Here is a 57,671-nt window from a genome sequence, read left to right on the forward strand (position 1 = left end):
ATTAGGCACGCCGCCAGCGTTCGTCCTGAGCCAGGATCAAACTCTTAATTCATGTCTACTACTTCTTTGCTCGCGTGTTTGTCTCTTGTTGCATTTAGTTTTCAAGGATCCACTTGCTTGCCTTCTTTGCGCCGCCGTTCGTGGCGACAGATAGTAATATAACATATCCATAATTGCTGTGTCAATGCAATTATGGATTATTATTTTAGATTTTTAGGTAGTATGAGATGAGTAATTACTCCTACTATTCCTAAAAGCAATACCATTGAAATCATCATAGCCCCTTGTTCTACGACAAACGCCATTGATAACACCTCCATATATACATCATACAGCATTCATAGGCAATGTAGTCCCTGTTTAAATAACTAAAAAAGAGGAGTAGGAACGCTATAAATAGCTGTGTAACCTTTATTCCTACCCCTTTATCTTATACGATGGTTTCATGCCTTGTAAAACTAAGATTTACGACTCACTTGTATCATCTTCTAAGACATCCACTTCAGATGTTGCAACACGAGCTACTGAGCTTACTTCAGAATCATCATCTAAATTAATTAATCGTATGCCTTGAGTATTTCTGCTTTTAATTGAAATTTCATCAATGGGTAGACGAATCGCAACCCCCGTATTCGTAATAATCATAAGATCCTCATGATCACGAACCACTCTCAGTGCGACAATATAGCCATTTTTCTTCGTCACATTCAGCGTTTTTACGCCTTTCCCGCCACGAGTTTGACTGCGATAATCAGCAATCGATGTTCGTTTTCCATATCCCTTACTGCTTACAACTAGAACAGTCGTATCTGGCTGAACAACATCCATGCCTACAATTTCATCTTCTTTTTCTAAAGTTACACCTTTTACCCCCGCTGCTGTACGACCCATGGGACGAACATCAGATTCTGGGAATCGAATAGACATGCCGAGCTTTGTGCCCATAATAATTTCTTGTGCGCCATCGGTTAATCGAACACCTATCAATTCATCATCTTCGCGTATTCCAAGTGCAATAAGTCCTACTTTGCGAATATTTGAAAATGCGCTAAGAGACGTTTTTTTAATAATTCCATTGCGTGTGGCAGTAAATAAGTAATAATCATCTGATGAGAGATCTTCTTGACTAACAGGGATAACAGCAGAAATTTTCTCTCCCTGCTCAATATTTAATAAGTTAATAATTGGCACACCTTTTGCCGTTCGACCGAGTTCTGGTACTTCATATGCCATGAGACGATAGACTTTTGCTCTATTTGTAAAAATAAGCAAGTTATTGTGGGAGGATGTGATAAATAAATGTTCAACAAAATCCTCATCCTTTGTTCCCATCGCTGTGATGCCTCGTCCACCTCGTCGTTGGCTGCGATATGTACTCGACGGAGCTCTTTTAATGTACCCTGCATGAGTAATTGTAACGACGACTTCTTGTTCCTGAATGAGGTCGCCTTCATTCCAATCATCTCCTACTGCAGCGATAATACGTGTGCGTCTTTCATCTCCATATTTATCCCGTAATTCCGTAATTTCTTTTCGAACTACTTCCAGCACCTTTGCTTCATCAGCTAAAATAGCACGAAATTCAGCAATTAAACGCTGTAACTCGCGATATTCATTTTCAATTTTTTCTCGTTCTAACCCAGTCAAACGTTGCAAACGCATGTCCAAGATAGCCTGTGCTTGTTCTTCTGATAAAGAAAAGGTTGCCATTAAACCCGTACGTGCAATCTCTGCAGTTGCAGACGCACGAATAAGAGCAATGACCTCATCTAGATGGTCAAGTGCTATGCGCAAACCTTCTAAAATATGGGCTCTGGCTTCTGCCTTACGTAAATCAAAACGTGTTCGTCTAACAATTACTTCCTTTTGGTGTTCTAGGTAATGATAGAGAAGTTCTCTTAAAGAAAGTACCTTAGGTTGTCCATTGACTAATGCTAAGGCGTTTACGCCAAAAGTTGTCTGTAATTGAGTGTGTTTATATAAATTATTGAGTACCACTTGCGGTCGAACATCGCGTCGTAATTCAATGACAATGCGCATTCCTTTACGATCACTTTCGTCCCGTAAATCTGTAATACCATCGATCTTTTTTTCTCTCGCTAAGTCAGCAATTTTTTCAATTAAACGTGCTTTATTTACTTGATAAGGTAACTCAGTAATGATAATGCGCATCTTACCGTTTGCTGCTTCTTCAATCGTATCAACAGCGCGCATAGTAATACTTCCGCGCCCTGTTTGGTATGCTTTTTTAATCCCATCACGGCCAAGAATAACGCCATATGTAGGAAAATCAGGACCCTTAATTACTGTCATAAGGTCATCAATCGTTGCATCTGGCTGATCAATTAACATGATCACACCATCAATGACTTCAGTTAAATTATGTGGTGGCATATTGGTAGCCATGCCAACTGCAATACCTGAAGAACCATTGACAAGTAAATTTGGAAATCTAGATGGAAGTACTGTCGGTTCCTTTTCACTTCCATCGTAGTTAGGTTGGAAATCGACAGTTTCTTTGTTAATATCTCGTACCATTTCAATGGCAAGATGAGTCATCCGTGATTCTGTATAACGCATAGCAGCTGCAGAATCACCATCGACACTACCAAAATTACCGTGTCCATCAACCAATAAATAACGTGTTGAAAAGTCTTGTGCCAAACGTACCAATGCATCGTATACGGCTGTATCTCCATGAGGATGATACTTAGCGAGTACATCGCCTACGATCCTCGCTGATTTTTTATATGGTTTTTCAGGTGTCATGCCTAATTCCAGCATTGCAAAGATGATACGTCGATGTACAGGTTTTAACCCATCACGCACATCCGGAAGCGCCCTACTTACAATGACACTCATAGCATAGTCGATAAAGGAATGCCTTAATTCTGATGTTATATTGATCGGTAAAACCCTACCGTTTTCAGCCACAAAGATCCTCCCTCAATCTAACTTCCACATTAGTTAATTGACTAAATATCTAGATTACGAACATACTGTGCATGTTCCTCAATAAATTCACGCCTTGGTTCCACTCGATCCCCCATGAGCACACTAAAAATGGCATCAGCATCAATGGCATCTTCAAGGGTTACTTGTAAGATTGTTCTCGTTCCAGGGTCCATAGTTGTATCCCATAATTGTTCAGCATTCATTTCTCCTAGACCCTTATAACGTTGTACTTCTACGCCATTTTGACCAATTTCCTCATATAACCGCTGTAATTCTACATCGTTGTATGCATAACGAATTTGTTTACTTTTTGTTACTTTATACAGCGGTGGTTGAGCGATGTACACATACCCTGCATCAATCAGTTCTCTCATATAACGATAAAAGAACGTTAGTAACAAAATACGAATATGACTTCCGTCGACATCAGCATCTGTCATGATCACGCATTTGTGATATCTTGCTTTTGCAATATCGAAATCATTAGATATCCCTGTACCAAGCGCCGTAATAATTGCTCTAATTTCTGTGTTAGATAAAATTTTATCTAATCTTGCCTTCTCTACGTTTAGAATTTTACCACGTAAAGGAAGTATTGCTTGAAAGTGACGATCTCTTCCTTGTTTTGCAGAACCTCCAGCAGAATCACCTTCAACAATGTAAATTTCACTAATTGAAGCATCTCGACTTGAACAATCTGCAAGTTTACCTGGTAATGAACTTACTTCTAAAGCACTTTTCCTCCGGGTCAGCTCTCTTGCTTTACGAGCCGCTTCTCTTGCCCGCGCAGCAGTCACCGCTTTTTCTATCACGCGTTTCCCTACGCTTGGGTTTTCGTCCATGAAAGTGGCTAATTTTTCCCCAAACAGACTTTCTACAATTCCTTTTACTTCACTGTTGCCTAGCTTTGTTTTGGTTTGTCCTTCAAATTGTGGTTCGCGAATTTTGACACTTACAATTGCCGTTAAACCTTCCCGAACATCATCACCACTTAAATTTTGATCAGCCTCTTTTAAAATGTTATTGCGCTTTGCATAGTCGTTTAATATACGAGTTAATGCAGACTTAAACCCTGACTCATGAGTTCCGCCTTCTACTGTATGAATATTGTTTGCAAAAGAAAAAATATTGCTCGTATAACTATCATTGTACTGCAAGGCGATCTCAACTGTAACAGTGTCACGTTCTCCTTGAATATAAACAGGTTCTTCGTGTAAAACATCTTTTCCACGATTGAGGTAGTCCACAAAGGATTTGACTCCACCCTCGTATTGAAATACTTGCGTGCGATCAATACGCTCATCTGTGAGTGTAATCTTAACGCCTTTATTTAGAAAAGCTAATTCCCGTAAACGAGTTTGAAGGGTTTCATAGTTTAATTCAATCGTTTCTGTGAAAATTTCATGATCAGGTAAAAAAGTAACTGTAGATCCATTTTCAGTTGATTCTCCGATGATTTCCAAATCCGATAATGGAATGCCTCTTGAAAAAGTTTGACGGTATAATTTGTTATTTCTTCTTACCAGTACCTCAAACCTTTCAGATAAGGCATTCACAACGGAAGCTCCAACTCCATGAAGCCCACCAGAAACTTTATATCCCTCACCGTTAAATTTGCCGCCCGCGTGAAGAATAGTCAATGCAACAGTAACTGCAGGTAGCCCTGTTTTTTCATGAATATCTACAGGGAATCCACGGCCGTTATCTTGAATAGTTACAGATTGATCAGAATGGACACTTACTAAAATAGTATCACAATGTCCTGCTAGTGCCTCATCAATCGAATTATCGACAATTTCCCAAACGAGATGGTGTAATCCTCTTGGGCTAGTCGATCCTATATACATGCCTGGACGTTTTCTAACTGCTTCCAGACCTTCAAGAACAACAATCTGTGCTGCATCGTAATTCCCATTCGCATTTTCGTTTGCCACTTACTTCGCCTCCAAAAGAACCATAACTGCTTACATATTCTTGTATACTTTTATGTAAATGTAATGCGCTTTTTCAAAGTTGTTACAGATATTGGTGAAATATAGATGTCACCCTTTGTGACCACATACGACTTGGGTTGTCCGAAAGCAAGATCTTTTATTTCTGCCTTTTGTGTTACTGCTTGTAGAAGTGATTGATTATATGGAGAGTAATGCCATGGTTTAAAGTCCATAATGACAATGATTTCTTCCCAATGCAAGATGACATCTCCACCTATGTCGAGATACATTGCTTTCACTCCTCAACGGATAGTATACCATGTGCAATGTTAAACACCTTCACTGGTATACCTAACTCTTTTTTATTCCCCCAATAAGTAGTCGTGAGAATCGTTTGTGCTCCTTGTAATCTTGTTAATAAGTGTTCTTGGCGTAGTACATCGAGTTCTGAAAAAACATCGTCTAGTAGTATGACGGGTAGTTCCTGTGTTTTTTCAACGATATAGTCAAATAAAGCAAATTTCAAAGCTAAAATAATGGTTCTTATTTGACCTTGTGAAGCAAATCGAGCTGCTACACGATCATCGATATGGAAGGTCAGATCATCTCGATGTGGTCCAACTGTTGTGTATCCTTTTTCAATGTCACTTGTAGCAGACTGTTGCAATTGGCGATAAAGAGATTCACGATACTCAGCTTCAGTAGCACCCTTAGTACTGGTTTTATACGTCATCTGCAAACATTCACTTTGACTTGAGAGCTGTTCGTAAATGTTGGTTGTTCGTTTGGCAATGATCTCAACAAAAAGTTTACGCGCATATAATACGACTGCCCCTGCTTCACTGAGTTGTTCATCCCAAACACTGAGAGGACCTAATTGACGCATGCGCAAAAGAGAGTTTCTTTGCAGAAGTAATTGATTATAGCGTCTTAACTGGTCAACAAAACCATTGATAAATTGGCCCATATTTAAGTTTAAAAATTTTCGTCGTTCTTCAGGACCGAGTTTGATCATATATAAATCATCAGGTGAAAATAAAATGACATGTAGTTGCCCAAGAAATTCACTTAAATTTTTTTTGGGTACCCCATTTACTTTAATTTGTTTGCCTTTTTGCATAATTTTCATTGCCATATCAACATGTTTGCCTCTTTGATTAAACAAAATTCGCAATTGAGATTGTTCTTGACCAAATTGAATCAGTTCTTTTTCTTGTTTTGCTCGTACAGATCGTCCGTATGAAAACATCGATATCGCTTCTAAAATTGTGGTTTTTCCAACTGCATTTTGTCCTAACAATATATTTAAGTTTGGACTAAATGTGAGATTCGTATAACTGTATGATCTGAAATTTTGTAGATCTATTCGTTCAATGTTCATGATTACTCTTCTCAATCAATAATGTCTCATCAAATACGATCACCTGATCGCCTGGTATCAATTTTCTTCCGCGCCTTTGTTCTGGTATATCATTTACTAACACTAGGTTTTGTTGCAAAATAGCTTTTGCACTTCCTCCAGAGCCGATTATGCCTGACAGTTTGAGTGCTTGCTGCAAAGTAATGTAGGGAGTATCAATCTCTAATTTTATCATGCGTTAGGCCCAAATCGAACAGGTAAAATGAGATGCAAAGGGCGATCTTTTGTGGATGGTTTTAATGTAAATGCACTTCCTGGACTTGTAAATTCAATGCGTACTTGCTCATTTTGAAGCGCTTTTAAGGCATCTAATAAAAATTTTGCATTACATGCAATTTGTAAATCTTCTCCTTCGAATGCTTTGGGATCGACTGTTTCTGTAACTTTGCCGATATCTGGTGAATGAGATGTAATTTCAATATGCGTTCTCCTCAAATAAAGTCGAATCACTTGGTTTTCATTTTCACGTGCCAAAAGTGCTGCTCGTTCGATGGATTCTGTAAATTGTTTTGGATCGACTTCGATCGCGGTCCGCCATGTTGTAGGTATAATACGTGAAATATCCGGATATTGTCCTTCTATTAGCCGTGAATAGAATTTTGTTAATCCAAAATTGACAAGCAATTGATTGTCAGCAATGTATACATCGGTCAAGACATCTGAAGTGGGTAATATTTTCATAAGTTCTAACAGACTTTTACGTGGAATGATGGCTTCTAACTGTTCGTAAGCATGTTTTGATTCAGCTTGAATAGAATGAATAGACAAGCGATGACTATCACTTGCAATAAACCGTAACTCTGGTTCTTTAAAAGAAAATAATACTCCCGTTAAGGTAGGTCGTATCTCTGTTGTTGCTGTTGCAAAATTGGTTTGTTCTATAAGTGATATAAATACATCAGCTGGTAAAGATAAACTCATGTCTTCTGTGATTTCAGGCAGTTTAGGATATTCTCTAGGATCCATTCCGTTCAATGTATAGGTTGCAGAACCTGATCGTATAGTCGTTGTAAGATCCGTTACGTCAATGCGCACAAGTTTGTGGGGTAGTTTGCGGGTGATGTCTAGTAGGTACTTAGCATGTAAAACAATACTGCCTTCTTGTTCAATTTGTAATGTAGGTTCATCAGACTCTTCTGCAGGGATAATGAGAGTTTGTATACCTATCTCTAGATCATATGCAGTAAGTTGTAGACCATCTGTCATTGCTGCTACATGTACTCCGTATAAGATCGGCTTTGCTGTCCGTGTTGGGATTGCTTTTGAAATGGTTTGTAATGCTTGTAATAGATGCGATTTTAAAATGACTATGCGCATAGACATTCACTCCTTGGCATATAGATCATAAGTATTTAAAAGAAGTTAGTAATAGTAATAAGGCCTGTGGAAACTGTGGATAACTCCAATAAGCTTTCTATTCAACCTTTTTTGCGTGTTAGTAACATGTGTATATAAAATTGACTTATCCAGAATGACTTGTGGCCATTAATTGATCACGTAACACATGTAGTGTCTGTTGCAATTTAGGATCTGCTTTAAGATCTGTTGTTATTTTATCGCAAGCATGCAGTACGGTTGTATGATCTCTTCCTCCAAATTCTCGACCTATCTTAGGAAGAGATAGGTCAGTGAGCGTTCTTGTTAAATACATAGCTAATTGTCTAGGATAAGAAATCTCCCGTTGGCGTCCCCGACTTAACATATCTTCTAGTTGAATATGAAAATGCGTACAAACGACTCGTTGAACATCCATAACGGTGAGAGGTCTTTTAGCGTCTGGTGGAAGAATATCTGTTAGTGCTTCTTCCACTAGATACAAATCAATATCTCGATTCATCATGGAGGAGTATGCAATAACTCGTATTAATGCACCTTCTAATTCACGAACATTTGTTTCTACCTTGGTTGCAATTAAATTCAATGCTTCATTGTCTATTTGAAAGCCTTCAGCCTTCGCTTTTTTACGAAGAATAGCAACACGAGTTTCAAATTCTGGAGGTTTAATATCAATAATGAGGCCTCCAGAAAAACGTGATCGTAAACGATCTTCAAGTCGTTCAATATCTTTTGGTGGTCGATCACTGGTAATGACAATTTGCTTATGATCATTGTGGAGGGTATTAAATGTATGAAAAAATTCCTCTTGGGTTGATTCTTTACCAGCGATAAATTGGATATCATCAATCAGAAGAATATCTGCTCGTCGATATTTATTGCGAAAGTCATCTATCGTTCGGGTTTGTAATGCTGTAACAAATTCATTGACGAATGTCTCACAAGAAATGTAGACAACTTTTGCATTTGTATTCATTCGAAGAGCATGTTGACCCACAGCATGCATAAGATGAGTTTTCCCAAGACCTACTCCACCATACAAAAAAAATGGATTATAGTTTTGAGCTGGGCGTTCTGCCACTGCAATGCTTGCAGCATGGGCTAAACGGTTACGTTCACCAATGACAAAAGTATCAAATGTGTACTTCGGATTAAAAGGCGTTTGATTTGTAAACTCTTCTTCAAAAGGATGATCGCGATAATCTTTGCGTTGTTGTATACGATTGGTATTTGGTTCTTCCAATATAAATGAAAGTGTAATCGGAAGCTGCGTTACAACTGCCAATGCTTCATGAATCGTATCGAGTAGAAATTTATTAATATGATCAAGTGCCATTGGAGACGGTACACGGATAGTTAAATGATGTCCGTCAAAGGAATGTGCGTTAGTTAAATGAATCCATGTCTCAAAAACAGATTTTTCAAGAGTTCCATGTAATACATGAACAGTTTGCTCCCAAATCAGGTGTCCATCGTTGATCATGACCTACCAAAGCCCCCTAGGCTAATTAGTTGTCCACAGGGCATAATCTACACAAGAAAGTAAGATATACTTGTGTTTATCGCCTATCATGCTATACACAGGTAAAGAATTAAACAAGTACGTCCACATATACAAGATACGGTTTACATCTTATCCACAACTGTGGATAAGATTGTGGATAAGATGAGCCTCGCGAATAGTGCTGACCTATCATAGCAGAAAAGCCCTTTGCTAACAAGGGATTTTAGTGTATTTGAGACTGTGGATAAATGAGTAAATTTAAAGATCGTATATTTTTGTAACATGTGTATAACTCTAAATTAGAGGATGTACAAGGAGGATTTATCCACTGAAGTTGTCCACATGTGGATAAATGGGTGTAGATATCGTTGTTTTGCGTGGTTATCCACATGTGGATGCGTGGTAAGCTTGACATGTGTCTTCTATTTTGACTATAATCTATAGGTGTTTCATCGAATGGTGGCTTCAAGGAGGTGTAACTCCACATGAAACCGACTTATAATCCAAATGTCCGTAGACGCAAAAAAGTGCATGGCTTTCGCCAGCGTATGTCGACCAAAAATGGTCGTCGCGTTTTAGCAGCGCGTAGGCGTAAAGGGAGACAAGTGATTTCTGCATAGGCCACTTCACGGGTGGTCTTTTTTTAGATTCATAGTCTTGGCATATGTCGGGAGGTTTTGGTTCTGGACGAGGGGAAGCACACGGTTGCTTGTGTGCGAGCGACCCAAAAGTTTACATTGAAAGGACATCGTTTACGTCGTAATGGTGACTTTCGTTATGTTTTTGGTCGTGGGAGTTCTGTGGCCAATCGATACTATGTTTTATATGTAGTTAAGAAACATCGTACTCAAACGTTGAGAGTCGGATTTTCAGTGAGTAAAAAAGTGGGTAATGCTGTTGTCCGAAACCGTGTAAAGCGGGTACTTCGTGAAGTGATGAGGTTACAGATCGTACATATTGAATATGGATTTGATCTTGTGATTATCGCTCGCAAACAAGCAGTAGAATTATCATATGCACAAGCAAATAAAGAACTTTGCAAGTTGTTAACTAAGGCTAAATTGTTTAGGGTGACAACGACTAGCAAGGATTCTATCGTGTGACTCTCAGATAGGTGTGATGGTGACGATGAGATGGTTATTGATTGGTTTGATACGGTTGTATCAAATGGTGATCTCACCTTTAACTCCTTCGTCGTGCCGATTTTATCCAACCTGTTCTAACTATTGTTTAGAATCAATTAAAAAGCATGGTGTTTTTCGAGGCTTATGGTTATGCGTTAAGCGTGTGGTCCGCTGTGGACCATGGCATCCTGGTGGATATGATCCGGTGCCTTGAAGATTCGGAGGTTGGTAACAGTTGCGAGCGCGTTCGTCGAGGATAGCGACGGTCTTTTTAAGTGTGATGTTTCTATTGGCAAGTAGTTCAGTTGCCTTCGCGGCAACGGCTAAGACTGCTAAAGCAGTAGCTGCTGGCCCTAACATATGGGATCAAGCTGTTAATGCATTTGCTGATTTAATTAACATAGTTGCACATTATGTTGGCGATTATGGAATCGCCTTAATTATTGTTACCATCTTTATTCGGTTGCTTACTATGCCTCTCATGCTAAAGAGTCTTCAGAATTCAAAGAAGATGCAAGCGTTAAAACCGCGTCTAGATGAATTGAAAAAGAAGTTTGGTAATGATACGAGAAAGATCCAAGAAGAGACCATGGCACTCTACAAGTCGGAGGGAGTTAATCCGCTAAGTGGCTGTATGCCAATGATTGTGCAATTTGTCGTGTTAACATTGTTGTATCGTGCAATATACACTGATACTGCAATGCTTCATGCTAAGTTTCTTGGGTTGATGCCTCTTGGACAACCTGATCACACGTATATACTACCCGTTTTGGCTGGTGTAACGAGTTATTTTCAGCAAAAAGTTACTATGGTTCAGATGGACCCTACTCAACAAAAGATTATGCAGATTGTCTTTCCTTTGATGATTTTCTTTTTTGCATTACGGGTTTTCGCTGCGTTGTCGTTGTATTGGGTGTTTAGTAACCTATTTACGATTGGACAAATGTATTTTGTGCGTGTTAAAACGTCAACCCAAGAGGTGGGCAAAAAATGAGAATGATTTCTGTTTCTGCCGCGACCGTTGAGTTGGCAGTTGCAGATGGGTTGAAGCAATTAAAAGTCGGGCGTGAACGTGCTGAGGTTATTGTTAAAACAGCACCTTCTAAAGGCTTTTTAGGCTTTGGCGCCCGACATGCTGTAGTTGAAATTTGCATTATTGAAGATCCCGTGAAAGATGCGGAGTTATTCTTACGTGAAATGTTTGTTGCTATGCGTATGGCGGTTAAAGTAGAAAAGAAAAGTAAAGGTAGAGATGTTACCTTTGAATTATCGGGTGACCGCGTTGCATTACTTATCGGCAAGCATGGGAAAACACTTGATGCGATTCAAGTGCTTGTGAATGCAATTGGCAATAAGTATGCAGTTAAGTCATATCGTTTTGTGATCGATGCGCAGGGATATCGAGAACGACATCGACAAAAATTAATTTATGATGCAAAAAAACTAGCAGATAAGGCAGTCATATTGGGTAGAGAAATATATCTTGAGCCGATGGTATCAAGTGATCGAAAAGTGATTCATGCAGCTTTACAATCACGAAAAGATGTATTTACGCAAAGTCGGGGAGAAGAGCCCAAACGAGCGATTGTTATTATTCCTCAATCTTTGCGAGTGAAAGATCATTCCAGTAGAGAGCTTGTTCAGTAACTTACATGGTACTTACTTTAGTTTTAAGACATATGTAGTCGTTTATGAGCTATAGATAGTTGTTCAATATGTAGTTGGTGTTTATTTCTATACGCCAACTATTTTAGTGTTTATAGGGTGTTATACGGGCATGAGTATTTGATATGATGAATAATTGAAAGTAGACACAGTATGAGGATAGAGGTGACAGATAAAAATGGATGGAGAAGATACAATTGCAGCCATTGCGACTGCGCTTGGTGAATCCAGTATTGCAGTAATTCGTATAAGCGGTAGGCATTCTATTGCTGTGGTTGATCGCTTGTTTGAAGGCAAACAATCATTGAGTCGTGTGAAAACTCATACCATACATTACGGATTTATTGTGTCGTTAGAAGAAAGAGTGAAGCTAGATGAGGTATTGGTATCAGTCATGCGAGGACCACGTACGTATACTACTGAAGATGTTGTAGAGATTAGCACTCATGGTGGAACGCAAAATGCTCAAATGGTTCTGTTAGAATTATTGAGAGCAGGAGCTCGATTGGCTTCTCCGGGAGAATTTACTAAAAGGGCTTTTTTGGGTGGGCGAATTGATCTTTCTCAAGCAGAAGGTGTGATGGAGCTTATCGGCGCGCATACGGTCATGGCCAGTCAGGCAGCTCTCTTACAAGTAGAGGGTAGTCTCAGTCGTCAAGTACGTGAATTGCGCGATGAATTGTTACAGTTAATGGCACATGTTGAGGTAACAATTGATTATCCCGAGCATGATGAGGAGGATATAACTACTCAAAGGGTTTATGATGGGTGTATTGAAGTACTAGATGATGTCCAAAGTATATTATATGCTGCTAATCAAGGAAAAATTTTGCGTGATGGGGTACATGTTGCGATTGTTGGACGGCCCAATGTTGGAAAGTCTACATTGCTTAACCAACTTGTACGTAAAGAGCGAGCTATTGTAACCGATATTCCAGGAACTACAAGGGATATTTTGGATGAATTTATTCAAATAGATGGTGTTCCTATGCATATTTTAGATACTGCTGGGATAAGGGACACAGATGATGTTGTTGAAAAATTAGGAGTAGACCGTAGTAAACGTGCTATAGAACAGGCTGATTTGCTCCTCATTGTTATCGATAGTAGTAGAGAACTATCTATTGAGGATTGTGAGTTACTTGACATTGGTAAAGAGTATGCATCACTTGTCGTGCTAAGTAAGCAGGATTTACCACAAGTGATTGTAAGTGAACAGTTGCTAGATCGATTTCCGTGGTGTACGTATGTTCCATTTTCAATTAAAGATAAGAAATTCTTACCTCAACTTGAGCAAGCAGTGATTAAAAAGGTGTTTTCTGGTGATCTGAAACCTAGAGATGCAACATTTATTGCAAATGCACGCCATATACGACTACTTGAAGAATGTAAACTCTTATTGGAGCAGGTTTTATTGTCTGTAACAGAGGGGCAAACGTTAGATTTAGTTGCGGTCGACTTACATCAAGCGTGGGTTACCCTTGGCGAAGTCATAGGTGAAACCCCACGCGATGATTTGCTGGATCAGATTTTTACTCAATTTTGTTTAGGTAAATGATAGCAAGATGGTCAATTGATTTAGAAAAGGGGTGATCGGCTCTATGGGATATGTAGCCGGGGAGTTTGATGTCATCGTGATTGGAGCTGGGCACGCTGGTTCTGAAGCGGCTCTTGCATCAGCGCGAATGGGATGTAAAACGTTACTGTTAACTATAAATTTGGATACAATTGCTTTTATGCCATGTAATCCATCAATTGGCGGACCTGCAAAAGGAATTGTTGTTCGTGAGATAGATGCATTAGGTGGACAGATGGCTTATAACACTGATTTGACGTATATTCAGATGCGTTTATTAAATACTGGAAAAGGTCCTGCAGTGCAGGCTTTACGCGCACAATCTGATAAAGCTTTCTATGGTCGAATGATGAAATGGACGTTAGAGACTCAGGAAAATCTAACACTGCGTCAAGGCATGGTTGAAAAAATTACTACAAAAAATGGTAAGGTGGCAGGTGTTGTAACCCAATCTGGTGCACAGTATTTTGCTCGTTCTGTCGTGTTAACAACTGGTACGTATTTGCGTGGGAAGATTATCATCGGTGATGTTTCTTATCAAAGTGGTCCAAATGGTCAATTGCCATCGTTAAAATTAACAGATAGTCTTGTTGATCTTGGATTTGATCTCGTGCGTTTTAAGACAGGCACACCTCCTCGTGTGAATCGTAAAACCATTGCGTTTGATCATCTTGTTGCACAGCCTGGAGATCCGGAACCGCTTCATTTTTCATATCGAGATGATATTGCACAGCGCGAACAAGTGGATTGTTTTTTAACCTATACTACAGAAAACACGCATGAGATTATTGGTGAAAATCTTCATCGAGCACCAATGTTTTCAGGTGGAATTGAAGGCAGGGGACCACGCTACTGTCCAAGTATTGAAGATAAAGTTGTTCGTTTTAAGGATCGACCAGCGCATCAAATTTTTCTTGAACCTGAAGGCAAAAACACAGAAGAGTGGTATGTGCAAGGAATGTCGACTAGTTTACCGGAAGATGTACAAGTGCAAATGCTTCACACGATTCCTGGGTTAGAGCATGTGGAGATGTTACGACCGGGTTATGCCATTGAGTACGATGCGATGGTGCCCACTCAGTTATGGCCTACACTTGAGACTAAAATGATTTCCGGGCTATTTACTGCAGGTCAAATTAATGGAACATCCGGCTATGAAGAGGCAGCTGGACAAGGTATTATGGCTGGAATTAACGCTGCATTACATGCAAAAAACAAAGAGTCTGTCACGCTTGCGCGTTCAGACGCTTATATCGGTGTAATGATCGATGATTTGGTGACCAAAGGGACAACTGAACCATATCGTTTATTGACTTCACGAGCAGAGTATCGCTTGTTATTGCGCAATGATAATGCAGATGTTCGCTTAATGGAGATTGGGCATTCTATCGGTCTTTTATCGGATAAAAGGTATGAAAAATTTTTACAAAAACAAGATGGCGTTACAAAGGAAAAAAGCAGACTACATTCCATACGGGTACAACCGGCTGTTATTGTTGATAAATTTTCTACTTATGGACTTGACGCACCATCTGGTTCAGTTACATTAGAACAATTACTTCGTCGACCGGAAATCACGTATGATATGGTTACAGAGTTAGCACCTCCACTTGAGCCTATTTCAGATGAGGTAGCTAGGCAGGTAGAGATTGACACTAAGTATCAGGGGTACGTTGTTCGTCAAACGCAAGAGATTGAACGACAAAAGCGTTTAGAAAACAGGAGATTGCCTGAAGGGGTAGACTATTGGTCTATTTCTGGTTTAGCTAATGAAGCAAAGGAGAAATTAACTGCTATTTGCCCTCGGAGTATTGGGCAGGCTTCTCGTGTCGAGGGGGTTTCACCAGCTGATATATCAGTCTTACTCGTGTGGCTAGAGACGCGTTCGAGGCGGGAAGCTGCAAATGAATAGCAGTTCTGAAACTTTTTCTCTCGACGATTTTATCGCATATTGCTATCAAAGAGGCTTTTCACTAACGGATAAGCAAATTGATCAGTTTGTACGATATGCATTCCTTCTTCAGGAATGGAACGAACGTATGAATCTAACTGCAATTACAAGTTTAGAGGGGATTCTTTTAAAACATTTTGTCGATTGTTTAGAACTAATCCCTGTTATTCGTCATTCTTCTGCGTGGATAGAAGGGCGAACACTACGTATGCTTGATTTTGGTACTGGAGCTGGGTTTCCGGGACTTGTTTTAAAGTTAGTCATGCCAGAGGTAGAAATGACTTTATGTGATTCCTTGCGCAAACGCACTGATTTTCTCACAACTGTTGTAAAACAACTAGATGTTTCAAACGTTACTATTCTTCATACGAGAGCGGAGGAATTAGCAAAAGATAGAGCGTATCGCGAGCGGTTCTCACATGTTGTGGCAAGAGCTGTAGCGCGTATGCCTGTACTCATTGAATGGGCAGGACCTTTTGTTGAAATTGGGGGCTCTTTTCATGCTATGAAAGGGCCCGATCCGAAGAATGAGATGGAAGAGTCTTTGTATGTTGCAAAAAAACTTGGTTTTTCACAATTTGTTGTAACACCGTATGTACTTCCTCTACAAGCAGGCGATCATACGATTATAAGTCTATATAAAGACCGACCAACACCAAAAGTATTTCCTAGAAAACCTGGAGAAGCACAACGGAGTCCTTTGTTGACTCGTAATCATGAAAGTAAGTAATCTTTTTGTCTAAATGTGAGTTCTTTTGTCGATATGTCACTTCCTTTGTCGATACCTACATTTACAGAAGGATTTTGTCGATAGTCTGCAGAACGTATAGATATTGTAGATTGAAGTGGGTGGTGGCCAAGGTGAGAGAGCGTTGGTCTCGTTTCTTAGGGGCTGTAGAACGAAATCAAGGATCAAACAGCTCTTTGCAACAAATTCCTATTAGTTCAGTACGGGCAAATCGCTATCAACCTCGTTCAGTTTTTGATGAGGACAAGTTAGACGAATTGGGAGCTACGATACGGACTCATGGGATGATTCAACCTATAGTGGTAAGACCACAAGATGGGTACTTTGAGCTAGTTGCAGGTGAACGTCGTTGGAGGGCTGCGCAACGTGTAGGATTAGATTTTATTCCTGCAATCGTAAAGGATCTATCGGATTCGCAAGCGGCATCCCTTGCTTTAATTGAAAACTTACAACGAGAGGGTCTCACAGCTATTGAAGAGGCTGTCGCTTATCAAAAGTTAATTGAATTACATCATCTCACCCAAGAGAGTCTAGCGCAGCGTTTAGGTAAAGGACAATCAACGATTGCCAATAAGTTACGTCTTTTGCACTTGTCAGAAGAGGTACAAGATGCGGTTAAACTTAGGACCATTAGTGAGCGTCATGCTCGTGCATTATTGGCACTACCTCATGATATGCAAAGTAGTCTGCTGAATGAAGTGATTGTTAAAGATCTAAATGTTAAACAGACGGAAAAAAGAGTGAAGGAGTGCTTGGTACAACCAGTTGTTCCTAAAAAGGTACAACGTTCTGGTGTTAGCAGGGATTTTCGGATCGCTATGAATACAGTTCGTGAATCTGTTAAATTAATTCAAAAGAGTGGTTTCACAGTTCAAATGGTGGAACAAGAAGAGGAAGATTTTGTCGAATTTACTATTCGTCTTCCGAAAAAGAAATTAAGTTGACTGGTAAGTTTAATAGATTCATAAAAAGTTTCGTAAACAGAGTGAGAATGAACGTATACGAAGTTTTGTTATTGATTGAACTTTATTAATAAGGATTTACCATTTTTAAATAAAATTTTATTTTTTTATGCCAAATTTCATATGAAAAGGATCTACTTAGAGAGTATTGATCGAATTGGCTAGATAGATTCCTTAAAGAGCACACATTAGCATGGTGTGTTCTTTTTATTTCTAGTACAATGAGTAAGGAGCATTTGGGTGTTTGATATTCGGAGGTAGGTTAAATGGCAAGAGTGATGGCAGTAGCCAATCAAAAGGGTGGTGTGGGGAAGACTACAACTTCTGTTAATTTAGGAGCTTGTCTTGCTGAATTAGGGAAAAAAGTATTGCTTATTGACATAGATCCACAGGGAAACACCACTTCCGGTGTGGGTATCAATAAAGCAGATGTTAAATACTGCATATATGATGTTCTTATTAATGATGTTATCTCTAATGAAGCTATTCTTCATACATTTGTAAAGAATCTTGATATTATTCCTGCAACAATACAGTTAGCAGGTGCAGAAATTGAATTGGTACCAACAATTTCTCGCGAAGTAAGGTTGCGAAGAGCTATCGCTTCCGTTCGAGCGAATTATGATTATATCTTAATTGACTGTCCGCCTTCTTTAGGCTTGTTAACTATCAATGCACTAACAGGATCTGATTCCGTAGTTATTCCTATTCAATGTGAATATTATGCCTTAGAGGGTCTCAGTCAGTTGTTAAGTACTATTCGTTTGGTTCAAAAACATTTGAATACATCACTTGAAATTGAAGGCGTTTTGTTGACGATGTTAGATGCGCGTACAAATCTAGGTATTCAAGTTATTGAAGATGTAAAAAAGTATTTTAGAGAGAAGGTTTATCGGACCATCATCCCACGTAATGTTCGTCTAAGTGAGGCACCTAGTCATGGTAAACCAATTTGGCAATACGATCCAAAGTCTCGTGGTGCAGAGGTTTACTTGGATTTGGCGAAGGAAGTGATTGGTAGTTGAAATCAAAAGGTGGACTAGGTAAAGGATTAGAAGCTTTGCTTCCTCAAATAAGTACGGATGCGACTGAAGAAGTTGTTCAAGTACGGCTTGATGAATTACGTCCTAATCCGTATCAGCCACGGAGAGAGTTCAATCAAGATAAACTGAATGAGTTAATGGAATCTATTAAAGAACATGGAATCTTACAACCGATTATCGTTCGACGAGGTATTGGTAGAGGTTACGAGATCATTGCAGGTGAACGAAGATTTCGAGCTATGCAAATGTTGCAGGAGGAAACAATGGCGGCTATTGTCCGTCAAATTTCTGATCGCGAAGCTATGGAAATTGCACTCATCGAGAATTTACAGAGAGAAGATTTAAGTCCTATTGAAGTTGCGGAAGCGTATGCTAAAATTATGGAACATTTTTCTCTTACACAAGAGCAGCTTGCCATACGTGTTGGTCAAAGCAGATCTCATGTTGCTAATCTTTTGCGTCTGCTTGGTCTACCCAGTGAGCTTAGAGAAAATGTTTCACGTGGAACAATATCTATGGGACATGCACGAGCGTTACTTTCAATTGGAGATGTACAAACTCAACATACTGTTGCGCAAAAAATTATTGATGATGGGTTAACTGTGCGTGCAGTTGAACAATTGGTTCATCGTTTACAACTTGTTTCACGTGAAACAAAGCCCAAATCTCAAAATAACGCACAAACCCCGATAACAAAAGCATATGAAGAACAGTTGCGAAATATTCTCGGGACTTCGGTGAGGATTCAAATGGGAAAAAAACGTGGAAAGATAGAAATAGAATACTTTTCGTCGGAAGACTTAGAACGAATCTTGCAACTTCTTAATGGGCAAAGATAATTGCACTACAATGGCGAAGCAAGAAAGGAGGGACAGATAGGTGATTTATTTGGATAATGCATCCTCTTCGTGGCCTAAGCCGCCTCAAGTAGCCTATGCAGTTGCATCGTGGATCGAACATAACGGAGCTAATGCTGGTCGTGGATCACATCGTATGGCGCGAGAAGCAGAAACAATGATTGCTCAAACGAGAGATCAAGTAGGTAAATTATTTGGGATTCAAAATACGGATCAAATAATTTTACTACAAAACATTACTGAAGCGATTAACTTAACTCTATTTGGCTTGTTAGAACCTGGTGATCATGTGTTGAGTGTGGGCCTTGTACATAATAGTGTACGGAGACCGTTAAATTATTTGGAACGCCAAGGTGTTCATGTAAGCTATGTGCAGTATGAACGGCAAAACTGGCGTAAAAAAATAAAAGATGAGTTAAATTCGAACACTAAACTCGTTGTAATCACACATGCATCTAACGTGACTGGTGAAGTGCTTCCACTTGTCGAATTGAGTGAGATGATAAGTGTATACCGAAAACCAAATCGCAAACCGTACATATTTGTTGATTCTGCTCAAACTGCTGGATTAGTACCTATTGATGTGAGACAAATGGGGATCGATATACTAGCTTTTACGGGGCATAAGAGTTTGTACGGTCCGCAAGGTACTGGTGGGTTATATCTCGCTCCTGATATTGTCTTGAAGCCGATTATAGTAGGCGGTGGTGGTGGTAACGCAGAGTCGCCTGATGCTCCACGCTATAGTCCGGATCGCTATGAGCCAGGCACGCGTAATTCGCCAGGAATTGCAGGATTAAGTGAAGGCATTAAATATGTTTTAGATTGCAATCCTGAAAAATTGCTAATAAGTGAATTACAATTACTGGATCCTTTAATCGATCAATTAAGAACTATGGACGGCGTTCACATTTTGGGGGATCCTGCATGTGAATCACATGTACCAGTTGTAGCTTTTACTATGGATGGATTTTCTTCAGCGGAGTTGGGGTTGTTGTTAGATCGAAAATTTGATATTGCTGTTCGTTCTGGACTGCACTGTGCTCCTTATGCTCATGAACAACAGCATACTTTAAAGATGGGTGGAGCAGTACGAGTGAGTGTGGGAGCATTTACAACAGAGCAAGAAGTTGAAAAGTGTATAGTAGCTTTAAAACAGTTGCATTCTGAAACGAAAATGTAGGAGGAAGGACAGTTGTTTTTATTGGGGCCCATCGTTAATACGATAGCCATTATGTTTGGAACATTTGTAGGTTTTAGACTACATGGAATTCCTGAACGCATGCGTACCACCGTTATACAAGGTATGGCACTATTTGTTATTACACTTGGCATTACAATGGCAATCTCTGCTCCGTCAGGGGATATCATTATTATTGTGTTGTCTGTAGTTCTAGGTGGTCTGCTCGGAGCATGGTGGGATATTGAAGGTGCTCTAAATCGTTTTGGTAATTTTGCTGAGAGTAAGTTCAAGGGTAAAGCCGGAGGATTATCAGAAGCATTTGTGTTTGCAACCTTGGTTTTTGGTGTAGGCTCGATGGCTGTGTTAGGTGCATTACAAAGTGGACTTAGTGGGAATAATACAATTCTCTATACAAAGAGCATTTTGGATGGATTCTCTGCAGCCATATTCACAAGTGTGATGGGACCAGGAGTAGGGTTAGCTGCAATTCCTATCTTGTTGTATGAAGGTGGCATAGCACTTATTGCTCATTTTTTAGGCGCCGGTATAAAAAATACGGTGATCATTACTGATGTAACGGCAGTAGGTGGACTTTTAATTATGGGTATCGGAGTGAATTTGTTAGAAATTAAGCATATTAAAGTGGCAAATCTTCTTCCAGCTATGATTGTCGTTGCAGGAGTAAGATGGATTGCACCGCACGTGAGCGTGCTGCTTTCTCCCTGGATTCACTTATGAAAGGAGCATGTATAGATTGCTAAGTTCAATTAGTCTTAGTTTAAAAGATCAAGTATTTATTGGAGGAATCGTACTTGGTCTTATTCTTGCGATTATTGCACTTATTGTGGCGCTAGTCGCTGGAGGAAGAGCGCGACGGCTACGCTCCCAGTATCGATCAATGATGAAAGGAGAAACGGGGAAAGACTTAGAATCATTGATTAATCAATACAGTAATAAAATTATTGTTCTTGAACATGAGCTAGAACGTGTGACGAAATTATTGGAAAATCACGAAGAAAGATTAGTGAGAAAACTAGAAACAACAAAAGTAGCGCGATACAATGCATTTGGTGAAAAGGGCAATGATTTAAGTTTTTCCGTTTCATTTTTAGATGAACGAGGAACGGGTACAGTAATGAGCAGCATTTTTGGTCGTGATGAGTCAAGAGTATATGCCAAGCCAATTAACGCAAGACAATCGACTTATACGCTGACCAATGAAGAGCAAGAGGTTATCTCCACATCAAATACATAAAAATAATTGTATGGTTGGTTGTACTATGGTGACAGTCATTAGACCTGAAAAGGAATGACCGTCACCTTTGTTATTTATTTCGAAAAAAAGATGGGAGACGCGGTATAGATAAACGGCCTATAACATGAGCATCATCGGATTGAATAGGAAGCCTGAGACTAGAAGCATAGGAAAGCGCATCTGCAATAACATTTGCCATACTAAAAACAATAGAAAGTCGAGTGTTTTGCAACACAAAGTACTCCATAAATCCACCCACATTGACAATTCCAGTAATGTGAACGTCCCCAACTGCAGGTAACTGTTTGTGTACTCCAGCGCCTGGTTGCAAAGAGCCGCGAGCAACTGTGATTTGACCAATATTGGCTACTTGACCAAGACAGGCATCAATAGCAACAATATAAGGCTGATCAATTGTGCGTTTAACAGTGGCAATCATCTCTTCTAAATTGACAGCATGAACTGGATGATCAAGTGTCCCATATAAAACAAAGTCATGCGTGCGTTCGGATAATTCAGAACCCACTAAGGGACCAAGTGCATCGCCCGTAGAGCGATCTGTTCCTATACACATAATGACAACTGTAGATTCGATTGGTCGTTCTGCAATCAGACGGGCAATGGATTCACCAAGTTGTGCCACAGCGTCCTGATGATTATATGAAATACGAAAAGAGTCTTTTTCTTTATGGAGGTTTAGCAAACCAAAAGCCACTCCCCTTTTAAAAGGTTAATAGTACAGTATGTGACCCTAAACCGGCAAAATATACCCACCAATTGCATAGAATCAATGGAAGTAACAAGATAGGCAGGTATACATATGATTATTGATCTAACAGTATTCTCATTAATTGCATGGAGTGGTCTGTTGGGGTATATCGCTGGCTGGCGGCGGTTGCTGATTTATGTGTCAGTGGTCGGTGGAAGTGCATATCTTTTGACTGTAATTATTCCATGGTTACAATTTGTAACGTCTGATGCGATTATACAGACAGAGTATTTGCATTGGTTAAATCGAATGTTAGAACCCGTTGTGCCTGTATTTAGGTTTCATGGTGTGAATAAAGGGGTGACCAATGTTTTTGCAAGTGCGCATATTATACCAACATTGCGTGAGTGGTATCGGCAATTACTATTATTAGGAACAGTCATTGTTGCGTTGCTAGGCCTTCTCATAGGAGTTCGTGCGATAGATAGTATTTGGTCAAATGAGTTAAGTAAAGAACAAATGACCTTATTAGGAGGTGTGTTTGGGGTTGTTACGGGAGTGTATATAGCCATCGTAGTATTTAACAATGTAAGTGTACTTGCATTTTCTCATAGTCAAATGGATATGAACATTTGGTTCTATCATTCTCTTTTTGTTCATGCGTGGACGCATATTCGACTGCATGGTATAGTCAGTTAAATACTATGCATTTGTAGCGGAGGAAAAATTGCAGTGGAAAAACAGTATTCATTAAAAGATCTTGTGACCATGAAAAAACCGCACCCTTGTGGAACAAATGAGTGGCAGATTATTCGTATGGGCATGGATATTCGATTGAAATGCACTCACTGTGGGCGAAGCGTTTTGCTTACTAGAAGAGAATTCGAACGATCTTTGAAAAAGGTTGTGGGATCGGTGGATGAAAACGATGAGAGTCAGTAAAACTGCTTGTCCAATGGATTGCTATGATAGTTGTTCCATGATAGCAAGAGTAGATGATCAAGGTCATGTATCTTCTATAGAGGGAAATTCGGAGCATCCCATGACACAGGGACGCTTATGTGGAAAAGGATATAAGTTATTGGAGCGACACCACAGTCAGGAACGCATGTTATGGCCGATGAAAAAAGTGAATGGACAATGGCAACGTATAGATTGGGATATAGCTTTGCAAGAGATTGCGAAGGAAGTTGAAATGTCTATTGCGCAATATGGGCCACTCTCAATTATGCATTCATATGACTACGGATCTAGTGGCATATTAAAATTGGCTACCGATCGTTTTTTTAATATGCTAGGTGGGTATACAGATGTGGTTGGGAGCTTATGTTGGGAAGCTGGCCTTACAGCACAAGAATACGATTTTGGGCAGCCAAAAAGTAATGATCCTACTGACATAGCAGAGCATTCAAAGCACATTGTGATATGGGGCCGCAATGTAAGTGTGACAAATATGCATATGGTGAAATACATTCGAGAAGCTCAAAAACGCCAAGCGACGGTTACAGTCATCAATCCGCTAAAGACGGATATGGATGCACAAGCAGATCTGATCGTTCAACCGAAACCAGGAACAGACGGAATTTTAGCGTTAGCTATATGTAATGAAATCATTGCTAACGATCGATATGATCATATATTTGTTGACAAGCACGTGTTGGGATTTGATGCGTTTAAGCTGCACGTACAAGCATATGATGTATCATTAGCAGCACATATTTGTGGTGTGAAGGAAGAACAAATAATACAATTGGCAAATTTATATTCAGATGGACCGACAAGTACATTGCTAGGCATTGGTATGCAACGCTATAAAAATGGGGGTAATACAATTAGGGCAATCGATGCTCTAGCGGCTATTAGTGGCAACGTAGGGGTGGCTGGTGGCGGTGTTAATTATGCACATCGGGAAATGTCCGCTTTTGTAGATTGGCATACTTTAATGGGGCGTAGCCATAACGCTTCAAGACGTGAATTTTCTCGTGTTACTCAGGCAAATGAGATACTAGAAGCAGATCCGCCTGTAGATGTGCTCTTTATTTCACGAACAAATTTGGTGACACAAGTACCGAATGCGTCATTGACACGGAGAGCATTACGGAATGTGCGAGTCAAGGTACTTATCGATTCTTATTTGACTCAAACAGCAGATGAGGCAGATTACTTTCTGCCTGTTACAACTGTTTTTGAAGAAGAAGATGTCATGCTCATTTCAATGTGGAGTTCTTATCTTACCTATGCAAATCAGGTTGTACAGCCAAGAGGTCAGGCGCGACCTGACTGGATGATTTTTAGAGATTTAGCGCGCGAATTACACTTGCCTAAGGATCTAGAGATTTCACCAGAAGTACTGCTTGAAGAAGTATTTCAACCGTTGCATAAGCATGGAATGTCTTTGAAAGCATGTAAAGAAGAAGGTTTTCTAAGGCTGCCAATCGATCCTGTTGCGTATCGCGATAGAGTTTTTAAAACACCTTCGGGTAAGGTTGAATTGTATTCAGAGCTAGCTGTAGCACATGGTCAATCAGCCTTAGCAAGCCCAGGTAGTACTAGACTATATGATTCTGCTGATTATCCCTATGCCTTACTCACAGTGCATCCACGTAGACAGGAAAATTCACAGGCTCCCGTAAGCCATGTACCACGCAAGAATCCGCCTATAGAAATCTCACCACAATTGGCCATCGATCTTGGGCTAGTTGAGTTGGATCTTGTACTCATAGAGACAAACATTGGACAGCTTATATGCGAGGTGAAAATCACAGAGGGAATGCGTATGGATGTGGTTAAGCTTGAACAGGGTTGGACATACGAAGATCAAAATGTCAATATGTTGATTGCAGCAGAGGTTTCTGACCTGGGTAGAGGCAGCGCACAATATGATACGAAGTGTAGATTGAAAAAAGTGTCCGTTAAAGTGGATGAGCATGATGATGACAAAATCGGGAACGCTATCTTGTGAGGAAAGTATATCACAAAAGGTGTGATTTCATTGGGCGATAAGATCGTCGGTGTAAGGAAAAATCAACTTGGTGAAATATCTATGGTAAAGTTAAATAACGGGAAGATTGTAACGTTAGACGAAGTTCGACAGATGGCCAGTGATGGTTTTATAGATTCACTATCAGAGATTGATGAGCATGGCAATTGGACAATTGACCAAAGTTATGGAGATGCTACACCTCAGTCAGGAAATAACTTGGATTTATTGCCAGGATTTTAGTGGTGCCAGGATGTTAATAGTCAATGAAACGAATTTCTTTTTGGGGAATGGTCAGATGATCTGCGTATGTGTATACGTAATATAAAGCATACTAGCGACTGGGCGCGTAAGAAAAGAGCCCAGTCGCTAGTATGTCTACTTGCTAGTGGGATAGATAAAGCTTATTCTAATTGAAGTATGTCTAAATGAAAGATCAAATGATCTTAGTTGAAGATCACGGAAACCGAATGACGTAAATGACATATATGAGATGGTATCATGAGTAAACGATAGTTGTTATTAGAATGAATCAAAGTGTTTCCGATTTAGGCGAGTATATTGCGGGACTTTCGAATTCTGTCGCGAAGTGCTCTCCAACGTCTGCGCATAAATGAACCTCCTTTTTATACGGGTGTAAGTAGTTTGGCATAAAGCACAGCTGCTTATCCAATATTATGCGTGATTTGTACAACTCATTATGGTGCTTAAAAAATAAATGAGTAATATAAGGAGTGAAGTTAATGCCGTTAAAGGCAGGTATTGTGGGTCTTCCTAATGTGGGTAAATCAACTTTATTTAATGCAATTACAAAAGCTGGAGCAGAAGCAGCCAATTATCCTTTTTGCACGATTGAACCGAATGTTGGTGTTGTAGAAGTGCCGGATGTAAGACTGAAAGGATTATCAGATATTGTCCATCCTGCTAAAATTGTTCCCACCACATTTGAGTTTGTGGATATTGCTGGATTAGTGAAGGGAGCAAGTAAAGGGGAGGGATTAGGGAACCAATTCCTTGCACATATTCGTGAAGTGGATGCAATTGTGCATGTTGTTCGGTGTTTTACTGATGATGACATCACACATGTAGAGGGTAAGATTGATCCACTTTCAGATATAGAAACCATTGATTTAGAGCTCATATTTGCCGATATGGATTCAGTGAATCGAAGATTGGATCGGCAACGCAAACAATCAAAAAATGGTGACGCAAAGATACGAGAAGAAGTAGGTGTATTAGAATTTATTTTACAAGCATTAGAAGAAGGAACGCCTCTTCGCCGTTTAGAGTTAAGTAATGAACAGAATGAATTTCTAAAAGATTTACATTTACTTACTCAAAAACCTGTTTTATATGCAGCCAATGTAGCAGAGGCTGAAGTTGCACAGATGGATCAGCCCCTTGTTACAAAAGTGCAGGCATTGGCAGCAACAGAAGGTGCTCAAGTGGTAATGATTAGTGCAAAAGTGGAGGCCGAGATAGCCGAGCTTGGTGACGAAGATCGGGAATTATTTTTAGAAGAACTTGGTTTGATAGATTCGGGATTAGATCGGCTCATTAGAGCTTCCTATGATTTGCTCGGATTAATCACCTATTTTACGGCAGGAGTGCAGGAAGTTAGAGCTTGGACGATTCGCAAAGGAACGAAGGCACCGCAAGCAGCAGGTGTCATTCATTCTGATTTTGAACGAGGGTTTATACGTGCAGAGGTCATTGGTTATGAAGATTTTGTAAGAGCAGGGTCACTTGCGAATGTTAGAGAAGCTGGTAAGCTTCGCTTAGAAGGTAAGGAGTATGTTGTAGGTGATGGTGATGTCATGCACTTCCGATTTAACGTGTAGAATGAACTAGGTTTTATTATTCTTGGGATGGCAGGACATGTATAGCATTGCATAAAGATCTGTGGTATAATTATCTGATGTGAGAACTTTTGTTCCGCAAATGTATATGTAGACGGGACAACCTGCCGTCCTTGCTCCGTAATAGGGGCCTTATGTCCATAAGGAGGTGAATGATATGCGCCAATATGAAACGCTTTATATTCTTCGTCCAGATATGGAAACGGAGAAAACTCAAGAATTAGTAGAGCGCTTTAAGGGCGTGGTAACAAATCACGAAGGAGAACTCGGAGAAGTAAATGAGTGGGGAAAACGCCGACTTGCTTATGAAATCGATGATTTTCGTGAAGGTTACTATGTGCTTATGAAGTATCAAGCGGCTACTGATTTTACAAAAGAATTAGAACGCTTATTTAAGATAAGCGATGACGTAATAAGATATATGACGCTTCGCATCGAAGAGTAGTTTGTAGTTCGAGGGCATACGGGGGGGTCGCTCGATGTTAAATCGAATCATCTTGATTGGTCGTTTGACGCAGGATCCAGAATTGCGATATACGCAGTCAGGGGTTGCTGTAGCATCGTTCACTTTAGCGGTTGATCGTCAACGTGCGAATCAAGCGGGGGAACGAGAGGCAGACTTTATTAATATTGTCGTATGGCAAAAGCTTGGGGAACTGTGCGCTCAATATCTACGCAAGGGCAGGCTTGCTGCGGTAGAAGGAAGGTTGCAGATTCGCCAATATGAAAATAAAGAAGGCCAGCGTGTACGTGTAGCGGAAGTTGTCGCAGACAATGTTCGCTTTTTGGATCGTGGAACGGAAGGTACGAGTGGTTCTGCGGGGGCTTCGGGGCAGTCTACTGGAACTGGTTATGGCAATAGTAGACCTGATTCTGATCGCAGCACTTCTTCCCCGCGTTATCAAGACGATCCATTTGCAGATGATGGTCGATCGATTGACATCGTAGATGACGATTTACCCTTTTAGTGTGTCGCTAGGTTAAGAGAAAAGGGGTGAAGAATATGCCGCGCAAAGGCCGTGGAGGTAAGAGGAAACGCGTATGCCAATTTTGTGTAGACAAGATTACGCTTGTTGACTATAAAGAGGCGAATCGGTTAACAAAGTATTTGACCGAGCGTGGGAAAATTCTACCGCGTCGTATTTCGGGTAACTGTGCTAGACATCAACGGCAAGTTACTGTGGCTATTAAACAGGCTCGTCAAGTAGCCTTAATGCCATATACGATGGAGTAGTATGAGTAACTAAGCGAGTATTAAGTCGTAGGAAGTACGATTTTTTTGCATGAGAAACGCGCTATGGTTTTTCACAAGATGTGAAAAACCATAGCGCGTTTCTCTATTTTTTCTTCATGTAATTTAGAGTAACGTGCTATGGTTTGCATGGAGAGGGAGAGAAATATAAAAACTAGTACCTTGATCAATGTGAGATTCTACTTCAATTTCCCCTTGGTGTGCTTCGATAATTTTTTTTGATATTGCAAGTCCAAGTCCGGACCCAGTAGATTTTGTGGTGAAAAAAGGTTCAAATATTCTTTCTAAGTGAAGTGGTGCGATGCCCCCACCAGTATCAGCGATGACAAGGGTATATAGATTATTGTTGGTTTGACCGTATACAGTTAAGGTTCCTCCTTTTGGCATCGCATCTAAAGCATTCTTGCTTAAGTTAAGAAACACCTGTTTCAATTCACTTTTGTTCGCTTGGCATGGTCCAGAAGGCAGTTCAGGTAGGCGAATGATGACACCCTTCATATTAGCTTCTGCAGTGATCAACGGGATTAAATCTTCAACAACATCTTTGATGTCTATGATTTGCCTATCAGCTTGAACTGAATTTCTTGCAAGTGACAAATATTCAGAGATGAGTCCATCTACACGATCAATTTCTTCAATCATAATCATGTAATGATCTTTGCCGCTAGATAGTTGATTGCGACGTCTTTGCAATTGTAAAAATCCACGAACGGTTGTGAGCGGATTTCTGATTTCATGGGCGGTTGAAGCTGCGAGTTCAGCAACTAAGTTAAGGCGATCAATTTTTGCTGTGAATGCCTCCCATTGTTTGCGTGTACTCACATCTTCGCCAAATAGGATGATGCCAGTGGTTCCGACGTCAGTCCATGTATCGGCTGCAATCGAACATTCAATGACCTTCTTTTCTTGCGTAATCGCATGAATGAATGGGATTTCTAGACTGCGGATGGCAGCTCCAGTAAGTAGTTGTGACGAAATCGAATGTAACAGCTCTAGTGGCACTTGGAGACGTCTTGCGATATGCTCGGCCGATATACCAAGAACCTCATCTTCCCGTAGTCCCGTCAACGTGAGAAACGTAGGATTGACTAATTGGATCGTATAGGACTTCGAGACGCTTATAATGATCATAGGCGCATTTTTTATGACCTGATCGATCATAGCTTCTTGTTGGTATAGTCTCTCTCTCATATGGAAGATGGCCTTTGTTAAAGGATCGAGAAGTTGTAATGTTGTGGGAGGAGGTGCCAATGGATCATTGACAAGCAAGTTCACCCAATTAGATACGATTTCTGGCTCGCGCTTCACTTTTCGTATGAGTCTAGAAAAAAATCGAGTACTGCCAATGAGAAGTAAAGCGATTAAAGATGCAAAAAACAGTTGATGATAAAAGAAGGACTGTAGACTCTCTTCAAGAAAGTTTTGACATGCAATGATATAGAGTGTAGCCGTTTGTTTATGGTCTTGCACAATGGGTAAAGTTAATTCGCTAAATGTTGAATGAGGACTATTGTTATCATGTAATATAATCATATGTCCATTGGATTGCAGTTGACTGCTCATGTTATTAGGTGGAGGCTGTATATGGGTTGAAGTAAAGTTGTTACCAGTTACTTGGTCAATAAGCTTGTTCCCTGGATAAGTGACAACTTTGATTTGTAACACATGTAGCGGAGTGCCAGAGAGTATCTGTAATTGATGCTGTAGTAAAGAATGAACGGGAGAAATGCCAGTCTGGTTCTGATTTTCAAGTAACTGAAAGGGTTTAATACTATCCACTATAAAGTGGCCACTCTCCAAAATAGTTGTATTATAGTATTGTTCAAGCATGGTGCGTGTATTTGAATAGTCACTATAGATGAGACTAGCTAAAAGACTGCCAGATATAATAATTACAGCCGCCATACCGACGTTCGCGTAGTTTACTTTCACAGAGGCTACCTCCAAGATGACTTTTACAACGTATATAATGTGATGATGAGTATAAAAGAAATGCGACTGTAGTGATAGAATAAGAAACAGCCATGAGTTTTACACATCACATCTCAGACTTGATGTACAATAATAAAGTTAAATTTATCAGGGAATAGGTGATTGCGCTGAAGCGAACGAATCGTACTGCATGGGGCTCAGGGATTGTATTTTTTATTCTCCTAACCTTTGCGGTATCTACGCCACTGAGCACCCTTGCCATGGTGTTGCTTCCCGTTCCGTTAGTACTATTGATTGCAAAAGGGGAATGGCAACGTGCCGTCATCCATTTGCTAGTTGCGCTAGTCGTGCTAGCTGTTTTAGGATCATTCCTTCAAGCTGTATTGCTCTTGCTATTTGTTGGTAGCTTTGCGTATGTACTTGGCAATGGATTTCGCACTGGACATGTGACGCGTGCGATGATCAATGCTGTCCTTATTTTTATTGGCTTTATTGTCATTGGTCTAGCCTTACTAAAATGGTCGGGCATAGCAATCTTACCACTTCTGATGTCTGAAGTGAAAAAAGCAATTTCAGAGAATCCTAACATTGGTTTGTTAGAAGGTAGTCATTCTGTAGGAACGATCAATCAATTAGTCCAACAAATCAGTCTTTATTTCCCTAGTTTTATCGTGCTGTTCGCGATCGGCTCAACGTTGCTAGATGCAGCTATTACACGTATGTGGTTGCGGCGTACAAGTGATCAATTTCAACCGGTATTTAGCTATTTGAGATTCCCCCCTATGCTTGTCATAATCTTTGGTGTAAGTTTAGTAATCTTGGCTTTTCAACTGTTTCACCAAGAAGCGCTCATATGGACGCTAGCCAATAATGTATTTCTTATAGCGGGATTCCTGCTAGCGCTTCAAGCACTTTCATTGCTTTGGTGGTATGTGAAGCCCAAACCATGGGGGATATTTGTTTTTTTTATTCTCTTTATTTTAAGCTTTATTCCTTATATTAGCCAGTTGTATTTACTGTTAGGTGTTTTTGACATTGTGATGGATTTGCGTTCGCGAATAGATAAAAAACGACAAAAGTAGCCATCAAATGAAGTGAACGTGTCATTCTGGATTGTAAATTTAGCGTTTGGATCTATAATGAAGAGGTAGACAGACTAGCGCTTTTCTTCGGATTTGGAGGAGACTAACGATGAAAGTTGTTTTCAATCAAGACGTAGCCAGTCAAGGGAAAAAAGGAGACGTTAAGAACGTTTCTGAGGGCTATGCCCGCAATTTTTTATTTCCTAGACAATTGGCGAAACCAGCTACACCTGATGTTTTAAAAGAACTTGCACAGGCTCGCGATGTGGAAAAGAAAAAGGAAGAACAGCAGATGATTGCTGCTCGTGAATTATGTTCCAAACTCGATCAATTTACCCTTAACCTATATGTAAAAACAGGAGAAAACAGTCGTGTTTTTGGTGCAGTTACTTCAAAGCAGGTTGCAGAAGGATTATCAGCTGCAGGTTTTCAGATCGACAAGAAAAAAATTGTATTGCATGATGCCATACGAACACTTGGTATGACAGTCGTTCCTATCAAACTTTATCATGATGTTACAGCCCAATTAAAGGTACACGTTCAACCAGAAGTGTAGGATGTATAACGATATGCTGGAGGTGTGAAAGTAATGGCCGAACTGCCATTTGATCGTCTGCCTCCTCAAAATGTAGAAGCGGAGCAAGCGGTTCTTGGTGCGATCTTTTTGTCACCAGATCTGCTTGGTACACTTGCTGAACGTCTTCAAGCAGAGGATTTTTATCGACAGGGACACAAAGTAATTTTCTCTGCTGTATTGGAACTTTCAGAGCGAGGCGAGCCAGTTGATATCGTCACGCTAACTGCTAAGCTACAAGCACAAGGGAAGCTAGAAGAGGCAGGTGGAGTCGAGTATATTATTCGGCTTGCACAATCGATACCGACTGCTGCAAATGCAGAATACCACGCTGAAATTGTGGCAGACCGTGCCATGTTACGGCGATTGATTAGTGTAACAACTGAGATAGCATCGACAAGCTATGCAGGAACGGAAGATGTAGGAGATCTACTTGATCAAGCAGAACGGCGGATATTAGCTCTATCACAGACGCGTTCAGATCGTGGTTTTGTACCGATCCGCGATGTCCTTATGCAAGCCTATGAGCGAGTAGAGCATCTGTATCATCATAAGGGTGCACTTACTGGTGTATCTTCTGGTTATGCAGAACTTGATAGAATGACCGCTGGGTTTCAAAGGTCGGATTTAATTATTCTTGCTGCTCGTCCCTCGGTTGGGAAAACTGCTTTTGCGCTCAACATCGCGCAAAACGCTGCCGTACGATCGGGTGAGACGGTGGCTGTCTTTAGTTTAGAGATGTCAAAGGAACAATTAGTTCAGCGAATGATCTGTGCTGAAGCCAATATTGATGCAACAGTATTGCGTACAGGGCAATTAGTGGATGAAGACTGGACAAAATTATCGATGGGGATTGCGTCCCTGTCTGAAGCGCCTATATTTATCGATGATAGTCCTGGAATTACGCTTGCTGAGATGCGCTCACGCCTTCGTCGATTAAAGCTAGAGATGGGTCTTGGGTTAGTTGTTGTAGATTATCTACAACTGATTCACGGTAGAGGTCGCACAGACAATAGACAGCAGGAAATATCAGAGATTTCTCGTTCTCTCAAAGGGCTTGCGCGTGAATTGGATGTACCAATTATTGCCTTATCCCAGTTGAGCCGTTCAGTGGAACAACGTCAAGATAAACGACCTATGCTATCTGATATTCGTGAGTCGGGAAGTATTGAACAGGATGCAGATGTAGTTGGATTTCTTTACAGAGACGATTACTATGATCCAGAGTCGGAAAAGAAAAATATTGTAGAAGTGATCATCGGGAAACAGCGAAATGGTCCTACTGGCAAAGTAGAACTTGTTTTTCTGAAAAATTACAACAAATTTGTGTCACTCGAAAAAACAGCGCGGTGAGATCGTATGGTAGTACATTCAATAGACCAATTAAATACTGAGGACTCTTCCAATCATCCTTCGAAAGATCAGTGGGAAATAGGCTATGTTTCTAGGCGTATGGCACACAAGAAGCCGCGTTTGACCTTCATGTGGGTTATTGCCTATTTGCTGTCACCACTCGCGCCTTCTCCAAAAGTTGTAGAGTACTTTCATGCCAATGCAGTCAAAGCACCGCGTCAACGAGAGTATTTGGGAAGATCTAGTTCGGTGCGTAGAGGGAGACGGTTGCGAAAATTACGCTGGCTACGTTTTGTGAGGGGTATGAGACGTGCTGTGTATATGACCGTTTTTCTGATGATTGTTGTAACCGTTTCTTTTTGGGCAAAATGTGCAGTTGTATATGATGTTCCAGCGTATATGCAAGTGGGGCAGCTCACACATGCGCAAGCATATGTTGTTTATAAACCATGGTGGTTTGGCCCACCCTTATTCAATTTAGCTAAGTATCCTGTACTCAATCCGATGAATCCGGAACAGTCACTTGCAATGCAATTACAACAGTATAGTGAGATTGTCGATAATCCCACTATTTTGTATGTGGTGGTTCCCAAAAACGGATAAACCGAACGTTATATATAATTACAAGGGTTATTGTTCGTAATTTATGATTGACACACTGTTTGCTCATTGCTACACTCAGGGAGGCTTTTATGGATGCCACCTGTCTCAAGAGCTCGATTGAGGATTCTTAGGAGAGATGCTAAATGGCGACTGTCGTTGTAGTTGGAACGCAATGGGGAGACGAAGGCAAAGGTAAAGTAACGGACTATTTAGCTGAACAGGCAGAAGTAGTCGTTCGTTATCAGGGTGGTAATAATGCAGGTCATCAGATTCGCTTACAAGGACAAAATTTTGATCTGCACTTGCTTCCTTCAGGTATTTTATACAAAGATAAACAATGCATTTTAGGGAACGGTATGGTCATTGATCCAAAAGCATTATTAGACGAGATTGACTATGTAAAAGCGCTTGGAATTGAAATGGGACAATTGGCTATCAGTGATCGTGCGCATGTAGTCTTACCTTATCACATCCGCATTGATGAGCTAGAAGAAGAACGTAAAGGTCAAAGTAAGATTGGCACCACACGGAAGGGTATAGGCCCTGCCTATATGGATAAGGCTGCTCGGATTGGGATTCGGATGGCTGATTTACTTGAGCCAGAAGATTTTAAAGCCAAGTTAGAACAAAATTTGCTTGAGAAGAACCAATTATTTCGTCAATATTATGGTTCAGATGAATTTTCTCTTGAGGACATTTTTGCTGAGTATTTTTCATATGGTGAGCGCCTGAAAGAATATGTGATGGATACGTCAGTTGTGCTTGATGATGCACTTGTACGCGGTGAAAATGTCTTGTTTGAAGGTGCTCAAGCTACGATGCTTGACCAAGATCACGGCACCTATCCATATGTAACTGCATCAAGCCCAGTTGCAGGAGGAGCAAGCGTAGGTACAGGTGTTGGTCCATCTAAAATTGAAAAGGTTGTCGGAATCGTAAAAGCGTATAATACACGTGTAGGTGAAGGCCCATTTGTGACGGAGCTCGCTGATGAACTAGGTGCAAAGATTCGAGAAGCTGGGCATGAATACGGAGTGACGACTGGTAGACCACGTCGAATTGGGTGGTTTGACAGTGTAGTGACACGTCATGCGCGCCGAGTCAGTGGGATTGATTTTATTGCTGTAACGAAACTAGATATTTTAACTGGGTTGGATGAACTGAAGATATGTGTGGGCTATAGGTTACGTGGTGAGATAATTACTCATGTCCCCGCGAGTATTTCGGCATTGCGGGAATGTCAACCGGAGTATGAAACTTTACCTGGATGGCACGAGGATATTGCCGACGTGCATGCATTTGATGAGTTGCCTGTAAATGCACAGAATTATTTGCGGCGTCTGGAAGAATTGACTGGAGCTAAGATTGCATTATTTGGCACTGGGGCCGATCGCGATCGCATTGTTGAGATTTTGAAAGTTTTTTAGAAATAAGCATGTTAAGACTTGCAAAGTGCGCGTGAACGTGATATATTATCTCACGTGCTCTTTTGAGCCATTAGCTCAGCTGGTAGAGCACCTGACTTTTAATCAGGGTGTCGCTGGTTCGAATCCAGCATGGCTCATCGTGGCCCCATGGTCAAGCGGTTAAGACACCACCCTTTCACGGTGGGAACAGGGGTTCGAATCCCCTTGGGGTCATTGCTGCTTTAAAAGCAGCGAGCAAGGTAAAAGAAGGGCGATTAGCTCAGTTGGGAGAGCACCTGCCTTACAAGCAGGGGGTCGGCGGTTCGAGACCGTCATCGCCCACCATATGGAACTGTGGTGTAGTGGCCTAACATGCCTGCCTGTCACGCAGGAGATCGCGGGTTCGAATCCCGTCAGTTCCGCCATAATGAGCGTGGTATCATCATCATAAAGATGAGGGTATCACGCTCTTGTTATTTTAGGATAGATTACATACCATATACATGTACCCTCTTTTCGTACATAAGAGTCTCTACAACTCGAAAGGTTGATGGATGATGCATCATATATTAGTTGTCGACGATGAAGAACCAATTGCGGATATCTTGCGTTTTCAGCTAGAAAAAGCCGGATATCGCGTTACTGTAGCAGAAGATGGAGAAGTAGCTGTGCAGTTAATAGAAAACCAAGCGCAGGCGATAGAACTCGTTCTGTTGGATCTTATGTTACCTAAAAAAGACGGGTTTGAGGTATGCAAAGAGGTGCGACAATTTTCTAATATACCTATTATCATGCTAACGGCTCGTGATGCAGAGTTAGATAAAGTGCTTGGATTAGAGCTTGGAGCAGATGACTATGTTACCAAACCGTTTAGTGCGAGGGAATTACTTGCCCGTGTAAAGGCAAATTTGCGTCGACAGATTTCTGTACAAGATGATGGGGATGTAAGTCGCAAAGAGCAGCTCAGTTTTAATGGATTGATGATTGATCCAAAAACAATGCAAGTGTTTCGTGATGGCATTGAAATTGTGTTAACTCATCGTGAATTTGAGCTTCTTTTATACATGGCACGTCATCCAGGCGTTGTTTACTCGCGAGAACAACTTTTACAAGATGTATGGGGCTATGATTATCTTGGAGATGAGCGAACGGTAGATGTGACTGTACGGAGATTGCGAGAGAAATTAGAACAAGATCCTAGTAACCCCGTGTTTATTTTGACACGTAGAGGAGCAGGATACCTCTTTCGTCGGACATAGGTGAAGCAGATGATGTGGCAGAGTGTTCGAACGAAGTTGACCATCGTATATTTACTGCTTATTTTATTTGCGATGGAGTTAATTGGGGCCTACTTTATTCAATCGTTGAATCGTTATTTTGTTGACAATTATACAAAAACGATTACGCATGAAGCGCAACTTTTGGCTAATGTAGTAGGACTTCCTTTATCGTTAGGTCCTGCACATAGCAAACATAACTTGCACAGCATCTTGCAGCCTATTTCAGAGATTTCTGGTGCAACTGTGTACATTCTTGATAAGGATGGCATTGTGATTGGAACATCAGGCAATCCTTATATCACAGGTCAAAAGCGAGTTGATCCTGAAGTAACTGGTGCATTATTGGGGTTAAAGACTGAGGAAATTGCAGTAAATCCTCAAAATGGCCAACGGTATTTGTATCTCGCTGTGCCGATTCGCATTCATAGCAGAATTAAGGGAGCAGTGGAGTTAGTAGCACCCATGAATTCGATCTATCACTCGATCTCCCGAGTCATTATTATATTTGCTACTGGTACCCTTCTTGCACTGGTTTTAACTGCAGTGTTAGCAGGAATTATTGCTCGAACGATTACAGGTCCCATAACTGCGATTACGAGAACAGCCAGAGCGCTGGCTGGAGGGGATTTTGATCAAGTGGTTGAAATCTACTCGAATGATGAAATTGGAGAATTAGGTGCCACTTTTAATATGTTGACACGCCGATTAAAGCAATCTTTGTTGAGTACAGAACAGGAAAAACGGCGATTACAAGCAGTCATGTCTACCATGAGCGATGGCGTCATTGCTACAAATGGTCATGGCAATATTTTATTGATTAATCCTGCAGCCATGCATTATTTGCAGGTTGATCAATCAATTATTGGGAATAAACTATCCGACTTACTGCCTGAAGTATTTACTCGCGAGTCCGCACAGATTGTTGAAGTGCATACAAGGTTTCTAGCCATATCGATTATGGCCCTCTATCCGAAAGAACGATCGAATCGCATCGTATCAGAGGAACTAGATGCAGAATTTGAAGAGAAAAATGGACATGTCTATGTGATGAGAGATGTAACAGAAGAGACGATTCTAGAAGCATCGCGCAAACGATTTGTTGCAGATGTTTCACACGAGTTGAGAACGCCTCTGACAACGATTAAAAGTTATGGAGAAGCACTTCTTGAAGGAGCAGTTGAGGATGTGGAATTAGCGAAGAACTTCCTGCAAGTGATCAATCGGGAAACCGATCGCATGATTCGGTTAATACGGGATTTGTTGCAGTTATCGCGTTTTGATTCAGGGTATGAAGTTTTGCGAAAAGAAGTCATTTCCACAGAAGAACTTGTTCAACGTTTGGCAGAACGCTTTGCGTTAATTGTTTTTCAATCCGAAGTACAGTTCATAACAGAAGTAGAAGAAAATGCATTAGTTCAAGTGGATCGCGATAGGATTGATCAGGTTCTCGATAATATAGTATCCAATTCTTTAAAGTACACGCCAAAGCATGGGACGATAAGTATACAAGCAGAGGTTGATTCCTATCCTGAACACGTCGTTCTGACGCTAAAAGATACGGGATCAGGGATTCCTGCACAAGAACTGCCACATATTTTTGATCGGTTTTATCGGGTAGATAAAGCTCGCTCTCGGCAGTTGGGGGGGACTGGCCTTGGCCTTTCTATTGCTCGGGAAATTATTCAAGCACATGGTGGAACCATTGATGTGCATAGTGAGTTTGGAAAAGGAACTAGGGTAGTCATCACACTTCCGCGCTATGAGGGGGATCGTGAGTAGATATGAAACCACATCGCCTGAAGGAAAACATAAAAACATTTGCGTTAACCTTACTGGTCATTGTCAGCGTCGTTTTTTCTGTCATCGTGTGGAATGGAACTCCGACTGACGTCGTGGTAGGGCGATCACATTTCTTCTCAAGTCCCCTATATGGTCATGAGCGATTGGTGAGCGATTTTGTTAAGCCAAGCGCGATATGGATTTGGACCAATGACAATGAGTTGTTTCGGTTAAGTGGGGAGAGCCAAACCGCACAAGCTATTCTGGAATCACTGCAGCAGGCACAAGTGCAATTTCAAGGTGTGGTAAATGAAAGCACATTTATCCTGCCGCCTTCTCACGGTCCATATATTGCACTTGATTTTGGACAATTGTTATCAGATGGTTCTCTGTGGTCCTATGCGCTGCCCACGTTTAATGCAAATGGCGAATCCTTTGCAAGTGGTCTTATTTATTTAACTCCAGGTCCTGGATCAGGCAAGTGGTCAGTATATTTTCAGACGCAAGAAGGAGTATACCGTATACAATTGACAGGCGTTTCAACAGATTTAGCAAGTGCATTAACGCCAAACGATGAGTCAGTTCCGTATGCGCAACTGACTTTTGATCATCAGATCGTGAATCTACCCTATGATTCACTAACGATGCGTACACAGACTTGGATTCTTGCTGATCCTTCACCCATGCCTATTGTTAATTCATTTTTTAGGGATCCCTCTCTGATTCAAAGCTTATCGATCAATCCCAAGACTTCTGTATATACAGATGGTACACGTGAGGTTCAACTGATTCGACATTCGTTGGGATTTGAACTGTATTATCAGGCACCTGAGTTCCCTCTGCAGGGATATCATGAGACTTCATACGAGGCGCTTTCTGAAGCAGTTCCCTTCCTCGATAGTCACGGTGGATTCGTTGGACATGAGGTTTTACAGCAAGTATTGCAATATCCGAAGTTAGGGAAGGTGCAATTGCTGTTTTGTGAAGAAGATAACGGATGGCCACTTTTTAGTGAGTTAAATCGCATTGCCATCCATTTAACCAATGGGGAAGTTAGCCAAGTACAAAGGTTATTGCCCTATTTGCAGTCTGAAGTAGCCGAGCAGGAGGTGCACATTCTTTCAGGTGCGCAGCTATTGCAAGTGTTAAAATCACTGCACCTGCAAGATGTACATTCAATTACCTTAGGATACGGATCAAAATTAGAGACTCTCAATGAGGTACAATTGGTGCCTGTATATCGGGTAGTCAATGGCACAGATATACTGTATTTCAATGCACGAACGGGTAAGTTGTTTCACGGAATGGGGATGTGACACCATGGACTTTGGAAAAGTTAAAACGCTACTTATTATTGTGTTTTTCGCGCTTAACTTATTTCTGGTTGACCAGTGGTGGACGTTACAAAATGCAGTGGGGATATATCAGGAACCGTATTCAGATCAATTAGCCAACGTCAGAAGGTCACTGGCTTCTCATCATGTCCTAGTGAAGGCTATTGTTCCGTCTGGTGAACCTGCTGTGATGACGTTACTTGCTGCATCTCATATGCATGACACGTTTAAAGCTGTGGCTGCTTCAGCGCTTCAATTACAACCAAGCCAAGTGATTTCCTATGAAGTGAATGCTCATGAGATCAGGCTTCCATCTGCAGTTTTTATTGAAACTCAATCAGGTGTTTTGCAACTCGTGTTTAGTACATACGGTAAACCTACCCTGTCAACGCGTTTCCCAATTCTGGATCAACTAAAACGATGGCTTGCTTTGCGAGCGTACCATTTTGGTGAGTATAAGTTTATCAGGTGGGAGTATATGTCGGGCCACCAGATAGCAGTATTTGACCAACAAATGGATGGATATTGTATGTTTAACGCCCAATTAAAAGTCACACTCATGAATGGAAGGATTCTAGGATATTCCCAAAAATATATATCAGTCATTCCTGTGCAACAGCCGCGTTCTGTGATTAGTGCGGCTAATGCATTGCTTGCAGTTTCACTTTTTATGGACAAGGCACAGGTAAACGAGGATAATACAATCCGAAGTGTTGTTTTGGGATATGATTCGCCCATTCAACTGCCAAAGGTCTGGATCCTGACGCCAGTATGGTGGATACAATCGGATCTCGGGACTTTTCAAGTGAATGCCTTTACGGGTGAAGTGGGAGTTGGAGAAAATTGAATTCAACTGAGCTGCAGTTTAGTATTTTAGCGAGCGGCAGTACAGGGAATGCGGTCTTTGTAAGGTCTGGTTCAACCAATATTTTAATCGATGCCGGTGTAGGAATTCGTCAACTGCAGGCAGCCTTCTCTGACATAGAGATAGACATGGAGACACTTGATGCAATTATTGTTACACATGAGCACAGCGATCATGTAAGAGGACTGGCATCGCTTATGCGCAAATGTTCAGTTCCGATCTATACGTCCCAAGGAACGTGGAGTAAGATTGTTCATTTTTGGAAAGACGAAGAACAGGTAATCGCTCGTATGATACGAGCAGATATACCTTTTTCTTTAGGAGAGTTTGTACTTGAGCCCTTTGCTTTATCTCATGACGCAGAAGAACCACTCGGTTTTAGTATATATGCCAACGGTAAAAAACTTGTGTTAGCGACCGATCTTGGCTATGCTAGCGATCATATTCGGAGTGTCACTCAAGGTGCACATGCGTATATTTTAGAGGCTAATCACGATATTGATTTACTGAGAACCGGACCTTATCCATGGCATTTAAAGCGCCGAATTTTAGGCGATAAGGGACATTTATCTAATGATAGTGCTGGTGATTATTTATGTGATGTGGTTACGGATGACACTGCATCAGTGTATTTGGCACATTTGAGTAAAGAAAATAATCGTCCAACTTTAGCACACAAGGTGGTTCAGCAATCCATTGCACATCTCCCCGTCGTTGTCGAGCGGGGTCTTAAGTTATGTGTAACCTATCCTGATCGACCAACTCAGCTGGTTACTTCATCGGGGCCTGAAAAGCTAGAACAAATGATACAAGATATTACTTAGTGAACAGCAATGAGCAATCAATGATTATGAACTCGTAATTTTGGTTAGTATGTGACAATAGCAAGTTAAGGTTATGTGACATCGATAAGAAATGGATTGAGTTGATTTATAGTTAATGGGTATAATTTGTCTCAGCCGGTGTAATTACGCCATTAGCAGGATGAGGAGGAACCGAAATGGGTTTTTATGATGACGGTCAGTTTCGAAGTGCTAAAAATCGCGGGCCGGGTTCAAGCTCACTACTAAGGTGGATAGCAGTAGTCGTTGTATCTGCAGTGATTGGATCAGTCACTACGATGGCTGCAGTTCCGATGATGATTGAGGCGAATATCATTGCATCACCCACTGCTGCAAATGCCAACCTTGAAAATATGAGTTATCACAACTTGCAACCTGTGACTGTTCAGATCAATGATGCTGTGGTGCAAGCAGTTAAGAAAGTTCGCCCATCTGTTGTAGGGGTAGTCAATTATCAAATGATGGCGAATGCCGGAAGTACGAGTACATCCTTGCAAGAAGAAGGGGTTGGCTCTGGAGTCATATTTAGCTCCAAAGGGTATATCGTCACGAATTATCATGTAGTTCAAGGTGCGACAAAGGTCGAAGTGGTAATTCATAAAAAGTACCATGTCTATGCTACGGTGGTGGGGTATGATCCGTATACGGATCTCGCCGTGCTAAAAGTCCCATCATCTTATATTCAACCAGGGGATGTTGCTCAGTTTGGAAATTCCGCTACTTTACAAGTTGGCGAGCCCGCAATTGCTATCGGCAATCCAGCAGGGTTGGACTTTGCAGATACGGTGACCACAGGGGTGATCAGCGCGACACAACGTACCATGCCAGTTATTGATGAGGCCACTGGCAACGTGATCGGGGAACAGACGGAATTGCAAACAGATGCAGCGATTAATCCAGGAAATAGTGGGGGCCCATTATGTAATATTTTGGGTCAGGTCATTGGCATTAATAACTCAAAAATTGTTGCGCATGGATTTGAAGGTATGGGTTTTTCGATACCCATCAATGAAGTTCGCACCATAGTCGATCAAATTTTAGCAACTGGTCATGCGACTCATGCTGCCATTGGGGTTGAAGGCGAATCACTATCAGCTGTGCCATCGGAATATCAACCTAATGTTCCAGTAGATTATGGTGTCTGGGTTGTTAGCGTAATGAGTGCAAGTGCGAAGGCAAGTGGGTTAGAGCACGGTGATGTCATTATTGCGGTAGATGGTCACAAGGTGACAGGGATCACATCATTGCGCTCTATTCTTTGGAAGGATTTTCAACCTGGGCAAGTGGTTACAGTTACTGTATATAGAGATCAGCAAAAAGAAAATTTGAAGATTAAACTTGGTGAATTGCCTCCACCGTCCAATACTGCTTCGAGTTCGCCTGCACCAGGGTCTTCTTCAGGAGGAAGTAGTGGCATTAATCCGCTAGATCCATTTGGCGGAGCGGGTAATTAGTCTGGCTAGCGCGTTGAATATCTAACAGATGTAGCAAGGGAGAGCTTTTGTGCAAATCGTGGTAATTGCTGTTGGAAAACTAAAAGAAAAGTACTGGAAAGAAGCGCAGGCAGAGTATCTCAAAAGGTTACTCTCCTACGCTTCTTTATCTATGATCGAAGTCGCTGATGAAGCAGATGATATAGATCCTTCACGTATTCAACAGATAGAGGGTTTGCGAATTCTGTCTAAGCTGAAAGAACGAGATTATGTCATAGCTCTCGATGTGCGCGGAGACACCTATAGTTCAGAGCAATTTGCAGATCAACTTCAATCGGTATTTTCACATGGGCATGGCCGTTACGTGTTTCTGATTGGAGGTTCACATGGATTTAGTACGGCTGTTTTAGAGCGCTCACAGATGAAATTTTCTATGTCAAAGCTGACATTCCCACATCAAATGGCACGCATTATTTTACTTGAGCAAATATATCGGAGCTTTCGTATTTCTTCTGGTTCTCCGTATCACAAATAAACGTGATATGATAGGCATGGACTCAAATAGGAAGGGTGTATGTGCGTGAATCATGAAGAGCTCATCCCGCAGTTTCGATCATATCTTAAGAAGATGGCAGATTATCATAGTGCAATTGCCTTGCTCGAATGGGATGCACGCACGCATATGCCAAAAAACGGAATTGTCGGAAGGTCGCAAGCGATTGCAACCCTGTCAGGTGAAGCCTTCCGAATGAGCGTGTCAGAGCAGATGGAACAGTTTCTTGATCAATTAGGAAGCCACACAGAACAGTTAGACCCCATTACGCTGCGTCTTGTTGAGGAGTCGCAACGGACATTTGATCGCAGTAAAAAAATTCCTCCTGATCGTTATGAGGCATTTGTTGCATTAACATCGGAGGCACAATCTGTATGGGAAGTTGCACGAGAAAATAATGATTTTGCTACTTTTGCACCTTTTCTTGAAAGTATTGTGGATATGACCCGTGAATTTGTCGATGATTGGGGTTATGAAAATCATCCATATGATACGCTTTTGGACCAGTATGAAGTAGGCATGACTGTCTCGATACTAGATGAGCTATTCTCTGGGTTGCGCAAGGACACAGTAAGCTTGCTGAATAAAATCGAAGCAAAACCACATATACACACTGAAATTTTAGAACGATTTTATGATCCGGAGAAACAAAAGGCCTTTAGCGAGTTTATTTTACGCGAGATGGGTTATGATTTTCAGTCAGGTCGTCTGGATGAAACTGCACATCCATTTGCAACAGGTATTGCACCGGGTGATGTAAGGATTACCACACATTATTATCCACATTTTTTTAATGCAGCGATGTTTGGCTCGATTCATGAAGGTGGTCATGCTCTTTATGAACAGGGGATTTCTAGCGATTTGATAGGAACTCCTTTGCATATGGGCACTTCTATGGGTATTCATGAGTCACAGTCGCGTTTTTGGGAAAATACGATTGGACGAAGTTATGAATTCTGGCAATGTTATTATGGAGATTTACAATCCTATTTCCCGGAGTCATTAGGTGATGTAACACTTGATGAATTTTATAGCGCCATTAATGCTGTGCGTCCATCACTGATTCGCATTGAGGCAGATGAAGTTACGTATAACCTGCATATCATGTTGCGTTATGAAATGGAAAAGGGACTCATTGCAAATACTCTATCTGTAAAAGATTTGCCAGAACTGTGGCATGAAAGCATGAAGACTAATTTGGGTGTTACTCCACGAAATGATGCTGAAGGCGTATTGCAAGATGTGCATTGGTCTGGAGGTATGTTTGGATATTTTCCATCCTACGCGTTAGGGAATATCTATGCGGCACAATTTACACAAGCAATTGAGCGAGATTTACCAGATTTTAAGGATCGTATCAAACATGGCCGTTTACTAGAGATTAGGGAATGGCTTGGACAAAATATTCATCAGTATGGGAGCCTTTTAAAACCTGCAGAAATCCTTAAGCAGGCTACGGGTGAAACAATTGATGCTAAACCGTTAGTTTCTTACTTACAACAGAAATTTTCTGGGTTGTATCATTTATAAGAGCCTGCCCCCTTTTTGAACAACCTCTATAAGAAGAGAGAGTACGAGGGAAGCGGGCATGATTAATGCTAGGCTTCCCTCATCTTTTATTGCTTAAGGAATGACAGAAGCAAATGTTTCAGCGATGACCTGATGTCCCCTAGTATTTGGGTGAATGGGAAAGGCAACCCCATTACGGCCTGGCTGGCCCGCGATACCTGTGCTATACCCATCAATGAGTCCTGCTTGGTTGCCTGCAAACGCAGAGTGGATGGGGGCAATGCTGGCACCTGTAGCCTGTGCAGCAGGAATAACTACGATTTCATTGTACGTACTGATAGCAGTCTCTGCGAGTGCTGTTCCTGGATAAGGGTTATAAATGGTGCCAACAGCAAGAGGTGCTTTAGTTTGGCGACGAATGTCGAGAAGCATAGCACGATAGGCGATAACGCTTGCTACTAACGCCTTCTCTATGGCTTGCTTATTGCGTGACAATAAGATGGGTAGATCATCAATGATGTCATCTCCGCCAATAAGCACACAAATAGTCGTGGCTCGATGTAACCCACCGATCCAAGCATCATTATGGTGAAACGCACTTTGTAAGGCAAACGTCGTCATTCCAGATTGACCAAAATTAAAATAGGGAAGAGCAGGATTGTGGTTTTTTTGTGCCGCAAGTGATGCCAGACGAGGTACAAATCCTTGTCCAGGCGGCGCACCGTAACCGGCTGCTATGGAATCCCCATATACCGTTAGATGCCTCATAATCACCGATCCTTTTCTATCAATGTCATTGTGTATCCTATTCCTATCGTCTGTAACACGGTCGGGGCAATTGTGGTTGTACTTTATACGGAGCTAAAAAATTCCACTCGTGCGGAATATAGATGATTATCCGATCTTCTTCAATAGTAAATTTGTATGCCTTTATACCCGATCAGCCCACACGGATATAACAGTGATGTCATATGGTGTACGGTATAGTCTCACTGTTAACCTTGTATGATCGGAGGATAAAACATGCCAAAAAATGTAAAGCGTTCAGCAGCACCAAAGCGCCAAGCAAAGTCGCGCAAACCAGCAGCAGCAGCTGATAAAGCGCGTATGACGGCGATTCAATCGCAAACAACAGGGGCAAGCACGCCTCCATCGGCTATCAATCCAGCTACTGGTACACCAACAGGTTCACTTGATGCTTTGAAGGACAACATTAAGAGGATGGATAAACACAATCTGTTCGACGCATTAAAACGCGTGAAAGAGATGAAACCAGAGCAATGGAAAGATCCAGATGTGGTGCGTGATCTCACACAAAATTTGGCCCAGGATATTGGCGTTAAAGTAGATCCACGTAGAATTGATGCTTTCATGAATGCGTACTCAGATGTTACAAAAAATGCAGGTGAAAAAGGTCCCAATGTTTCAGTCGAAGAGATTGCAAAAAAGTATGGTGGAAGCAATGTGGATGAAAAGACCATCAAAGAAATTAAAAAATTTGTAAAGTAAATGTCACGTCACGCCCATGCGATAGGGGTGTGACTTTTTATGTTCTTATGGCCACTAAGGATCAGATGAAAATAAAGAAGCGGCAGACCAATTACATTGGTCTGCCGTTTGGTGGCATGCCATAAGGAGGCGGAGCTACAGGCGATCCTGAACCAGGAGGGGCACCGTAGGGGAATCCTTGTGGAGGATATGGTACACGAGATACTTGTGTCGCTGATTGTTGCGTTGTATTCGCTGAGGGTGCAGGTAATGCAGGAGCAGGCGTCTCACTAACAGGCGTTATTTCAGATGAGTCAGCAGACTTAGATTCGTCTGATGCACTGTCATTGCCGCCAAGCTTTTTAAATACAGTGTTGCCAAGTGGTGAATTCATGAGCGCCATCAGAATGCTTGTCAGATCTCCAGTGCTAAGATTCTTACCCTTTGTTTCTGATAATTTCTTTAGCACTCCAGATTCCTGAAGTGAGTTGGCGGTAATGAATAAAGTGTCAAGTAAGTTGTCCGCTTGATGTACATACTTCGCTACTTGCTTTGACCAACCACGTAATGTCGAAATTGTATTCATGGATTCTTTGAAATTCTTTGGCGAAAGCATGTCGCCTAGGCCATGTCCAACCGAGTCTGATGGAGTGCTTTTGGTGATAGCCTTAGAAGAAGCTGTCCGTTTCTTTCCAGATGCGTTTTTTTTACCGGCAGGTGCGTTCTTTTTGGCACCTGTCCCAGCGGCTTTTTGTTGCCCTGTACTGCGTGTACGTGGAGTTTGCGCCTTCATCAGTTGTAACTCACGTGTCAAAAGATCCCGTTCACGTGCATAAAATGGCGTTTGTGGATCTAGTTGTTGCAACTGATCTTGTAAACGATGTACTCGTTTTTCGTTGGTTTGTCGTTTTCCATTGGTTGTTTGTGTCATGAGTTACCCACCCCCATATCCATGACATTCTGTCACATCATATGAAGGTGGGAATGGGATGGTGAGGACTATTCTACTTGGTTAAAGAAGGTTTTCAAACGCTTGTTTGCAAGTTCTAATTGGGATAATGAAGTGGCGTAAGATATACGGAAGTTATCTGGTGCACCAAATCCTGTTCCTGGAACCACAGCTATGTGGGCTTCAGTGAGTAAAAGCTCACAGAGGTGATCGACTGACTTGATTACACAGGAATCACCATGTGCACTGGTATATCTCTTTGATACGACCCCTGCAGCATTTGGGAAAACGTAAAATGCACCTTCAGGCTGTATGCACTGAATGCCATCAAATGAACTCATCATAGCTACAACAAAATCTCGACGTGCACGGTATTCTGTTACTGTTTGTAGGTTAAATGTACCGAGTGCACCGAGTGCCGCCCATTGTGATATGGAAGATGGATTGGCTGTTGTATGAGATTGCAAGCTAGACATTGCACGTACCAATTGTTCTGAAGCAGCAACATAGCCGACACGCCATCCGGTCATCGCAAATGTTTTTGAAAATCCATTGACTACAAAGGTGCGATCACGCATACCAGGAAGACCTGCGATGCTTTCGTGTGCCACTCCATAGGTGAGTTGTTCGTAAATCTCATCACTAATGACGTATAAATCATGTTTATTTAATATCTCTGCGAGTGCGTGTAATTCTGAGGACGTATAAACTGCACCTGTTGGGTTGCTAGGTGAGTTAAGTAAGATTGCTTTTGTTTTAGGTGTAATAGCTTGTTCTAGTTGCGTGGGTGTAATCTTGAATTGGGTAGATTCATTGGTTACTAGAGGAACAGGTATGCCATCACAAAGCGCAATTTGTTCCGGGTAGCTCACCCAGTAGGGAGTGGGCAATAAGACTTCGTCAAGTGGATCAAGAATTGTCATAAAGATATTAAAAAGTGATTGTTTAGCACCAGTAGAAACAATGATTTCATTGGCAGTATATTGGAGATGGTTCTCTTCCAAAAGTTTTTTTGCGATAGCTTGACGGAGTTCCACGATGCCATTTACTGCCGTGTACTTTGTGAAATGTTTGGTTATCGCTGAGATTGCCGCAAGTGATGCTTGATCTGGCGTATGAAAGTCAGGCTCACCTACACTGAGATTAATCACGTCCACGCCACTTGCAATGAGTTCCTTGGTCTTTGTATCAATCGATAGCGTAGCTGAAGGAGAAATGCTACGCGCGCGTTTTGATAAATTGAGCATATTCTCTCACACCCTATGTCTAAATAGTTACGCTTTATTGTAGCATACACAAGACACTTACCTTCCTATGAGATGCCAAAAAGATTGAATCATTTGTTGCATGCGTTGTCCAATGCCGATAGTCGGCTCAGGGTGTAGCATACAGCTACTCAATGGCTCTGTATGAGCAGCAAAAAAGTCTTGTTCTACTATAGGGCATTGTGATGTTGCTCTTTGCCCCGTTTGTGGGTCGATTCCTACTTTACTTACCCCTGTAGGTTGAATAAAGGAACCTTGTGGATTCTCTGCAAATGCTGCCTTCATAACAGATGCAAAGATTGGAGCGGCTATGTGTGACTCGACAGAATTGATGGGGCGCATATGGTCATAGCCTACCCAGACTGCACAGACAGTGTGTGGGGTATATCCAACAATCCAGGCATCTGTATCAGTTGTGCCTGTTTTAGCCGCGACAGTACCTGGAATCATGTGTTTTACACGATAACCAGTTCCTCCGGGTTGCATAACACTTTGTAGCATGTCAGTCATGATATAACAGGTGACCGGAGACTCTACAAGTAATTTAGATGGAGTGGCTCGTGCTAGATAGTGACCCGTTGGATCGGTAATTGCCGTGAAATAATGCGGTTGTACAAGATATCCCCCATTAGCAAAGACAGCATAAGCTCGCGCTAATTCATAGGCAGAGACAGGAAATACGCCTAGTGCGAGAGAAGGATAGGGATGCATATTGTCAGGTAAGCCAAACCGATTGGCGACATCGATCACTCGCTTGGGACCAACATGTAGATTTGTACTGACTGCAAATATATTGTCAGAGTGTGCAATGGCTTGTTTCATGTCAATTTGACCGTAAGAGTAGTCCTCAGCAAAATTGTGTACAGTGTATGCACGAGTGCCATCGTAGTGAAAGGTAGTCGGTGCACTTTTCATGTGCATAGCCACTGTGTATCCGTTATCGAGTGCAGCAGTATAGACAAATGGTTTAAATACAGAACCAGGTTGTCGCATAGCATGAACGCGATCATATGGGCTTGCAGTGTAATTTTTTCCTCCAGTGTATGCTTTAATAGCTCCAGTCGTGGGATCCATGACGATTGCAGCTACCTGTAATCCACTTGTTGCAGGCATATCGCGTGAAATAGCCTGATCAAGTGCTTTTTGCAATGGGATATCAAGTGTCGATCGAATAGAGAGGCCACCGCGATAGAAAGCACCTTTTTGTACATGTAGCGTGTCTTGTGCAGCCGTTGCAGCTGCATCCATAAAATATGGAGCAAACACTTGTTCATGTGTGCGGTGTGCAAAATGGAGTGGAGCAATAAAAGCGGCGTGTGCTGCACGTTGCGTAAGATATCCAGCGCGCACCATGGCTTGTAGTACTTGCTTTTGACGCTCTTTTGCTGCGACTTCATCGATAAATGGAGAATAAATGCTAGGTCCTTTTGGTAATCCAGCGAGAAGTGTACATTGTGCAAGGTCTAATTGTGTAACGGATTTTCCGAAATACAGCTCTGCTGCAGCTTCGACACCCGTTGCTCCATCCCCGTAGTAAATGACATTGAGATAGTCTGTTAAAATTTTTTGTTTAGAATAATGCCACTCTAGATCTACTGCATACAGTGCTTCTTGAAGCTTTCTCCATAGCGTGCGATCACTTGATAAAAATAAATTTTTAGCTAATTGCTGCGTAATTGTGGATCCGCCTTGCACGATATGTCTGGCGCTAAGATCAGCCAATAGCGCGCGCCCAATCCCTTTGAAATTTAATCCGCGATGGTGATAAAAGGAAGCATCTTCTACGGCAATGGTCGCTTCTTGTAAGGCTAATGGAATATCGCTTAGAGGGACTTCCATGCGCGCGGATTGGTCAGAAAGTTGTCCGATCACTTGACCATCTTGAGAAAGGATTTGAGAAGGAGCAACGAGTAATGACGGTAATGGCATGTGATGCAGAGTATATCCGATACCTGTTCCAATGCCGATCGTGCCAAGAAAAGCATAGGAGATCATGCGAGTACCGTGAGTCCATGGTTTATGGTGTTGTGTCCACCATTTTTTAATAAGCTCTGGTTGATGTTCAATGGGTGGTCTTAGTAAGGCTTTTGGAGGTTTGCTCACAGGTTTATTTCCCCCCTCAATGTATGTTACCAGTATCACCCAAACACGACATGAGCAAACGGGGAAGAAATGAAGAGGATGTGACGTGTTTGTTTATTTTAGGTGCGTAAATGATATAATACGGACGGACTGTTTAAGGAGAGTGGAATGAGATGGAACTATGGTTTACAGAAAAACAAACGGCTGATTATGGGATTACAGCTAAAATCACAAAAACATTACACACAGAACAAACGGAGTTTCAAGATCTTGCTGTAATTGATACCAATGAATGGGGTCGTATGCTCGTTTTAGATGGATGTGTAATGACGACGATTCGCGATGAATTTGTCTATCATGAAATGATTTCGCACATTGCCTTGTCTGCACATCCAAACCCGCAAAAAGTACTAGTCGTGGGTGGTGGTGACGGCGGAGTCATGCGAGAGATCATCAAGCATAAAACGGTACAAAAAGCAGTGCTTGCAGAGATTGACGGTCGTGTTATTGAACTCTCTAAACAATACTTGCCAGAAATTGCAGTTGCACTCACAGATCCACGTATCGATGTGCGCGTAATCGATGGGATTGCGCATGTTAAAGAGCACAAACAGGAATATGATGTGATTATTGTCGACTCAACGGATCCTATTGGACCTGCTGTAGGCTTATTTGCAAAAGAGTTTTATGAAAATATTTACGCAGCACTTAAAGAAGATGGCATCTTTGTTGCGCAAAGTGAATCACCGTTTATGCACGGTGAACTCATCGGCCGTGTACAAAAAGATGTCTCCGCAATCTTTCCGATCACGCGGTTATATTTAGCATCGATCCCTACGTATCCAAGCGGTTTGTGGAGTTTTACTATCGGCTCTAAGCGTCATGATCCCCTACAGATTGCAGATGAACAGCGTGCAAGTGAACTGGTTACTCGCTATTACACACCTTCATTGCATCGTGCAGCGTTTACCTTGCCTGCATTTGTAGAGGAGTTGGTGAAGTAATGAAGGAGCGGTCACATAAAGATCCTTTTGACCCAGCCTACTCTGGCAATACGTTTATCGGTTCCATCGATACATACGATGCGGCACGGGCTGTCATTTATGGAATGCCAATGGATTGGACAACCTCTTTTCGACCAGGCACGCGTTTAGGACCACAGCGGATTCGCGAGGTATCGATAGGGCTTGAAGAGTATAGCCCTTATGTAGATCGCCTGTTGGAGGATGTCTCTTATATTGATATGGGTGATATTCCACTTCCGTTTGGGAATCCGATGCGCAGCATAGATATGATTGAACAGTATGTAGGAAAATGGATAGATGATGGGAAGATTCCATTTGGACTTGGCGGAGAGCATTTAGTGACATTAGGTGCTGTGCGTGCAGTTTTTTCACGTGTACCCAATGTTCAACTCTTGCATTTTGATGCGCATACAGACTTGCGTGATGAATATGAGGGAGAGGCGATGTCGCACTCTGCTGTCATTAAAAGAATTGCAGAATTTCTCCCAACTAAAAACATCCATCAGTTTGGGATTCGTTCAGGTACACGTGAGGAGTTTGCCTACGGGAGGGCTCATACCAATTTCCATCCTTTTGATGTGCTTGAACCATTGCGGCAAAGCGTCGCTACTATCGGTAAAAAACCTTGTTATATCACTATCGATATCGACGTGCTAGACCCAGCTTATGCGCCGGGAACAGGCACTGCTGAAGCAGGTGGTATTAGTTCAAAAGAACTGCTTGCAGCCATTCATGCGATGGCTGATCTACAAGTTGTAGGGTTTGATTTAGTAGAAGTGGCACCCGCTTTAGACCCGACAGAACAGACGCAAATTGTTGCAGCCAAACTTTTACGTGAAGCATTGCTTACCTTTGTCGAGTAGGATGAATGGTATGGGTGAACGAGGTTATATTCGCATTACATCTGATGCTGCAGGTGTTACAGAATGCGAGGCACTGATTGAAGAATTGGATTCACATGCAGGATATCGCGTCACATATAAAGAGATGCAAGAGGGTATGCAGGGGACGACAACGACTCTGCTTCTCGATGTGTCAGATCAAAGTATACCGACGATGCGTATGTCACGACATGGCGATGAAGTAGAGTCTTTGCAAGACTTTGTAGAAGGGAAGACAACAAAAGCATATTACAAGGTCGCCAGTAGTGATCTTACATTTGCTATTGAAACCCATAGACTTTCCGTATTCGTTGTGGGGAATCGCGTAGAGGTGGATGTGGAAGCGGCTTTTCTCTTTTCAAATGAGCAGCCGCTTCCATTCATTGCGCGATTAGAGTGGGGGTTTCTATAATGTGTTGTTGCGCATGTTCGAAATCTTCACCATACCGATCGATGAAGTGTAGACGTTGAAAGTAGCGACGCGCTTGTATATAACTTGCGTGTGCGAGTGCTGAGTTCATGGACCCCTGTACTGCAGCACCTGCGATCGGTATAAGAAGAGTGCCTTGCTGCTCCATGAGCGTAATCGCTAAACGAGTAGCGACCATGTCAAGCAATTGGCCGACAGCTGGAAGTGAAGTGGCAAGCAGTCGTATAGAAAATGGCTCACTAAGTGATTTTGTCAATGAAAATCCAGCTTGTCTCACGGCGAAGTGTGCACTGATCTTGGCAGTGATCAGATCAGCATCATTAGTAAATGGCGACATGGCGACGAGTAAATGGGGGAGATCCTCTGCATTGTGCAGAGAATAGCCGTAACTGTATCCTGTCTGTACTGCACTTTGCGCCATCATACGAATCGTTACATAAAGATCTGCAAGAATAGTGGGTGCGATCAAAGCTTGAAGGCCTGGAACCATGCTAAAGATGGATGTGAGCATCCCTGCAGTAGCGCCTTGTGCGGTGACGGCAAGGCGCTTTGATGTGGCAAGGCGATGAGACGCATCATCTTTGACTTCAAGTGGTAGCATGCGGATCTCAACTGGTGTACATGCAGAACTGCCGCTAATTTTTAATGCTCGTTCAACTCGAGTAAACTGGCTTGCTGTGCTCTCTTGATCGAGTACTGTGATGATAGCTTCACGTGCGGCTTTTGCAATTTTATCGGCTAGTTTCGGTTGATAGTGTTTGGTTAATCTACCTGCAACGTGCAGAAGTTGATTTGTATGTTTTGTGAATTGCTTCATAAACTGAACGGTGAACGGATCTGTAGAAGCTATCGACCACGAGGACAGTACCTCATCTTCATAGGGAGTCATGTGTGACATCCTCTCCATCCTCTTCTTTTATCTTAAGTAATAATTCGTGATCCAATCGCTATCTCCTGCTTTACGTCATTGTCGGTTATTGGTAAAGTAAAGTATTATACGTCTTTTGTACGGGGAGACTTAGCGTGAAAAGTTTTCGCGATCCAGTACATAATTTGATTGTGTTTCAAGATGAAGACCAGATTGTCATCGATCTTATCAATACAAAAGAAATGCAGCGACTACGCAGAATTCGTCAATTAGGACTTGGCAATATCGCTTATCCAGGAGCTGAGCATTCACGCTTTGTGCACTCACTTGGCGTTGCACACGTCATGCGGCGATTTTTAGATACGCTAAGAGAAGGGCGAGATCCGCTCACCAATAGACTGCAACGCGATCTGCAGGATCACAGATCTTTAGCACTTGCGTCGGCGCTCTTGCATGATATTGGTCATGGGCCGTTTTCTCACGCATTAGAGAGCGTTACTCATGTGCGTCATGAACGTTTTACCATTGGGGTCGTTCTTTCACCCCATACAGAAGTTCATCAAGTGTTAGAGGCCGCGCAGACAGGTCTTTCGCAACAGGTAGCGAGTGTGATCGAGAGAACATTTGAACCCTCACGCGCGTTGGTGAAACTGTTATCTAGTCAACTTGATATGGATCGGGTTGATTATCTATTGCGAGATGCGCTGATGACCGGCGCTGGATATGGAACATTTGATGTGGAATGGTTATTGCATGCCATGCGCATTGGAGAAGTGGATGGCGAGCCAGAAGTAGGACTTGACTTAAAAAAGGGGCAAAGTATCGCAGAGGATTACATCATGTGCAGGTACTATATGTACTTGCATGTCTACTTTCATAGAACCACTCGTGCCGCTGAAGTGATGGTTGAGAAACTCTTGCAACGGGCAAGTGAAATTCACGCAGTGATTCCCGGTTTTCATGCTCTAAATGCATTGCTAGAAGGTCGTTTACGCCCTGATGATGAGGCATCGCTTGCACTTTATTTACAGTTGGATGATGGAGTATTGTGGACGGCTATGCACATGTGGACTGAGCATGAAGATCCTATTTTGCGAGACTTTTCTCAGCGATTACTGCATCGCAAATTATTTCGTGCTGTGGACGTTCAATCAGAACAAGAAGCCAAAAAGTTAATGAAGAAAATGGAGAAGAAAGCAATAGTGTATGGCGTTTCCACAGATTATTATGCCATTTATGATACGGCCGCAAGTCACGCCTACCACGATCCTTATATTGCACCTGTTGGTAAGAACGCCGCGGGGATGGGTGACGACCATACTCACTCGTCAGTTGGTGCCTCAGAATCAATTTACTTGTTCGATGAGGTGGGGCGCCCGCATGAACTGGCAGACTCTTCGTTTATCGTGAGTGCTGTTCGCAATCGGAGTGTGAATGCTATGCGGGTGCTTTTCCCGGAGGAATGGTCCTTGTGAGTGAACGAATGCAGCATTGTGATCTGTGGTTAGCAGAAATATTGGACGTTGTGGATGTGGGTATTCACGGAGTTGATATGAAGGGTGTTACGCTTTACTACAATCAAAGTGCAGCTAAACTTGACGGTGTTAACCCGCACGAAGTGATTGGTCGACATGTTCTGGATGTATTTCCTTCCTTATCGGAGGAAACGAGTTCATTACTTCGCGTGTTGCGATCGGGTCAAAAAATCTCTCATCGCCAACAAGTCTATACTAATTTCCGAGGGCAAGAAGTCCACACATCCAATACGACGATTCCCGTTTATTCTGGGAAGAAGCTAGTAGGTGCATTAGAAGTTGCAGCAGATATCACTGAAGTGAAGCATTTAGCAGAACAAGTGGTCAATTTACAGGCCGCCAAGTTACCGAAGGAGGGTTCAGCCCAAACTGCAGGCAATGGAGTAGAGTTTACGTTGTCTAACTTATTGACCAATGCAACATCCGTTCAAACAGTCATTGCACTTGCTCGAAAGTTCGCGTGTACCTCATCACCAGTTCTTGTATATGGGGAAACAGGGACGGGCAAAGAGCTATTGGTACAGGGAATCCACAGTGCTAGCGTGCGTGCAAACAAGCCGTTTATCGCACAAAATTGTGCAGCATTACCAGAAGCGCTCTTAGAGGGGATTTTATTTGGAACTGTAAAAGGTAGTTTTACAGGTGCAGAGAATCGTCCTGGATTGTTCGAATTAGCTACTGGGGGAACCCTTTTTTTAGATGAGCTAAATTCCATGCCACTTGATCTACAAGCAAAACTTTTGCGCGTGCTGGAAGATCAAAAGGTACGCCGTTTAGGAGACAATAAACAGATTTCAGTAGATGTGCGCATTATGGCTGCGATGAATATTGACCCTGAGGATGCGGTGCAATCAGGGATATTGCGAGCAGACCTCTATTACCGAGTGCGCGTGGCTACATTACGATTGCCCCCACTGCATGAGCGCAGGGAAGATATACCGCTTTTAATCGATCATTTTATAAAGCTTTTTAATCATCGATTTGATAAACACGTAAGAGGCGTTTCGCACAATGCGTTAGAGTATCTATACAACGCACCTTGGCCGGGTAACGTGCGCGAACTTAAGCATGCGATAGAAGCGGCTATGATTGTCACAGATGATGAGATCATTGAGTGTGAACACCTACCACTTTATCTACAGAAGGCCAAGGCAAATAGTCCGACAGCATGGTCTTGCAGTGTACCTGATGACGTTCTCCAATCTGTTGACATGAGTCTAAAGAATCGCTTGGCAGCGATAGAAAGACAATGGCTTTGTCAGGCGATGCAAGAAGCGGGAGGCAATATTGCTATGGCTGCAAGATCACTTGATTTGCCTCGACAAACGCTTCAGTCTAAGATCAAAAAGTATGGGTTAACATCTTTTTTAAAATGAGTGTATAGAGTAAAACGGGTTCGGACATGATAGTAAGGCGATGGATGAGAGGGTGTGGTTGCGTTGGAAAACGAAACGAAACACTCGCCGAAAGATGAAAAGTCCACTTTGTGAGAAGCTGGAGGGATGTGCTAAAGACAACTTAACGGTTGTTTCCGCGTCTGTTTTAGCTATCGAAAAGGGAAAGCTAGTCTGACGAACTTACCATCGCGTGGGGGACCTTCGGGTTCCCCTTTATCATGTATGCGCTGATTTATCGGCATGCGAATACATAATATATTGATGAAGAAGATGAAAAAAGGCGAGAGACCATGGTCCCTCGCCTTTTCTGTGCGGCATAAAACTTGCTTAAGATTATGTGTTGATGTAAGTGAAGGGAGTTATGCATTTTGAGTGATCCGTACGGTCTTACACGAGTGATCGAACCTATGGGTACGATGCCCCAACCAGCATGGAAGATTGACAATACCATGACATGTGGTTTGGATGAAGTACTCATTTCAGTGAGTACATTAAATATCGATTCGGCAAGTTTTAATCAGATAAAAGAAGAGGTTGGAGCCGATGAAACGGCAGTAGCTTCTCGAATGATAGACATTGTTACTATGCGTGGTAAGCATCACAATCCTGTGACTGGATCAGGTGGCATGTTGATCGGGAAGGTGGAGAAGATCGGTCCTGAATCTTCAAAGACTCATGAATTACACGTAGGCGACCGGATTGCTACACTTGTTTCACTGTCTCTGACGCCGCTGACCATAGATGCAGTTAAACATGTAGAACTGTCTACAGGTCAGGTCGAGATTGAAGGAAAAGCAATTTTATTTGACAGTGGTATCTATGCGAAGATGCCAGAGGATCTGCCTGATCGGGTAGCATTAGCAGTATTTGATGTGTGTGGTGCACCTGCGCAGA

The 57,671-nt window shown here is 41.8% G+C and carries 56 protein-coding genes and 4 tRNA genes (1 of these 60 running past the window's edge); 46 read left to right on the forward strand and 14 right to left on the reverse strand.

Annotation, left to right across the window (positions count from 1 at the left end):
• Positions 1 to 465 precede the first annotated feature (465 nt).
• The 7 genes from gyrA to dnaA all read right to left on the reverse strand — a co-directional run bounded on the left by gyrA (position 466) and on the right by dnaA (position 9,127).
• On the reverse strand, positions 466 to 2,934 hold the full coding sequence (gyrA, locus tag MM817_RS07645; protein WP_241713332.1) for a DNA gyrase subunit A: 2,469 nt from the start codon (positions 2,932 to 2,934) through the stop codon (positions 466 to 468).
• A gap of 41 nt (positions 2,935 to 2,975) precedes the next feature.
• The gene (gene gyrB, locus MM817_RS07650) at positions 2,976 to 4,889 is read right to left on the reverse strand and encodes a DNA topoisomerase (ATP-hydrolyzing) subunit B (RefSeq protein WP_241713334.1); all 1,914 of its coding nucleotides are present in this window, start codon (positions 4,887 to 4,889) and stop codon (positions 2,976 to 2,978) included.
• A gap of 50 nt (positions 4,890 to 4,939) precedes the next feature.
• Complete coding sequence (remB, locus tag MM817_RS07655; RefSeq protein WP_241713336.1) at positions 4,940 to 5,179, reverse strand: extracellular matrix regulator RemB; 240 nt, start codon at positions 5,177 to 5,179, stop codon at positions 4,940 to 4,942.
• A gap of 5 nt (positions 5,180 to 5,184) precedes the next feature.
• Positions 5,185 to 6,270, reverse strand: a complete 1,086-nt coding sequence (gene recF, locus MM817_RS07660) for a DNA replication/repair protein RecF (protein WP_241713338.1) — start codon at positions 6,268 to 6,270, stop codon at positions 5,185 to 5,187.
• On the reverse strand, positions 6,260 to 6,484 hold the full coding sequence (locus tag MM817_RS07665) for an RNA-binding S4 domain-containing protein (protein ID WP_241713340.1): 225 nt from the start codon (positions 6,482 to 6,484) through the stop codon (positions 6,260 to 6,262). The genes recF and MM817_RS07665 overlap by 11 nt, the downstream gene beginning before the upstream one ends.
• Positions 6,481 to 7,626 (reverse strand): DNA polymerase III subunit beta, encoded by a 1,146-nt coding sequence (gene dnaN, locus MM817_RS07670; RefSeq protein ID WP_241713342.1) that lies wholly within the window; start codon positions 7,624 to 7,626, stop codon positions 6,481 to 6,483. The genes MM817_RS07665 and dnaN overlap by 4 nt, the downstream gene beginning before the upstream one ends.
• Before the next feature lie 145 nt (positions 7,627 to 7,771).
• On the reverse strand, positions 7,772 to 9,127 hold the full coding sequence (gene dnaA / locus MM817_RS07675) for a chromosomal replication initiator protein DnaA (protein ID WP_241713344.1): 1,356 nt from the start codon (positions 9,125 to 9,127) through the stop codon (positions 7,772 to 7,774).
• A 506-nt stretch (positions 9,128 to 9,633) separates the two neighbouring features.
• On the opposite strand from dnaA, the gene rpmH reads away from it, so the two are divergent.
• The 14 genes from rpmH to MM817_RS07745 all read left to right on the forward strand — a co-directional run bounded on the left by rpmH (position 9,634) and on the right by MM817_RS07745 (position 21,512).
• Entirely contained in the window at positions 9,634 to 9,768 is a 135-nt protein-coding gene (gene rpmH / locus MM817_RS07680; RefSeq protein ID WP_241713346.1) for a 50S ribosomal protein L34, read from the forward strand.
• 57 nt (positions 9,769 to 9,825) lie between these two features.
• Entirely contained in the window at positions 9,826 to 10,251 is a 426-nt protein-coding gene (gene rnpA, locus MM817_RS07685; RefSeq protein ID WP_241713348.1) for a ribonuclease P protein component, read from the forward strand.
• 25 nt (positions 10,252 to 10,276) lie between these two features.
• Positions 10,277 to 10,486 carry a membrane protein insertion efficiency factor YidD gene (yidD, locus tag MM817_RS07690; protein WP_241713350.1) on the forward strand — a complete coding sequence of 70 codons (210 nt, stop codon included), beginning with the start codon at positions 10,277 to 10,279 and terminating at the stop codon, positions 10,484 to 10,486.
• Positions 10,487 to 10,507: 21 nt separating this feature from the next.
• Positions 10,508 to 11,266, forward strand: coding sequence for a YidC/Oxa1 family membrane protein insertase (locus MM817_RS07695; RefSeq protein WP_241713353.1), 759 nt, complete (start codon positions 10,508 to 10,510; stop codon positions 11,264 to 11,266).
• Entirely contained in the window at positions 11,263 to 11,919 is a 657-nt protein-coding gene (jag, locus tag MM817_RS07700; protein ID WP_241713354.1) for an RNA-binding cell elongation regulator Jag/EloR, read from the forward strand. The genes MM817_RS07695 and jag overlap by 4 nt, the downstream gene beginning before the upstream one ends.
• 196 nt (positions 11,920 to 12,115) lie before the next feature.
• Complete coding sequence (gene mnmE / locus MM817_RS07705) at positions 12,116 to 13,495, forward strand: tRNA uridine-5-carboxymethylaminomethyl(34) synthesis GTPase MnmE (protein WP_241713356.1); 1,380 nt, start codon at positions 12,116 to 12,118, stop codon at positions 13,493 to 13,495.
• A 43-nt stretch (positions 13,496 to 13,538) separates the two neighbouring features.
• Positions 13,539 to 15,425, forward strand: coding sequence for a tRNA uridine-5-carboxymethylaminomethyl(34) synthesis enzyme MnmG (gene mnmG, locus MM817_RS07710; protein WP_241713358.1), 1,887 nt, complete (start codon positions 13,539 to 13,541; stop codon positions 15,423 to 15,425).
• Positions 15,418 to 16,194, forward strand: a complete 777-nt coding sequence (gene rsmG / locus MM817_RS07715; protein WP_241713360.1) for a 16S rRNA (guanine(527)-N(7))-methyltransferase RsmG — start codon at positions 15,418 to 15,420, stop codon at positions 16,192 to 16,194. The genes mnmG and rsmG overlap by 8 nt, the downstream gene beginning before the upstream one ends.
• A 131-nt stretch (positions 16,195 to 16,325) precedes the next feature.
• On the forward strand, positions 16,326 to 17,156 hold the full coding sequence (gene noc / locus MM817_RS07720; RefSeq protein ID WP_241713362.1) for a nucleoid occlusion protein: 831 nt from the start codon (positions 16,326 to 16,328) through the stop codon (positions 17,154 to 17,156).
• Positions 17,157 to 17,440: 284 nt separating this feature from the next.
• Positions 17,441 to 18,199, forward strand: a complete 759-nt coding sequence (locus MM817_RS07725; RefSeq protein WP_241713365.1) for a ParA family protein — start codon at positions 17,441 to 17,443, stop codon at positions 18,197 to 18,199.
• Positions 18,196 to 19,056 carry a ParB/RepB/Spo0J family partition protein gene (locus tag MM817_RS07730; RefSeq protein WP_241713367.1) on the forward strand — a complete coding sequence of 287 codons (861 nt, stop codon included), beginning with the start codon at positions 18,196 to 18,198 and terminating at the stop codon, positions 19,054 to 19,056. Before MM817_RS07725 ends, MM817_RS07730 begins: the two co-directional genes overlap by 4 nt.
• A 40-nt stretch (positions 19,057 to 19,096) precedes the next feature.
• A complete protein-coding gene (locus MM817_RS07735; RefSeq protein WP_241713369.1) occupies positions 19,097 to 20,257 on the forward strand; it encodes an aminotransferase class V-fold PLP-dependent enzyme in 1,161 nt (386 codons plus the stop codon).
• 12 nt (positions 20,258 to 20,269) lie between these two features.
• Positions 20,270 to 20,995, forward strand: a complete 726-nt coding sequence (locus tag MM817_RS07740) for a DUF554 domain-containing protein (RefSeq protein WP_241713372.1) — start codon at positions 20,270 to 20,272, stop codon at positions 20,993 to 20,995.
• Between the two features lie 16 nt (positions 20,996 to 21,011).
• Positions 21,012 to 21,512 carry a DUF4446 family protein gene (locus MM817_RS07745; RefSeq protein WP_241713374.1) on the forward strand — a complete coding sequence of 167 codons (501 nt, stop codon included), beginning with the start codon at positions 21,012 to 21,014 and terminating at the stop codon, positions 21,510 to 21,512.
• 70 nt (positions 21,513 to 21,582) lie between these two features.
• Here MM817_RS07745 and yyaC read toward each other — a convergent pair whose 3' ends face one another.
• Positions 21,583 to 22,215, reverse strand: a complete 633-nt coding sequence (yyaC, locus tag MM817_RS07750; protein WP_241713376.1) for a spore protease YyaC — start codon at positions 22,213 to 22,215, stop codon at positions 21,583 to 21,585.
• Positions 22,216 to 22,332: 117 nt separating this feature from the next.
• Here yyaC and MM817_RS07755 point away from each other — a divergent pair, with 117 nt between their 5' ends.
• The 8 genes from MM817_RS07755 to rpsR all read left to right on the forward strand — a co-directional run bounded on the left by MM817_RS07755 (position 22,333) and on the right by rpsR (position 28,294).
• Positions 22,333 to 22,920, forward strand: coding sequence for a hypothetical protein (locus MM817_RS07755; RefSeq protein ID WP_241713377.1), 588 nt, complete (start codon positions 22,333 to 22,335; stop codon positions 22,918 to 22,920).
• 33 nt (positions 22,921 to 22,953) lie between these two features.
• Positions 22,954 to 23,163, forward strand: a complete 210-nt coding sequence (locus tag MM817_RS07760) for a DUF951 domain-containing protein (protein WP_336605159.1) — start codon at positions 22,954 to 22,956, stop codon at positions 23,161 to 23,163.
• Positions 23,150 to 25,183 (forward strand): molybdopterin-containing oxidoreductase family protein, encoded by a 2,034-nt coding sequence (locus MM817_RS07765; RefSeq protein ID WP_241713380.1) that lies wholly within the window; start codon positions 23,150 to 23,152, stop codon positions 25,181 to 25,183. The genes MM817_RS07760 and MM817_RS07765 overlap by 14 nt, the downstream gene beginning before the upstream one ends.
• Before the next feature lie 30 nt (positions 25,184 to 25,213).
• A complete protein-coding gene (locus tag MM817_RS07770; protein WP_241713382.1) occupies positions 25,214 to 25,444 on the forward strand; it encodes a DUF3892 domain-containing protein in 231 nt (76 codons plus the stop codon).
• A gap of 500 nt (positions 25,445 to 25,944) precedes the next feature.
• Positions 25,945 to 27,042 carry a redox-regulated ATPase YchF gene (gene ychF / locus MM817_RS07775; protein WP_241713391.1) on the forward strand — a complete coding sequence of 366 codons (1,098 nt, stop codon included), beginning with the start codon at positions 25,945 to 25,947 and terminating at the stop codon, positions 27,040 to 27,042.
• Between the two features lie 175 nt (positions 27,043 to 27,217).
• Entirely contained in the window at positions 27,218 to 27,505 is a 288-nt protein-coding gene (gene rpsF / locus MM817_RS07780; RefSeq protein ID WP_241713394.1) for a 30S ribosomal protein S6, read from the forward strand.
• Between the two features lie 34 nt (positions 27,506 to 27,539).
• Positions 27,540 to 28,028 (forward strand): single-stranded DNA-binding protein, encoded by a 489-nt coding sequence (gene ssb, locus MM817_RS07785; RefSeq protein ID WP_241713396.1) that lies wholly within the window; start codon positions 27,540 to 27,542, stop codon positions 28,026 to 28,028.
• 35 nt (positions 28,029 to 28,063) lie between these two features.
• On the forward strand, positions 28,064 to 28,294 hold the full coding sequence (gene rpsR / locus MM817_RS07790; protein WP_241713398.1) for a 30S ribosomal protein S18: 231 nt from the start codon (positions 28,064 to 28,066) through the stop codon (positions 28,292 to 28,294).
• Positions 28,295 to 28,417: 123 nt separating this feature from the next.
• Here the strand turns inward: rpsR and MM817_RS17250 are convergent, their stop codons facing one another.
• Complete coding sequence (locus MM817_RS17250; protein ID WP_241713400.1) at positions 28,418 to 30,244, reverse strand: two-component system sensor histidine kinase NtrB; 1,827 nt, start codon at positions 30,242 to 30,244, stop codon at positions 28,418 to 28,420.
• 158 nt (positions 30,245 to 30,402) lie between these two features.
• On the opposite strand from MM817_RS17250, the gene MM817_RS07800 reads away from it, so the two are divergent.
• The 17 genes from MM817_RS07800 to MM817_RS07880 all read left to right on the forward strand — a co-directional run bounded on the left by MM817_RS07800 (position 30,403) and on the right by MM817_RS07880 (position 44,878).
• Positions 30,403 to 31,326 carry a DUF2232 domain-containing protein gene (locus tag MM817_RS07800; protein ID WP_241713402.1) on the forward strand — a complete coding sequence of 308 codons (924 nt, stop codon included), beginning with the start codon at positions 30,403 to 30,405 and terminating at the stop codon, positions 31,324 to 31,326.
• A 109-nt stretch (positions 31,327 to 31,435) separates the two neighbouring features.
• Complete coding sequence (gene rplI / locus MM817_RS07805; RefSeq protein ID WP_241713412.1) at positions 31,436 to 31,882, forward strand: 50S ribosomal protein L9; 447 nt, start codon at positions 31,436 to 31,438, stop codon at positions 31,880 to 31,882.
• Positions 31,883 to 31,915: 33 nt separating this feature from the next.
• Positions 31,916 to 33,253: a replicative DNA helicase gene (gene dnaB / locus MM817_RS07810; RefSeq protein WP_241713413.1), complete on the forward strand. Its 1,338-nt coding sequence runs from the start codon at positions 31,916 to 31,918 to the stop codon at positions 33,251 to 33,253.
• 6 nt (positions 33,254 to 33,259) lie between these two features.
• Entirely contained in the window at positions 33,260 to 33,856 is a 597-nt protein-coding gene (locus MM817_RS07815) for a hypothetical protein (RefSeq protein WP_241713414.1), read from the forward strand.
• A gap of 143 nt (positions 33,857 to 33,999) precedes the next feature.
• The gene (locus MM817_RS07820) at positions 34,000 to 35,283 is read left to right on the forward strand and encodes an adenylosuccinate synthase (protein ID WP_241713417.1); all 1,284 of its coding nucleotides are present in this window, start codon (positions 34,000 to 34,002) and stop codon (positions 35,281 to 35,283) included.
• Between the two features lie 64 nt (positions 35,284 to 35,347).
• Positions 35,348 to 35,420: transfer RNA gene (locus tag MM817_RS07825), tRNA-Lys, on the forward strand.
• A 4-nt stretch (positions 35,421 to 35,424) separates the two neighbouring features.
• Positions 35,425 to 35,496, forward strand: a tRNA-Glu gene (locus MM817_RS07830).
• Between the two features lie 35 nt (positions 35,497 to 35,531).
• Positions 35,532 to 35,607 (forward strand) — tRNA-Val (locus MM817_RS07835).
• A 3-nt stretch (positions 35,608 to 35,610) separates the two neighbouring features.
• Positions 35,611 to 35,687: transfer RNA gene (locus tag MM817_RS07840), tRNA-Asp, on the forward strand.
• 129 nt (positions 35,688 to 35,816) lie between these two features.
• Complete coding sequence (locus MM817_RS07845; protein WP_272879838.1) at positions 35,817 to 36,521, forward strand: response regulator; 705 nt, start codon at positions 35,817 to 35,819, stop codon at positions 36,519 to 36,521.
• A 12-nt stretch (positions 36,522 to 36,533) separates the two neighbouring features.
• Complete coding sequence (locus tag MM817_RS07850) at positions 36,534 to 38,321, forward strand: ATP-binding protein (RefSeq protein ID WP_241713429.1); 1,788 nt, start codon at positions 36,534 to 36,536, stop codon at positions 38,319 to 38,321.
• 2 nt (positions 38,322 to 38,323) lie between these two features.
• Positions 38,324 to 39,637 carry a two-component system activity regulator YycH gene (gene yycH, locus MM817_RS07855; RefSeq protein ID WP_241713431.1) on the forward strand — a complete coding sequence of 438 codons (1,314 nt, stop codon included), beginning with the start codon at positions 38,324 to 38,326 and terminating at the stop codon, positions 39,635 to 39,637.
• A 4-nt stretch (positions 39,638 to 39,641) separates the two neighbouring features.
• A complete protein-coding gene (yycI, locus tag MM817_RS07860; protein ID WP_241713433.1) occupies positions 39,642 to 40,502 on the forward strand; it encodes a two-component system regulatory protein YycI in 861 nt (286 codons plus the stop codon).
• Positions 40,499 to 41,344, forward strand: a complete 846-nt coding sequence (locus MM817_RS07865) for an MBL fold metallo-hydrolase (protein WP_241713436.1) — start codon at positions 40,499 to 40,501, stop codon at positions 41,342 to 41,344. Before yycI ends, MM817_RS07865 begins: the two co-directional genes overlap by 4 nt.
• Before the next feature lie 176 nt (positions 41,345 to 41,520).
• Complete coding sequence (locus MM817_RS07870) at positions 41,521 to 42,816, forward strand: S1C family serine protease (protein WP_241713437.1); 1,296 nt, start codon at positions 41,521 to 41,523, stop codon at positions 42,814 to 42,816.
• 49 nt (positions 42,817 to 42,865) lie between these two features.
• Positions 42,866 to 43,330: a 23S rRNA (pseudouridine(1915)-N(3))-methyltransferase RlmH gene (gene rlmH, locus MM817_RS07875; RefSeq protein ID WP_241713440.1), complete on the forward strand. Its 465-nt coding sequence runs from the start codon at positions 42,866 to 42,868 to the stop codon at positions 43,328 to 43,330.
• Between the two features lie 39 nt (positions 43,331 to 43,369).
• Positions 43,370 to 44,878: a carboxypeptidase M32 gene (locus MM817_RS07880; protein ID WP_241713442.1), complete on the forward strand. Its 1,509-nt coding sequence runs from the start codon at positions 43,370 to 43,372 to the stop codon at positions 44,876 to 44,878.
• A gap of 93 nt (positions 44,879 to 44,971) precedes the next feature.
• Here the strand turns inward: MM817_RS07880 and MM817_RS07885 are convergent, their stop codons facing one another.
• Entirely contained in the window at positions 44,972 to 45,625 is a 654-nt protein-coding gene (locus MM817_RS07885) for an SGNH/GDSL hydrolase family protein (protein WP_241713444.1), read from the reverse strand.
• A gap of 255 nt (positions 45,626 to 45,880) precedes the next feature.
• On the opposite strand from MM817_RS07885, the gene MM817_RS07890 reads away from it, so the two are divergent.
• Positions 45,881 to 46,366, forward strand: coding sequence for a hypothetical protein (locus MM817_RS07890; RefSeq protein ID WP_241713446.1), 486 nt, complete (start codon positions 45,881 to 45,883; stop codon positions 46,364 to 46,366).
• Between the two features lie 91 nt (positions 46,367 to 46,457).
• Here MM817_RS07890 and MM817_RS07895 read toward each other — a convergent pair whose 3' ends face one another.
• From MM817_RS07895 to MM817_RS07905, 3 genes are all read right to left on the reverse strand, one after another.
• The gene (locus MM817_RS07895) at positions 46,458 to 47,276 is read right to left on the reverse strand and encodes a hypothetical protein (RefSeq protein ID WP_241713448.1); all 819 of its coding nucleotides are present in this window, start codon (positions 47,274 to 47,276) and stop codon (positions 46,458 to 46,460) included.
• Between the two features lie 68 nt (positions 47,277 to 47,344).
• Positions 47,345 to 48,541 (reverse strand): pyridoxal phosphate-dependent aminotransferase, encoded by a 1,197-nt coding sequence (locus MM817_RS07900; RefSeq protein WP_241713450.1) that lies wholly within the window; start codon positions 48,539 to 48,541, stop codon positions 47,345 to 47,347.
• A gap of 57 nt (positions 48,542 to 48,598) precedes the next feature.
• Positions 48,599 to 50,662 (reverse strand): transglycosylase domain-containing protein, encoded by a 2,064-nt coding sequence (locus MM817_RS07905; protein WP_241713452.1) that lies wholly within the window; start codon positions 50,660 to 50,662, stop codon positions 48,599 to 48,601.
• A gap of 152 nt (positions 50,663 to 50,814) precedes the next feature.
• Here MM817_RS07905 and speE point away from each other — a divergent pair, with 152 nt between their 5' ends.
• Genes speE through MM817_RS07920 form a run of 3 tightly spaced genes read left to right on the forward strand, consistent with a single transcriptional unit; the run spans position 50,815 to position 52,959 of the window.
• Complete coding sequence (speE, locus tag MM817_RS07910; RefSeq protein WP_241713454.1) at positions 50,815 to 51,645, forward strand: polyamine aminopropyltransferase; 831 nt, start codon at positions 50,815 to 50,817, stop codon at positions 51,643 to 51,645.
• Complete coding sequence (gene speB / locus MM817_RS07915; protein ID WP_241713456.1) at positions 51,645 to 52,529, forward strand: agmatinase; 885 nt, start codon at positions 51,645 to 51,647, stop codon at positions 52,527 to 52,529. The genes speE and speB overlap by 1 nt, the downstream gene beginning before the upstream one ends.
• A gap of 10 nt (positions 52,530 to 52,539) precedes the next feature.
• The gene (locus MM817_RS07920) at positions 52,540 to 52,959 is read left to right on the forward strand and encodes a YwiB family protein (RefSeq protein WP_241713458.1); all 420 of its coding nucleotides are present in this window, start codon (positions 52,540 to 52,542) and stop codon (positions 52,957 to 52,959) included.
• Here the strand turns inward: MM817_RS07920 and MM817_RS07925 are convergent.
• Positions 52,928 to 53,866 (reverse strand): EcsC family protein, encoded by a 939-nt coding sequence (locus MM817_RS07925; RefSeq protein ID WP_241713459.1) that lies wholly within the window; start codon positions 53,864 to 53,866, stop codon positions 52,928 to 52,930. The genes MM817_RS07920 and MM817_RS07925 overlap by 32 nt on opposite strands.
• A 134-nt stretch (positions 53,867 to 54,000) precedes the next feature.
• On the opposite strand from MM817_RS07925, the gene MM817_RS07930 reads away from it, so the two are divergent.
• The 3 genes from MM817_RS07930 to kdd all read left to right on the forward strand — a co-directional run.
• Positions 54,001 to 55,320: an HD domain-containing protein gene (locus tag MM817_RS07930; RefSeq protein ID WP_241713461.1), complete on the forward strand. Its 1,320-nt coding sequence runs from the start codon at positions 54,001 to 54,003 to the stop codon at positions 55,318 to 55,320.
• Positions 55,308 to 56,756: a sigma-54 interaction domain-containing protein gene (locus MM817_RS07935; RefSeq protein WP_419723376.1), complete on the forward strand. Its 1,449-nt coding sequence runs from the start codon at positions 55,308 to 55,310 to the stop codon at positions 56,754 to 56,756. Before MM817_RS07930 ends, MM817_RS07935 begins: the two co-directional genes overlap by 13 nt.
• 389 nt (positions 56,757 to 57,145) lie before the next feature.
• Positions 57,146 to 57,671 carry the 5' portion of an L-erythro-3,5-diaminohexanoate dehydrogenase gene (gene kdd, locus MM817_RS07940; RefSeq protein WP_241713472.1) on the forward strand. 506 nt of this gene lie beyond the right edge of the window, so 526 of the gene's 1,032 nt are visible here — the first part of the coding sequence; it begins with the start codon at positions 57,146 to 57,148; its stop codon lies beyond the right edge, outside the window.

This window comes from Sulfoacidibacillus ferrooxidans (assembly GCF_022606465.1).
GTDB lineage: Bacteria > Bacillota > Bacilli > Alicyclobacillales > SLC66 > Sulfoacidibacillus > Sulfoacidibacillus ferrooxidans.

What these genes read in the sequence shown, in the direction of transcription:
- remB (WP_241713336.1), bottom strand. Translation starts at nt 5,179, where the DNA reads ATGTATCTCGACATAGGTGGAGATGTCATCTTGCATTGGGAAGAAATC.
- recF (WP_241713338.1), bottom strand. Translation starts at nt 6,270, where the DNA reads ATGAACATTGAACGAATAGATCTACAAAATTTCAGATCATACAGTTAT.
- MM817_RS07665 (WP_241713340.1), bottom strand. Translation starts at nt 6,484, where the DNA reads ATGATAAAATTAGAGATTGATACTCCCTACATTACTTTGCAGCAAGCA.
- dnaN (WP_241713342.1), bottom strand. Translation starts at nt 7,626, where the DNA reads ATGCGCATAGTCATTTTAAAATCGCATCTATTACAAGCATTACAAACC.
- dnaA (WP_241713344.1), bottom strand. Translation starts at nt 9,127, where the DNA reads ATGATCAACGATGGACACCTGATTTGGGAGCAAACTGTTCATGTATTA.
- rpmH (WP_241713346.1), top strand. Translation starts at nt 9,634, where the DNA reads ATGAAACCGACTTATAATCCAAATGTCCGTAGACGCAAAAAAGTGCAT.
- yidD (WP_241713350.1), top strand. Translation starts at nt 10,277, where the DNA reads ATGAGATGGTTATTGATTGGTTTGATACGGTTGTATCAAATGGTGATC.
- jag (WP_241713354.1), top strand. Translation starts at nt 11,263, where the DNA reads ATGAGAATGATTTCTGTTTCTGCCGCGACCGTTGAGTTGGCAGTTGCA.
- mnmE (WP_241713356.1), top strand. Translation starts at nt 12,116, where the DNA reads ATGGATGGAGAAGATACAATTGCAGCCATTGCGACTGCGCTTGGTGAA.
- mnmG (WP_241713358.1), top strand. Translation starts at nt 13,539, where the DNA reads ATGGGATATGTAGCCGGGGAGTTTGATGTCATCGTGATTGGAGCTGGG.
- rsmG (WP_241713360.1), top strand. Translation starts at nt 15,418, where the DNA reads ATGAATAGCAGTTCTGAAACTTTTTCTCTCGACGATTTTATCGCATAT.
- MM817_RS07725 (WP_241713365.1), top strand. Translation starts at nt 17,441, where the DNA reads ATGGCAAGAGTGATGGCAGTAGCCAATCAAAAGGGTGGTGTGGGGAAG.
- MM817_RS07755 (WP_241713377.1), top strand. Translation starts at nt 22,333, where the DNA reads ATGATTATTGATCTAACAGTATTCTCATTAATTGCATGGAGTGGTCTG.
- MM817_RS07765 (WP_241713380.1), top strand. Translation starts at nt 23,150, where the DNA reads ATGAGAGTCAGTAAAACTGCTTGTCCAATGGATTGCTATGATAGTTGT.
- ychF (WP_241713391.1), top strand. Translation starts at nt 25,945, where the DNA reads ATGCCGTTAAAGGCAGGTATTGTGGGTCTTCCTAATGTGGGTAAATCA.
- rpsF (WP_241713394.1), top strand. Translation starts at nt 27,218, where the DNA reads ATGCGCCAATATGAAACGCTTTATATTCTTCGTCCAGATATGGAAACG.
- ssb (WP_241713396.1), top strand. Translation starts at nt 27,540, where the DNA reads ATGTTAAATCGAATCATCTTGATTGGTCGTTTGACGCAGGATCCAGAA.
- rpsR (WP_241713398.1), top strand. Translation starts at nt 28,064, where the DNA reads ATGCCGCGCAAAGGCCGTGGAGGTAAGAGGAAACGCGTATGCCAATTT.
- rplI (WP_241713412.1), top strand. Translation starts at nt 31,436, where the DNA reads ATGAAAGTTGTTTTCAATCAAGACGTAGCCAGTCAAGGGAAAAAAGGA.
- dnaB (WP_241713413.1), top strand. Translation starts at nt 31,916, where the DNA reads ATGGCCGAACTGCCATTTGATCGTCTGCCTCCTCAAAATGTAGAAGCG.
- MM817_RS07815 (WP_241713414.1), top strand. Translation starts at nt 33,260, where the DNA reads ATGGTAGTACATTCAATAGACCAATTAAATACTGAGGACTCTTCCAAT.
- MM817_RS07820 (WP_241713417.1), top strand. Translation starts at nt 34,000, where the DNA reads ATGGCGACTGTCGTTGTAGTTGGAACGCAATGGGGAGACGAAGGCAAA.
- MM817_RS07845 (WP_272879838.1), top strand. Translation starts at nt 35,817, where the DNA reads ATGATGCATCATATATTAGTTGTCGACGATGAAGAACCAATTGCGGAT.
- MM817_RS07850 (WP_241713429.1), top strand. Translation starts at nt 36,534, where the DNA reads ATGTGGCAGAGTGTTCGAACGAAGTTGACCATCGTATATTTACTGCTT.
- yycH (WP_241713431.1), top strand. Translation starts at nt 38,324, where the DNA reads ATGAAACCACATCGCCTGAAGGAAAACATAAAAACATTTGCGTTAACC.
- yycI (WP_241713433.1), top strand. Translation starts at nt 39,642, where the DNA reads ATGGACTTTGGAAAAGTTAAAACGCTACTTATTATTGTGTTTTTCGCG.
- MM817_RS07870 (WP_241713437.1), top strand. Translation starts at nt 41,521, where the DNA reads ATGGGTTTTTATGATGACGGTCAGTTTCGAAGTGCTAAAAATCGCGGG.
- MM817_RS07880 (WP_241713442.1), top strand. Translation starts at nt 43,370, where the DNA reads ATGTGCGTGAATCATGAAGAGCTCATCCCGCAGTTTCGATCATATCTT.
- MM817_RS07885 (WP_241713444.1), bottom strand. Translation starts at nt 45,625, where the DNA reads ATGAGGCATCTAACGGTATATGGGGATTCCATAGCAGCCGGTTACGGT.
- MM817_RS07890 (WP_241713446.1), top strand. Translation starts at nt 45,881, where the DNA reads ATGCCAAAAAATGTAAAGCGTTCAGCAGCACCAAAGCGCCAAGCAAAG.
- MM817_RS07895 (WP_241713448.1), bottom strand. Translation starts at nt 47,276, where the DNA reads ATGACACAAACAACCAATGGAAAACGACAAACCAACGAAAAACGAGTA.
- MM817_RS07900 (WP_241713450.1), bottom strand. Translation starts at nt 48,541, where the DNA reads ATGCTCAATTTATCAAAACGCGCGCGTAGCATTTCTCCTTCAGCTACG.
- speE (WP_241713454.1), top strand. Translation starts at nt 50,815, where the DNA reads ATGGAACTATGGTTTACAGAAAAACAAACGGCTGATTATGGGATTACA.
- speB (WP_241713456.1), top strand. Translation starts at nt 51,645, where the DNA reads ATGAAGGAGCGGTCACATAAAGATCCTTTTGACCCAGCCTACTCTGGC.
- MM817_RS07920 (WP_241713458.1), top strand. Translation starts at nt 52,540, where the DNA reads ATGGGTGAACGAGGTTATATTCGCATTACATCTGATGCTGCAGGTGTT.
- MM817_RS07925 (WP_241713459.1), bottom strand. Translation starts at nt 53,866, where the DNA reads ATGACTCCCTATGAAGATGAGGTACTGTCCTCGTGGTCGATAGCTTCT.
- MM817_RS07935 (WP_419723376.1), top strand. Translation starts at nt 55,308, where the DNA reads ATGGTCCTTGTGAGTGAACGAATGCAGCATTGTGATCTGTGGTTAGCA.